43 protein-coding genes and 1 tRNA gene (1 of these 44 running past the window's edge) are annotated in these 57671 nt (G+C 71.2%); 27 read left to right on the top strand and 17 right to left on the bottom strand.

The features are described 5' to 3' along the window. The 6 genes from N4G63_RS00220 to N4G63_RS00195 all read left to right on the top strand — a co-directional run. Window positions 1-1371: the 3' portion of a sigma-54-dependent transcriptional regulator gene (locus tag N4G63_RS00220; protein ID WP_260789478.1), read on the top strand. The gene continues 150 nt to the left of window position 1, outside the view; only the last 1371 of its 1521 coding nucleotides appear in the window; the start codon falls outside the window, past its left edge; the stop codon is at window positions 1369-1371. Window positions 1372-1528: 157 nt separating this feature from the next. Next, entirely contained in the window at window positions 1529-2533 is a 1005-nt protein-coding gene (locus N4G63_RS00215; RefSeq protein ID WP_260789479.1) for an NADH-quinone oxidoreductase subunit B family protein, read from the top strand. After that, the gene (locus tag N4G63_RS00210; RefSeq protein WP_260789480.1) at window positions 2530-4008 is read left to right on the top strand and encodes a nickel-dependent hydrogenase large subunit; all 1479 of its coding nucleotides are present in this window, start codon (window positions 2530-2532) and stop codon (window positions 4006-4008) included. Before N4G63_RS00215 ends, N4G63_RS00210 begins: the two co-directional genes overlap by 4 nt. A gap of 10 nt (window positions 4009-4018) precedes the next feature. After that, window positions 4019-5443: a sensor histidine kinase gene (locus N4G63_RS00205; RefSeq protein ID WP_314599196.1), complete on the top strand. Its 1425-nt coding sequence runs from the start codon at window positions 4019-4021 to the stop codon at window positions 5441-5443. A 108-nt stretch (window positions 5444-5551) separates the two neighbouring features. Further along, a complete protein-coding gene (locus N4G63_RS00200) occupies window positions 5552-6364 on the top strand; it encodes an SDR family NAD(P)-dependent oxidoreductase (RefSeq protein WP_260789483.1) in 813 nt (270 codons plus the stop codon). 27 nt (window positions 6365-6391) lie between these two features. After that, on the top strand, window positions 6392-7663 hold the full coding sequence (locus N4G63_RS00195; protein ID WP_260789484.1) for a saccharopine dehydrogenase family protein: 1272 nt from the start codon (window positions 6392-6394) through the stop codon (window positions 7661-7663). Between the two features lie 13 nt (window positions 7664-7676). Here N4G63_RS00195 and N4G63_RS00190 read toward each other — a convergent pair whose 3' ends face one another. The 3 genes from N4G63_RS00190 to N4G63_RS00180 all read right to left on the bottom strand — a co-directional run bounded on the left by N4G63_RS00190 (window position 7677) and on the right by N4G63_RS00180 (window position 10875). Next, window positions 7677-8975 (bottom strand): UDP-N-acetylglucosamine 1-carboxyvinyltransferase, encoded by a 1299-nt coding sequence (locus N4G63_RS00190; RefSeq protein ID WP_260789485.1) that lies wholly within the window; start codon window positions 8973-8975, stop codon window positions 7677-7679. 155 nt (window positions 8976-9130) lie between these two features. After that, window positions 9131-10555 carry an aldehyde dehydrogenase family protein gene (locus N4G63_RS00185; protein WP_260789486.1) on the bottom strand — a complete coding sequence of 475 codons (1425 nt, stop codon included), beginning with the start codon at window positions 10553-10555 and terminating at the stop codon, window positions 9131-9133. A 244-nt stretch (window positions 10556-10799) separates the two neighbouring features. Next, a tRNA-Arg gene (locus tag N4G63_RS00180) sits at window positions 10800-10875 on the bottom strand. Window positions 10876-11052: 177 nt separating this feature from the next. Between N4G63_RS00180 and N4G63_RS00175 the strand changes: the two genes are divergently transcribed. After that, on the top strand, window positions 11053-11622 hold the full coding sequence (locus tag N4G63_RS00175) for a c-type cytochrome (RefSeq protein ID WP_260789487.1): 570 nt from the start codon (window positions 11053-11055) through the stop codon (window positions 11620-11622). 123 nt (window positions 11623-11745) lie between these two features. Here N4G63_RS00175 and N4G63_RS00170 read toward each other — a convergent pair whose 3' ends face one another. The 6 genes from N4G63_RS00170 to N4G63_RS00145 all read right to left on the bottom strand — a co-directional run bounded on the left by N4G63_RS00170 (window position 11746) and on the right by N4G63_RS00145 (window position 16087). Next, complete coding sequence (locus tag N4G63_RS00170) at window positions 11746-12294, bottom strand: DUF2946 family protein (protein WP_260789488.1); 549 nt, start codon at window positions 12292-12294, stop codon at window positions 11746-11748. Between the two features lie 40 nt (window positions 12295-12334). Continuing rightward, window positions 12335-13315: a YheT family hydrolase gene (locus tag N4G63_RS00165; protein ID WP_260789489.1), complete on the bottom strand. Its 981-nt coding sequence runs from the start codon at window positions 13313-13315 to the stop codon at window positions 12335-12337. 85 nt (window positions 13316-13400) lie between these two features. Next, window positions 13401-13850 carry a YybH family protein gene (locus N4G63_RS00160; protein WP_260789490.1) on the bottom strand — a complete coding sequence of 150 codons (450 nt, stop codon included), beginning with the start codon at window positions 13848-13850 and terminating at the stop codon, window positions 13401-13403. Between the two features lie 17 nt (window positions 13851-13867). Further along, window positions 13868-14794, bottom strand: a complete 927-nt coding sequence (purU, locus tag N4G63_RS00155; RefSeq protein WP_314599195.1) for a formyltetrahydrofolate deformylase — start codon at window positions 14792-14794, stop codon at window positions 13868-13870. 33 nt (window positions 14795-14827) lie between these two features. Further along, a complete protein-coding gene (locus N4G63_RS00150) occupies window positions 14828-15034 on the bottom strand; it encodes a zinc-finger domain-containing protein (protein ID WP_260789492.1) in 207 nt (68 codons plus the stop codon). A gap of 129 nt (window positions 15035-15163) precedes the next feature. Beyond that, window positions 15164-16087: a branched-chain amino acid transaminase gene (locus tag N4G63_RS00145; RefSeq protein WP_260789493.1), complete on the bottom strand. Its 924-nt coding sequence runs from the start codon at window positions 16085-16087 to the stop codon at window positions 15164-15166. A gap of 132 nt (window positions 16088-16219) precedes the next feature. Between N4G63_RS00145 and N4G63_RS00140 the strand changes: the two genes are divergently transcribed. After that, window positions 16220-17137, top strand: coding sequence for a spherulation-specific family 4 protein (locus tag N4G63_RS00140; RefSeq protein ID WP_260789494.1), 918 nt, complete (start codon window positions 16220-16222; stop codon window positions 17135-17137). Window positions 17138-17166: 29 nt separating this feature from the next. On the opposite strand, the gene N4G63_RS00135 is transcribed toward N4G63_RS00140, so the two are convergent. Beyond that, complete coding sequence (locus N4G63_RS00135; RefSeq protein WP_260789495.1) at window positions 17167-17610, bottom strand: hypothetical protein; 444 nt, start codon at window positions 17608-17610, stop codon at window positions 17167-17169. Window positions 17611-17638: 28 nt separating this feature from the next. After that, on the bottom strand, window positions 17639-19000 hold the full coding sequence (radA, locus tag N4G63_RS00130) for a DNA repair protein RadA (protein WP_260789496.1): 1362 nt from the start codon (window positions 18998-19000) through the stop codon (window positions 17639-17641). 84 nt (window positions 19001-19084) lie between these two features. On the opposite strand from radA, the gene N4G63_RS00125 reads away from it, so the two are divergent. The 3 genes from N4G63_RS00125 to N4G63_RS00115 all read left to right on the top strand — a co-directional run bounded on the left by N4G63_RS00125 (window position 19085) and on the right by N4G63_RS00115 (window position 21796). Further along, window positions 19085-19726 carry a LysE family transporter gene (locus N4G63_RS00125; RefSeq protein ID WP_260789497.1) on the top strand — a complete coding sequence of 214 codons (642 nt, stop codon included), beginning with the start codon at window positions 19085-19087 and terminating at the stop codon, window positions 19724-19726. 434 nt (window positions 19727-20160) lie between these two features. Then, the gene (locus N4G63_RS00120) at window positions 20161-20847 is read left to right on the top strand and encodes a choice-of-anchor E domain-containing protein (protein WP_260789498.1); all 687 of its coding nucleotides are present in this window, start codon (window positions 20161-20163) and stop codon (window positions 20845-20847) included. Between the two features lie 217 nt (window positions 20848-21064). After that, window positions 21065-21796, top strand: coding sequence for a PEP-CTERM sorting domain-containing protein (locus N4G63_RS00115; RefSeq protein WP_260789499.1), 732 nt, complete (start codon window positions 21065-21067; stop codon window positions 21794-21796). Here N4G63_RS00115 and alr read toward each other — a convergent pair. Then, a complete protein-coding gene (gene alr, locus N4G63_RS00110; protein ID WP_260789500.1) occupies window positions 21730-22854 on the bottom strand; it encodes an alanine racemase in 1125 nt (374 codons plus the stop codon). The two genes, N4G63_RS00115 and alr, sit on opposite strands and share 67 nt — an antisense overlap. A gap of 255 nt (window positions 22855-23109) precedes the next feature. Here alr and lplT point away from each other — a divergent pair, with 255 nt between their 5' ends. Beyond that, window positions 23110-24387 carry a lysophospholipid transporter LplT gene (gene lplT, locus N4G63_RS00105; RefSeq protein WP_314599194.1) on the top strand — a complete coding sequence of 426 codons (1278 nt, stop codon included), beginning with the start codon at window positions 23110-23112 and terminating at the stop codon, window positions 24385-24387. A 136-nt stretch (window positions 24388-24523) separates the two neighbouring features. Continuing rightward, window positions 24524-25408 (top strand): DMT family transporter, encoded by an 885-nt coding sequence (locus N4G63_RS00100; protein ID WP_260789502.1) that lies wholly within the window; start codon window positions 24524-24526, stop codon window positions 25406-25408. 115 nt (window positions 25409-25523) lie between these two features. On the opposite strand, the gene N4G63_RS00095 is transcribed toward N4G63_RS00100, so the two are convergent. Next, window positions 25524-26654, bottom strand: a complete 1131-nt coding sequence (locus tag N4G63_RS00095; RefSeq protein WP_260789503.1) for a response regulator — start codon at window positions 26652-26654, stop codon at window positions 25524-25526. Between the two features lie 147 nt (window positions 26655-26801). Between N4G63_RS00095 and N4G63_RS00090 the strand changes: the two genes are divergently transcribed. Beyond that, window positions 26802-27293 carry a glutathione peroxidase gene (locus N4G63_RS00090; RefSeq protein ID WP_260789504.1) on the top strand — a complete coding sequence of 164 codons (492 nt, stop codon included), beginning with the start codon at window positions 26802-26804 and terminating at the stop codon, window positions 27291-27293. 57 nt (window positions 27294-27350) lie between these two features. Continuing rightward, on the top strand, window positions 27351-28547 hold the full coding sequence (locus N4G63_RS00085; RefSeq protein WP_260789505.1) for an amino acid aminotransferase: 1197 nt from the start codon (window positions 27351-27353) through the stop codon (window positions 28545-28547). A gap of 26 nt (window positions 28548-28573) precedes the next feature. Here N4G63_RS00085 and N4G63_RS00080 read toward each other — a convergent pair whose 3' ends face one another. Together N4G63_RS00080 and infA are read right to left on the bottom strand one after the other, a co-directional pair. Next, on the bottom strand, window positions 28574-30367 hold the full coding sequence (locus N4G63_RS00080) for a PHA/PHB synthase family protein (RefSeq protein WP_314599193.1): 1794 nt from the start codon (window positions 30365-30367) through the stop codon (window positions 28574-28576). A 127-nt stretch (window positions 30368-30494) separates the two neighbouring features. Beyond that, window positions 30495-30722 carry a translation initiation factor IF-1 gene (infA, locus tag N4G63_RS00075; RefSeq protein ID WP_260789507.1) on the bottom strand — a complete coding sequence of 76 codons (228 nt, stop codon included), beginning with the start codon at window positions 30720-30722 and terminating at the stop codon, window positions 30495-30497. Window positions 30723-31148: 426 nt separating this feature from the next. On the opposite strand from infA, the gene N4G63_RS00070 reads away from it, so the two are divergent. Continuing rightward, window positions 31149-32150: a Bug family tripartite tricarboxylate transporter substrate binding protein gene (locus tag N4G63_RS00070; protein ID WP_260789508.1), complete on the top strand. Its 1002-nt coding sequence runs from the start codon at window positions 31149-31151 to the stop codon at window positions 32148-32150. A gap of 279 nt (window positions 32151-32429) precedes the next feature. Here the strand turns inward: N4G63_RS00070 and N4G63_RS00065 are convergent, their stop codons facing one another. Next, window positions 32430-33308, bottom strand: coding sequence for an ABC transporter permease (locus tag N4G63_RS00065; protein ID WP_260789558.1), 879 nt, complete (start codon window positions 33306-33308; stop codon window positions 32430-32432). 40 nt (window positions 33309-33348) lie between these two features. Beyond that, entirely contained in the window at window positions 33349-34311 is a 963-nt protein-coding gene (locus N4G63_RS00060; protein WP_260789509.1) for an ABC transporter permease, read from the bottom strand. Between the two features lie 107 nt (window positions 34312-34418). Here N4G63_RS00060 and N4G63_RS00055 point away from each other — a divergent pair, with 107 nt between their 5' ends. The 11 genes from N4G63_RS00055 to N4G63_RS00005 all read left to right on the top strand — a co-directional run. Continuing rightward, the gene (locus N4G63_RS00055) at window positions 34419-35873 is read left to right on the top strand and encodes an aldehyde dehydrogenase family protein (protein ID WP_260789510.1); all 1455 of its coding nucleotides are present in this window, start codon (window positions 34419-34421) and stop codon (window positions 35871-35873) included. A 71-nt stretch (window positions 35874-35944) separates the two neighbouring features. Further along, entirely contained in the window at window positions 35945-36472 is a 528-nt protein-coding gene (locus tag N4G63_RS00050; protein ID WP_260789511.1) for a class IV adenylate cyclase, read from the top strand. Further along, complete coding sequence (locus tag N4G63_RS00045; RefSeq protein WP_260789512.1) at window positions 36469-37539, top strand: ABC transporter ATP-binding protein; 1071 nt, start codon at window positions 36469-36471, stop codon at window positions 37537-37539. Before N4G63_RS00050 ends, N4G63_RS00045 begins: the two co-directional genes overlap by 4 nt. Further along, window positions 37536-38591, top strand: coding sequence for an oligopeptide/dipeptide ABC transporter ATP-binding protein (locus N4G63_RS00040; protein ID WP_314599192.1), 1056 nt, complete (start codon window positions 37536-37538; stop codon window positions 38589-38591). The genes N4G63_RS00045 and N4G63_RS00040 overlap by 4 nt, the downstream gene beginning before the upstream one ends. 48 nt (window positions 38592-38639) lie before the next feature. Then, complete coding sequence (locus N4G63_RS00035; RefSeq protein ID WP_260789513.1) at window positions 38640-40136, top strand: ABC transporter substrate-binding protein; 1497 nt, start codon at window positions 38640-38642, stop codon at window positions 40134-40136. A gap of 62 nt (window positions 40137-40198) precedes the next feature. Continuing rightward, on the top strand, window positions 40199-40582 hold the full coding sequence (locus N4G63_RS00030; protein ID WP_314599191.1) for a nuclear transport factor 2 family protein: 384 nt from the start codon (window positions 40199-40201) through the stop codon (window positions 40580-40582). 50 nt (window positions 40583-40632) lie between these two features. Then, on the top strand, window positions 40633-42036 hold the full coding sequence (locus N4G63_RS00025) for an amidase (RefSeq protein WP_260789514.1): 1404 nt from the start codon (window positions 40633-40635) through the stop codon (window positions 42034-42036). A gap of 33 nt (window positions 42037-42069) precedes the next feature. Next, window positions 42070-42900, top strand: a complete 831-nt coding sequence (gene nudC, locus N4G63_RS00020; protein ID WP_260789515.1) for an NAD(+) diphosphatase — start codon at window positions 42070-42072, stop codon at window positions 42898-42900. Between the two features lie 274 nt (window positions 42901-43174). Continuing rightward, window positions 43175-46600 (top strand): hybrid sensor histidine kinase/response regulator, encoded by a 3426-nt coding sequence (locus N4G63_RS00015; protein WP_314599190.1) that lies wholly within the window; start codon window positions 43175-43177, stop codon window positions 46598-46600. Between the two features lie 202 nt (window positions 46601-46802). Next, the gene (locus N4G63_RS00010; RefSeq protein ID WP_260789517.1) at window positions 46803-47159 is read left to right on the top strand and encodes a 2TM domain-containing protein; all 357 of its coding nucleotides are present in this window, start codon (window positions 46803-46805) and stop codon (window positions 47157-47159) included. A gap of 600 nt (window positions 47160-47759) precedes the next feature. Then, window positions 47760-57671, top strand: a 9912-nt coding sequence (locus N4G63_RS00005; protein WP_314599189.1) for an Ig-like domain-containing protein, incomplete at its 3' end; no start/stop codon positions are given.

Raw genomic sequence — 57671 nt, 5'->3', positions numbered from 1 at the left:
ACCGCCAGCGATGCCGCCGCCGCGCGCGCGCTGCTCGAGCGCCACCGCGTGGCCGTGATCCTGTGCGACCAGCGCATGCCCGGCCAGAGCGGGGTCGACTTTCTGAAAGACGTGCGTGCGCAGTGGCCCGAGGTGGTGCGGGTGGTGATCTCGGGCTACGCCGACAGCGAAGACATCATTGCCGGCGTCAACGAGGCCGGCATCTACCAGTACGTGCTCAAGCCCTGGGTGCCCGAGCACCTGCTGGGCACGGTGCGCAGCGCGGTCGAGGCCAGCACCCTGCAGCAGGGCCTGCACCGGCTGGAGATCGACCTGCGCGCCGGCACGCCCGTCTTGCGCGCCCGCCTGGGCGAGAAGCTGCGCCAGGCGCGCAGCGTGTTCGATTTCGAGCGCATCGTGCGCGCGCCGGGCAGCCCGCTGGACGCCGTGTGCAGCATGGCCGAGCGCGTGGCGCGGCACGATTTGTCGGTGCTGGTGCTGGGCGAATCGGGCACCGGCAAGGAGCTGATGGCGCGCGCCATCCACTATGCGAGCCCGCGCGCCAGCAAGCCCTTCGTGGTGGAGAACTGCGCCGCCATCCCCGACACCCTGCTCGAGAGCGAGCTGTTCGGCCACAAGCGCGGCGCCTTCACCGGCGCGGTGGAAGACCATGTGGGCCTGATCCAGCGCGCCGACGGCGGCACGCTGTTCCTCGATGAAGTGGGCGAGACCTCGCCGCTGTTCCAGGTCAAGCTGCTGCGCGTGCTGCAGGAGGGCGAGCTGCGCCCGGTGGGCAGCACGCGCACCGTGCCGGTGGACGTGCGCATCATCGCCGCCACCCACCGCCAGCTGGAAGACGAGGTGCGCGCCGGGCGCTTCCGCGAAGACCTGTACTACCGCCTGGCGGGCGTCACGCTGCAGATGCCGCCGCTGCGCCAGCGCCCGGGCGACATCGCCCCCATCGCCGAGCGCGTATTGGCCGATGTGTGCCGCGAGCTGGGCCTGCCCGCGGCGCGTTTCGACGACGACGCCCGTGCCGTGCTGATGGGCTACCCCTGGCCCGGCAACATCCGCGAGCTGCGCAACGAGATCGCGCGCGCGCTGGCGCTGCGCGATCCCGGCGCCGATGCCACGCTGCTGCAGGCCACCGATTTCTCCACCAAGCTGCTGCAGGGCCAGACCGGCCGCGCCACCGCCGGCACGCCGGCCGAGGCGCTGGCGGCCGGCGCCGCCCAGGGCACCTTGCAGGACCGGCTGGACGCCATCGAGGCCATGCTGCTGCGCGAGGTGATGCTGCGCCACCGCTGGAACAAGACCCGCGCCGCGGCCGAGCTGGGCCTGTCGCGCGTGGGCCTGCGCGCCAAGCTGCTGCGCTTCGGCCTGGTGACATGACCCCCCCCCGAAGCGCCTTCGGCGCCTCCCCCGCGAGCCTTGGAGGCTTGCTGCGCAAGCTTGGGGGGCACCGCCAGCGGCCCGGCAGAGCCGGTTCCGCGGCGGTCGCTGGGTTGCGTGCCATCGTCGGCGCGCGTCGGCCACAAAGAGGCATCCGATGGCCGCGCTGAAAGTGCTGTGGCTGCAATCGGGCGGCTGCGGCGGCTGCAGCATGTCGCTGCTGTGCGCCGACACGGCCGACTTTCCGGCCATGCTGGCGGCCAACGGCATCGAGATGCTGTGGCATCCGGCGCTGTCACTGGCCAGCGGCGACGAGCTGATCTCGCTGCTGGAAGACTGCATTGCCGGCCGCCAGCGGCTGGATGCCCTGTGCATCGAAGGCGCGCTGCTGCGCGGCCCGCAGGGCACCGGCCGCTTCCACCTGCTGGCCGGCACCGGCAAGCCGATGACCGAGTGGGTGCAGCGCCTGGCCGGCGTGGCCACGCATGTGCTGGCGGTGGGCAGCTGCGCGGCCTGGGGTGGCATCACCGCCACCGGCCCCAACCCCACCGAGGCCTGCGGCCTGCAGCATGAAGACGATCACCGCGGCGGCCTGCTGGGCGCCGATTTCCGCGCCCGCGGCGGCCTGCCGGTGATCAACATCGCCGGCTGCCCCACCCACCCCGGCTGGGTGCTCGATACCCTGATGGCGCTGGCCGCCGGCCTGTTCGGGGCCGACGATCTGGACGCCTTGGGCCGGCCGCGCTTTTATGCCGACCAGCTGGTGCACCACGGCTGCACGCGCAACGAGTTCTACGAGTTCAAGGCCAGTGCCGAAAAGCCGTCCGACCTGGGCTGCATGATGGAGCACCTGGGCTGCAAGGGCACCCAGGCGCATGCCGACTGCAACACCCGGCTGTGGAACGGCGAGGGCAGCTGCACCCGCGGCGGCTATGCCTGCATCAGCTGCACCGAGCCGGGCTTTCAAGACCCCGGCCATGCCTACCACCTGACCCCCAAGATCGCCGGCATCCCGATCGGCCTGCCCACCGACATGCCCAAGGCCTGGTTCGTGGCGCTGGCCTCGCTCAGCAAGAGCGCCACGCCGCGCCGCGTGAAGCACAACGCCACGGCCGACCATGTGGTCGTCGCGCCGGCCGTCAAGAAGACCCGGTTGAAGTGAGCGACGTCACCCGTCTCGTCGTCGGCCCCTTCAACCGCGTGGAGGGCGATCTGGAGGTGCGGCTGGACGTGGCCGAGGGCCGCGTCACGCGCGCCGAAGTCAACGCGCCGATGTACCGCGGCTTCGAGCAGATGCTGGCCGGCCGGCCGCCGCAGGATGCGCTGGTGATCGTGCCGCGCATCTGCGGCATCTGCTCGGTGTCGCAATCGGCGGCCGCGGCGCGCGCACTGGCCGATGCGCAGGGCATCCAGGCGCCGCCCAACGGCGCGCATGCCATCAACCTGATGCTGGCGGTGGAGAACCTGGCCGACCACCTGACCCACTTCTACCTGTTCTTCATGCCCGACCTGACGCGCCCGGTGTATGCCGCGCGCCCCTGGTTTGCCGAGACCCAGCGGCGCTTTGCCGCCGGGGCCGGCGTGCATGCGCGCGCGGCGCTGGCGGCGCGGCAGCGCTGGTTCGAGATCCTGGGCACGCTGGGCGGGCGCTGGCCGCACACCCACAGCCTGCAGCCGGGCGGCAGCACCCGCGCCATCGACGCCGCCGAGCGCCTGCGCCTGCTGGCCCGCTTGCGCGAGTTCCAGGGCTTTCTCGAAACCACGCTGTTCGGCGCCCCGCTGGACGAGGTGGCCGGCCTGGCCGACGAGGCCGCGCTGCAGGCCTGGCATGCGGCCGATCCGCAGCGCGGCGACCTGCGCCTGTTTCTCGGCATTGCCGCCGATCTGGGCTTCGACCGGCTGGGCCCCGGGCCGGGCCGCTATCTCAGCTATGGCGCCTATGCCCAGCCGGCAGGTGCCGGCGCCGATTTCGCGCTGGCCCGCGGCCTGTGGAACGCCGCCGATGGCCGCCTGCACCCGCTGGCGCTGAACAGCATCACCGAAGACGTCAGCCACGCCTGGCTGGCCGATGGCGGCCATGCCCAGCGCCACCCGGCCATGGGGCTCACGCTGCCCGATGCCGACAAGCCCGGCGCCTACACCTGGAACAAGGCGCCGCGCCTGGCCGGCCAGGTGGTGGAAACCGGCGCCATCGCGCGCCAGCTGGCCAGCGGCCAGCCGCTGGTGCGGGCGGCCGTGGCGCGCTGCGGCGGCACGGTCTACACCCGCGTGTTGGCGCGGCTGGTCGAGCTGGCCCGCGTGGTGCCAATGATGGCCGGCTGGCTGGCCGCCATCCAGCCGCGCGAGCCCTTCTGCCTGAGCCAGCCGCTGCCCGACGAGGCCGAGGGCGTGGGCCTCACCGAGGCCGCGCGCGGCGCACTGGGCCACTGGCTGCGCGTGGAGCGCGGCCGCATCGCCGGCTACCAGATCGTGGCGCCCACCAGCTGGAACTTCTCGCCGCGCGACACCGCCGGCACGCCCGGTGCGCTGGAGGCGGCCTTGCAAGGCGCGCCGGTGCAGCCGGGCGAGGCCACGCCGGTGGCGGTGCAGCACATCGTGCGCAGCTTCGACCCCTGCATGGTCTGCACCGTGCATTGACCCCGGCGCGATGAAAGACGCGAACCGTTCCCTGCCCAGCCTGCCGCCGCTCGACCTGGACGGCGCGGTGGACGAGACCACCTGGCTGGACGTGATCCAGAAGATGGACGAGACCTACAGCCAGCTGGTGGCCGACGAGATCGCGCTGGAGCAGAAGAACGCCGAGCTCGAGCAGAGCCAGCAGTTCATCTTCAGCCTGCTGTCGGCGATGAGCGACGTGCTGGTGGCCTGCAACGAGGCCGGCGAGATCGAGGAGATCAATGCCGCACTCGGCGAGCTGGTGGGCCGCGACGAGGCCGCGCTGCGCGGCACCCGCATCACCGACCTGCTGGCCGACGAAAGCAGCCGCGCCCGCCTGCGCCATGTGCTCGACACACCGGCGCTGCACAAATCGGGCCTCACCGGCGGCACGGTGATCGAGGTGGACCTGCTCGATGCCCAGGGCCAGGCGGTGCCGGTCGACTTCAACTGCACGCCGCGGCGAGATGCCCGTGGCCGCCGCGTGGGCCTGGTCTTCGTGGGCCGGCCGATGGCCGAGATCAAGCGCGCCTACCACCAGCTGCGCGAGGCGCACGAGGCCTTGAAGCGCACCCAGCAGCAGTTGCTGCACAGCGAGAAGATGGCCTCGCTGGGCCGCCTGGTGGCCGGCGTGGCGCACGAGCTGAACAACCCGATCAGCTTCGTGCTTGGCAATGTGCATGCGCTGCAGCGCTACACCGAGCGCCTGCGCAGCTACCTCGACGCGGTGCACGCCGGCGCGCCCGAGGCCGGCCCGGCCCAGGCGCCGGATCAGGCCCAGGCCCAGGCCCAGGCCCAGACCCAGGCGTTGGCCCGCCTGCGCGTCAAGCTGCGCATCGACCACTTGCTGGCCGACCTGCCCTCGCTGATGGAAGGCACGCTCGAAGGCGCGAAGCGCACCGCCGACATCGTGCAGGGCCTCAAGCGCTTCTCGGCGGTCGATCGCGAGGAGCGCGGCCTGGTCGATCTGAACGGTGTCATCGAGCGCGCCATCCACTGGGTGTGCAAGGGCACGGCGCCGCAGTTCGAGGTGCACTGGCAGCCCGGCCCAGCCTGCTGGGTGAGCGGCCATGCCGGCCAGCTGCTGCAGGTGCTGATGAACCTGGTGCAGAACGCCTACGACGCGGCCTCGGGCGCCGGTGCCAGCCCGCCCGCGTTGTGGATCACGCTGCAGGCCGACGGCGACCAGGTGCGCCTGCAATGCCGCGACAACGGCCCCGGCATCGCGCCCGAGCACCTGTCGCGCGTGTTCGACCCCTTCTTCACCACCAAGGCGGTGGGCACCGGCACCGGGCTGGGCCTGTCGATCAGCTACGGCATCGTCGAGCGCCATGGCGGCCACCTGGGCGCGGCCAACGCGCCCGAGGGCGGCGCGCTGTTCACGCTGGCGCTGCCCGCTGCCCAACGCCCGGTGTGATCGGGCGTATCCGCTTGCACCCGGCCTGACCGGTCGTGCCGCAAGCCATGCAGAATGGCCGCGCCGGCGCGGCGTTGTGCTGCCGCGCCGCAGGGAGGACACACAGTCATGCGCCAGGATCACCCCGGCCGCGGCCTCACGGCCTTGATCACCGGCGCCTCGTCGGGCATCGGTGCCGCGCTGGCGGCACGTTTTGCCCGTGGCGGCTTCAACCTCGTGCTGGTGGCCCGCCGCGCCGAGCCGCTGCAGGCGCTGGCCCAGGCCCTGGTCGCCGAACACGGCATCCGCGCCTGGGCCGAGCCGGCCGATCTGGCCCAGCCCGAGGCACCGGCCGCACTGGCCGCCCGGCTGCGCCGCGCGCGCCGCCGCATCGACGTGCTGGTCAACAACGCCGGCCTGCTGGAGCACGGCCCCTTCATCGATCACCCGGCCCACGCGCACCGCGCGCTGATCGGGCTCAACGTGGCCGGGCTCACCGAGATGCTGGCGCAGTTCGTGCCGCCGATGGTGCAGCGCGGCCAGGGCCGGGTGCTCAACGTGGCCTCGATCGCGGCGTTCCAGCCGGTGCCGCAACTGGCGGTGTACGCGGCCACCAAGGCCTATGTGCTGTCGATCACCGAGTCGATGTCGGAAGAGCTCAAGGCCAGCGGCGTGAGCTTTACCGCGCTGTGCCCCGGCATCACCGCCACCAGCATGCTCGAGCAGGCCCAGCAGGCCAGCGAGGCGCTGCAAAGCCGCCTGCCCGACTTTGTGGTGGGCAGCGCCGACGCCGTGGCCGACGAAGGCTACGAGGCCTGTCTGGCCGGTGAGGTGATCCGCGTGCCCGGCACGCTCAACCTGGCCGCCATCTTGGCCGGCCGGGCCGCGCCCAAGTGGCTGCTGCGGCGGGTCAGCGGCGCCGTGATGCGCCGGATGACGTGACGCCCCGCGCAGCGAAGGCGCGCTGACATGGCCCGATCCCGCCACTCGCACCCCAGCACGCCGCGTCGCTACGACCTGGTGCTGTACGGCGCCACCGGCTTTGTCGGCCGCCAGGCGGTGGCCTACCTGGCCGCGCAGGCGCCGGCCGGGCTGCGCTGGGCGCTGGCCGGGCGCTCGGCGCAGCGGCTGCAGGCGGTGCGCGATGCGGTGGTGGCTGCCGGCGGCACGGCCGCCGCCGCGGCCGGCATCGTGGAGGCCGCGGCCGACGACACCCGCGCACTGCGCGCCCTGGCCGCCGATACCGGCGTGGTGCTCAGCACCGCCGGGCCGTTTGCGCGCGTGGGCAGCGCCCTGGTGGCGGCCTGCGTGGCGCTGCGCACCCACTATGTCGACATCACCGGCGAAACGCCCTGGGTGCGCGGCCTGATCGACGCCCACCATGCCCGTGCCGCCCACGACGGCACGCGCATCATCCCCTGCTGCGGTTTCGACTCGGTGCCGTCCGACCTGGGCGCCTGGCTGGTGGCCCAGGCGCTGTGGCACCGGCACCGCGAGCCCTGCATCGAGGTCAAGGCCTGTCACCGGCTGCGCGGCGGCCTGAACGGCGGCACGCTGGCCTCGGCGCTGCACTTGCTGGACAGCGGCCAGTCGGCGCAGCTGGCCCAGCCCTTCTTGCTGAACCCCGCCGGCCCGGTGCCGGCCGGCGCCGAGCTGCTGGCCGCCGACCCCGCGCTGCCGCGGCGCGACGACGACTTCAAGGCCTGGGTCGGCCCTTTCGTGATGGGCCCGGTCAACACCCGCGTGGTGCGCCGCAGCGTGGCCCTGCTGCAGGCCGCGGGTGATGCCGCCTGCCAGCCCGGCTGGCGCTACCAGGAGTGGCTGCGCTACGGCCGCGGCCCGCAGGCCGCGCTGATGGCCGGCGCCGCCACGCTGGGCCTGGCCGCCGGCGCCGCGGCGCTGCAATGGGCACCGGCCCGCGCCCTGACCCAGCGCCTGGCCCCGGCGCCCGGCGAAGGCCCCAGCCAGGCCGCCATCAACCGCGGCAGCTTCTGCTGCGACCTGGTCGGCCGCACCGCCAGCGGCCAGGTCTTGCGCGGGCGCATCGCCGGCCGCGGCGACCCCGGCAACCGCGCCACCACGGTGTTCGTCTGCGAATCGGCACTGGCGCTGGCCCTGCAGCGCCACGAGCTGCCCGGCGGCCCTGACCTGGGCGGCGTGCTCACCCCCGCCACCGGCCTGGGCCTGGTGCTGGCGCAGCGGCTGGCCGCGGCGGGCATGGTGGTAGGGGCGCTGGATTGAGCGCGGGCGCCGCCTACTCCTCCGCCACCCACTCCACCGCCGCCCCCAGCGCATTGAGGTTCTCGACGAACTTCGGGTGCGCGCGGCGGATCGGCAGAGCGTTCAGGATGGTCGATTTGCCGGGAATGCTGGCGGCCAGCATGAACAGCGCGATGGCCACGCGGATGATGTAGGGGCTCTCCACGCTGGCCGGGTTGAGCGGCTTGCCGCCGTAGATGATCAGGCGGTGCGGGTCGCACAGCACGGCGTGCGCGCCAAACTTGCTGAGTTCGGCGCTCCAGCCCAGCGCGCCTTCGTAGACCTTGTTCCAGAACATCACCGAGCCCTCGGCGCGCACGCCCAGCGCCACGAAGATCGGCAGCAGGTCGGCCGGCACATAGGGCCAGGGCGCGGCCTCCACCTTCTGCAGGATGTTGCTGGTGAACGGCGGCTTGACCTTCATCGGCCCGTTGACATGGGCGCGGCTGTAGCCGTCGCGGTGCTCGATCTCGACACCGAACTTGGCAAAGGTGCGGTCGAGCAGCGGGAACTGCGCCGCCGCATCGTTGTGCACCACCACGTCGCCCTGGGTGATGGCGCTCAGCGCCAGAAAGGTGGCCACCTCGTGGAAGTCGTCGCTGAAGCTGAACTCGGCGCCGCCGAGCTGGTCGACGCCCTCGATCTCGAGCTGCGAGCCGCCGTTGCCCTGGATGCGCGCGCCGATGGCCGTCAGAAAGCTGCAGAACTCCTGCACATGCGGCTCGCAGGCGGCATTGGTGAGGTGCGAGCGGCCTTGTGCCACCACCGCGCACAGCGCGAAGTTCTCGGTGGTGGTGACCGAGGCGTAGTCCAGCCAGTGGCGGGTGGCGGTGAAGCGCTGCGCGCCGCGGATCTGCACCGCGCCGGGCTCGAGCGTGACCTCGGCCCCGAAGGCGCGAAACACCTCGATGTGCGGATCGACCTCGCGCACGCCCAGCGTGCAGCCGGTCACGTCGTCTTCCAGCCGCGCCTGACCAAAGCGGTGCAGCAGGGCCGGCACCAGCATGATCGACGAGCGCATGCCCACCGGCAGGCGCACATCGTCGGCGCGCATCTGGGCGCCGTGCTGCAGGCGCAGCGTGCGCGTGCTGTCGTCCAGATCCACGCTCGAGCCCAGCTCGCGAAAGAAGGCCAGCAGCTTGCGCACGTCGGTGATGTCGGGCACGCGGTGCAGCACCACCGGCTCGGTGGTCAGCAGCGTGGCGCACAGCACCGGCAGCACCGCGTTCTTGTTGGCCGACGGGGTGATGCTGCCCCGCAGCGGGCGGCCGCCGTGGACGATGAGGTGGCTCATGGGGAATCCGGAGGTGGGAAAACAAAACGGCGCCCTGCAGGGCGCCGCCGGATTGTCGCGCGATGCGCGGTCGCCGTGCCGCCAGGCGGGTCGAACCTGGGCCCGGCCCGTGCCCGCCCGGCGGGTGGCCCCGCGCAGCCGCGGCGCCGGCCGCCCTACTGGCCCCAGCCGAGCACGGCCTTCACCTCCAGGAACTCGCCAAACGCATGCTCGCCCCACTCGCGGCCGTTGCCCGATTGCTTGAAGCCGCCAAACGGCGCCATCAGGTCGGGCGCCGCGCTGTTGAGGTTGACCTGGCCCGCACGCAGCCGGCCGGCCACCTGGCGCACCTGCCCGGCATCGCTGCCCGACACGTAGGCGGCCAGGCCATAAGGCGTGTCGTTGGCGATGGCCACGGCCTCGTCCACCGTGTCGTAGCCCAGGATGGTGAGCACCGGGCCGAAGATCTCCTCGCGCGCCACGGTCATCTGGTTGTTCACCCGGCCCAGCACGGTGGGCTTGACGTAGTAGCCGCGCTCCAGCCCGGCCGGCTTGCCCGGGCCGCCGGCCACCAGCGTGGCGCCTTCGTCCAGGCCCTTGCTGATCAGGGTCTGGATCTTGTCCCACTGCGCGGCCGAGATCACCGGGCCGATGCTGGCGCCGCTGGCGGGGTCGCCCACGGTCACGCTCTCGGCGGCGGTCTTGGCGATGGCCAGCACCTCGTCCATGCGCGCATGCGGCACCAGCATGCGCGTGGGCGCGTTGCAGCTCTGGCCCGAGTTGCTCATCACGCCCTTGACGCCGGCCGTCACGGCGCGCTGGAAGTCGGCATCGGGCAGCAGGATGTTGGGCGACTTGCCGCCCAGCTCCTGATGCACACGCTTGACCGTGGGCGCGGCGTTGCGTGCCACCTCCACGCCGGCGCGCGTGCTGCCGGTGAACGACACCATGTCCACCTCGGGGTGGCTGCTGATCGCCGCGCCCACCGTGGGCCCGTCGCCGTTGACCAGGTTGAACACACCGGCCGGCACGCCCGCGGCATGCAGGATCTCGGTCCAGATCTGCGCCGAGAAGGGCGCGATCTCGCTGGGCTTGAGCACCATGGTGCAGCCGGTGGCCAGCGCCGGCGCCACCTTGCAGGCGATCTGGTTGACCGGCCAGTTCCAGGGCGTGATCAGGCCGCACACGCCGATCGGCTCCTTGCGGATCAGGGTGCCGCCGCGCTGCTCTTCGAAGGCGTAGTCCTTCAGCACCGCCAGCGCGGTCTGCAGGTGGCCGACGCCCATCGCAGCCTGGGCCTTTTGCGCCAGCATGGCCGGCGCGCCCATCTCCTCGGTGATGGCCGCGGCCATGTCGGCATAACGGGTCTTGTATTCGGCGATCACGCGCTCGAGCAGCGCGATGCGCTCGGCCACCGTGGTCTGCGAGTAGCTGGCAAAGGCGCGGCGGGCGGCGCGCACGGCGCGGTCCACATCCTCGGCCGAGCCCAGCGAGATGCGCCCGGCCACGCCTTCCGTGGCGGGGTTGGTCACGTCCAGCGTGCGGGGCACGGCCGGGTCGACCCAGGCACCGTCGATGTAGAACTTGAGGTAGTCGCGCATGGGTCAGTCTCCGGTCGGGTGGGTGAGCGGGCGGGGCCAGGCGTGCGGTCGATCGCTCGACGCCCGGGCCGCGCGGGGCTGGCCGATTCTGCGGCTGGGGGCCGCGGCGCCGCTGTCGGCGACCGGACAGCCTGTGTCGGCCCGGCACCCCGACCGGCAGGCCCAAAGCAAAACGCCAACCCGGGGGTTGGCGTGTGCTGGGTGCGAGGGCCTATCAAGGCCTTGCACCGGTGTTCGCGGCGTGTGGCGCGCCCGGCTGGGATCGAACCAGCGACCCTTGGCTTCGGAGGCCAATACTCTATCCACTGAGCTACGGGCGCCACGGCGAAGAATCCCGCATTGTACGCACAGGCTCCGGCCGTGGCGGCCACGCGTCGCCCGCCAGGCACCCGGGCGGGTTCAGCCGCTTATAATCCACCGGTTGTGCCCCTGGCCGGCGCATGCCCTCGTGCAGCGCGCCATCTCTTCGCCAAACGGGCCATCCATCCGAGGATTTCATGAGCGACGCCAAGCACACCGAAGCCCCCCAAGCCGATGCACACGAAGTGCACGAAGGCCCGATCAAGACGCCCCAGCAGCTGATCGCGGCGGTGGTCGCGTCCTTCGTGGTGCCGGTGGTGGCGATCATCATGCTGGCCAACTTCGTCAATTTCGGTGGCCGCACCGGTGCCGGCAGCGACGGCATGAGCGAAGAGGCCGTGGCCCGCCGCATCCAGCCGGTGGGCTCGATCGAGATCAAGGTGGCCGGTGACGCCAGCGCGCTGAAGACCGGCGAGCAGGTGTTCCAGGCGCAGTGCGCGGCCTGCCACGCCACCGGCGCTGCCGGCGCACCCAAGCTGGCCGACGAGGCCGCCTGGGGCCCGCGCGTCAAGACCGGATACGAGGCGCTGCTGACCTCGGCGCTCAAGGGCAAGGGCAGCATGGGTGCCCAGGCCGGCGGTGATTTCAGCGACTTCGAGATCGGCCGCGCGGTGGTCTACCTGGCCAACCAGGGCGGCGCCAAGTTCGACGAGCCCAAGGCCCCGGCCGCCGGCGCCTCGGCGCCCGAGGCCGCCGCGTCGAAGTAATCGCGCTGCGCTGCGCGGCCAGCGCCGCCGGCCACGAACAACCGCCCCGAGGGGCGGTTTTTTTGTGGCCGGTGCGCCGCGTGGGCCCGGCCTGCGCCACGCCTGCGCGGCGCCACGTTGGGCTCAGGCCGGCGGCGGCTGGGGGGTGCGCACGAAGCCGAAGCGCGCCGGTGCCTCGGCCGCCACCAGCGGCTGCGGCTGCCACAGCCCGGCTTCGACGGCGCGGGCGGCGTCCAGCATGTCCTGGCTGTGCACCAGGCCCAGGCCCAGCGGCGTGTGCAGGTACAGCCGGCCTTCGTCGTCGAGCCAGCTGTCGATCACCGTGGTGACCAGGCCGGTGTGGCTGGTGACGTGCGGTGCGGCGCCGGGGCCGGCATCGTCGGGCCACTGCACGCGCCAGACCCAGGGCGTGGCCTCGAGCTGCACGTACACGCGCTGCGGGCCGTTCTGGAAGAACCACTGGCCGTCGGCATCGGCGGCGTAGTTGCGGTGGATGAACTCGCGCAGCTTGTCGTGCACCACGCGGCTGCCCTTGGGCTGCGGAAACGGCCCGGCGCGCTGGGTGCGCTCGTCGCGCATGTACCAGTCGCCGCGCGCGTCCAGCGCCAGCCAGCCGTGGCAATGCGGCACATTGGGCCACTTCTTCAGCGCGGCTTCGACGATGGCGTCCATGGGCGGGGTCCGGGTTGGCGCGCTTCAGCGCGGGCGATGTTCAGCCGCCATGCTGCCGCATCCAGGCCATCACCGCGTCGGGCAGGGCCAGCACATGGCCCGGAAAGCGCCCGCTCGGAAAGCCCACATGGCCGCCGTGCGCCGGCTGCCACAGCGTGACCCAGCGGCCCACCTCGTGCGGGCGCGGCAGGCAGGGCGCGGGGATGAAGGGGTCGTTGCGCGCATTGAGCACCAGCGCCGGGATGCGGATGCGGTGCAGGTGCGGCTTGGCCGAGCCGCGCGCCCAGTAATCCTCGGTGTTGCGAAAGCCGTGCAGCGGCGCGGTGAACACGTTGTCGAACTCGTACAGGTCGCGCGCGGCCAGCATCTTCTCGCGGCTGAACAGGCCCGGGTGCTGGGCCAGCTTGGCCAGCGCCTTGAGCTTCATCGTGGCCAGGAACATGCGGGTGTAGATCTGCCGGTTGAGGCCGCGGCCGATGGCGTGGCCCCCGGCGGCCAGGTCGATCGGCGAGCACACCGCGGCCACGCCGGCGGCGGTGGCGGTGGCGGCCTCGCCCGCCTCCTGGGCCCAGCGCAGCAGCGCGTTGCCGCCCAGCGAGATGCCCACCACGCGCAGCGGCTGCGCGCTGCGGCTGCGCAGCCGCTGCAGGATCCAGCCGATCTCCTGCCAGTCGCCCGAGTGGTAGGCGCGCGGGCCGTGGTTCAGCTCGCCCGAGCAGCCGCGAAAGTGCGGCACCGCATAGGCCCAGCCGGCCTGGCGCGCCCAGTGGCCGAAAGCTTGCGCATAGTGGCTGGCCGACGAGCCCTCGAGCCCGTGGAACAGCACCAGCAGCGGCCGGCCATCGCCCGGCGCGGGCGCGCTGCCGAGAAAATCGACATCGATGAAGTCACCGTCGGGCGCGGTCCAGCGCTCGCGGCTGAAGGCCAGCGGCAGGCCCGGCACACGCGGGCAAAAGCGCGCCGGCCAGATCGTTTGCGCATGGCCGCCGGGCAGCCAGCGCGGCGCGCGGAAATCCAGCATCCGTGCTCAGTCCCGCCGGGCCGCCCCAAGGGCCTGAGAGCCCCCTCGGGGGGCAGGAGCGAAGCAAGGTGGGGGTCGCATGGATTCAGTGCAGCACCGACGGCGCCTCGATGACCTCGGCCGGCTCGTCGGGCGTGCCGGGGCTGGCGTGGTGGGCCACCAGGCGCCAGCCCTGGGCGGTGCGCAGGTACACATTGGTGGCCAGCACATGGCCCACCTGCGTGCCCTCGGTGGTGTTGATGTGCACCCGCTCCACCAGGCTGTGCATGGCCGCATCGGCACTTTGAACGCGGCGCACGCGCTCGATCTGCAGGTTGATGCGGCCGCTGGCGAAGATGGCCTCGAAGGCCGCCCGCACGGCGCCGTGGCCCACCAGGCGCGGGCCGCCGGGGTGCACGCACACCACCTCGTCGTCGTCGGCCCAGACGGCCATCAGCTTGTCGAGGTCGCCCTCGCGCAGCGCCTCGTAGAACTGCGCCTCCACCTCGTCGGGCGTGCTCAGCAGGTGGGCGGCGTGGGCGGGGCGGCGGGGCATGGCGGCGGGCCTCGGGGTCAGCGGAAGATCACGGTCTTGTGGCCGTTCATCAGCACGCGGCGTTCCACGTGCCAGCGCACGGCGCGGGCCAGCACCACGCTCTCGACATCGCGGCCCTGGGCCGTGAGGTCGTCGGCCGACAGCGAGTGGTCGACCCGGGCCACGTCCTGCTCGATGATCGGGCCCTCATCGAGATCGGCGGTGACGTAGTGCGCCGTGGCGCCGATCAGCTTCACGCCGCGGGCATGCGCCTGGTAGTAGGGCTTGGCGCCCTTGAAGCTGGGCAGAAAGCTGTGGTGGATATTGATCGCCCGGCCCTTGAGCGCCGTGCACAGCTCGGGGCTCAGGATCTGCATGTAGCGCGCCAGCACCACCAGGTCGATCTGCTCGGCCTCCACCAGGGCCTCGATGCGCTGCTCTTGCGCACGCTTGGTGGCGGCGTCGGCGCCGGTGGGCAGCGGCAGGTGGTGGAAGGGGATGCCGTAGCTTTCGGCCAGCGCCGCGAACGCGGTGTGGTTGCTCACGATGGCCGGGATGTCGACCTGCAGCTGCCCGCTCTGCACGCGAAACAGCAGGTCGTTCAGGCAGTGGCCGTGCTGGCTCACCATCAGCAGCAGGCGCGGGCGCGCGGCCACGGCGTGGAAGCGCGCATCCATGCCGAACTGCTGGCGCACATGGCCGAACAGGTTGGCCAGCATGGCGCCGTCGGCCAGGTGCTGCGGCGCGGCGAAGTGCACGCGCATGAAGAACAGGCCGGTGGCGTCGTCGCCCTGCACATCGCCGAACTGCTGCGAATCAATGATGTTGCAGCCGGCCTGGTAGAGCAGGCCCGAGACGGCGTAGACGATGCCGGTGGTGTCGCGGCAGCTGAGCGTCAGGACAAATTCTTGCGCGCGGTTCAATGGGCCCCCAAGGCGCTGCGTGCCGTCGCCCCGAGGGGGCATTCGCTCTTGAAGCGGTGGTGCGGGTGCATGCACTCAATGCCCGTGCTGCAGCACTTCACCGGCCTTGAGCCGGTAGACGGTGCCGCAGTACGGGCACTTGCCGCCACCCTCGTGGGCCACGTCGACGTACACGCGGGGGTGGTTGCTCCACAGGGCCATGGCGGGGTTCGGGCAGGGCACGACGCCCGGGCCTTGCACGTCCTTGGCCAGCACTTCGACGATGGATTGCGTGTTGCTCATGACTTGGGTCCCTCGGGGACAGGTCGCCTCGGGCGACCAGGGGCGATGAGGAGCGAAGGGCGACGCCGGTTCCGGGTTTGCCGGGCCGGCGTCGTCGCCCCTCGGGGGCGGCCGCCAGGCGGCCGGGGCTTACACCTTGCTCAGCCAGGCGGCGTACTTCGGATTGCGGCCGTTGACGATGTCGAAGAACGCGGCCTGGATCTTTTCGGTGATCGGGCCGCGGCTGCCGCTGCCCAGCTCGATGCGGTCGAGTTCGCGGATCGGCGTCACCTCGGCGGCGGTGCCGGTGAAGAAGGCCTCGTCGCAGATGTAGACCTCGTCGCGGGTGATGCGCTTTTCCTTCAGCTCGAGGCCGAGATCCTGGCAGATCGCGAAGATGGTGTTGCGCGTGATGCCGTTGAGCGCGCCGGCCGAAAGGTCGGGCGTGTAGACCACGCCGTTCTTGATGACGAAGATGTTCTCGCCCGCGCCTTCGCTGACGAAACCGGCCGAGTCGAGCAGCAGCGCCTCGTCGTAGCCCTCGTCGGTGACCTCCATGTTGGCCAGGATCGAGTTGGTGTAGTTGCTCACCGCCTTGGCCTGGGTCATCGTGATGTTGACGTGGTGGCGGGTGTAGCTGCTGGTCTTGACGCGGATGCCGCGCTTGAGGCCTTCTTCGCCCAGGTAGGCGCCCCAGGCCCAGGCCGCCACCATCAGGTGGATGGTGTTGCCTTTGGGGCTGACGCCCAGCTTCTGGTCGCCGATCCACACCAGCGGACGCAGGTAGCAGCTTTCGAGCTTGTTTTCGCGCACCACCTGCTTTTGCGCCTCTTCGACCTGCTCGAGCGAGAAGGGGATCTTCATGCGCAGGATCTTGGCGCTGTTGAACAGGCGCTCGGTGTGCTCGCGCAGGCGGAAGATGGCCGTGCCGTCGGCCGTGTTGTAGGCGCGCACACCCTCGAAGGCGCCGCAACCGTAGTGCAGCGTGTGGGACAGCACGTGGATCTTGGCGTCACGCCAGTCGACGAGCTCGCCGTCCATCCAGATCTTGCCGTCACGGTCGGACATCGACATGGGGAGCCTTTGCGCAGTTGGGTAGAGAGAAGAACCCCGGATTCTAGGCAATCGTGCGCCGTTCACGCCTCAGCGTAGGGGGTGCCTGGCCAGGGGCACCGCGCCATCATCCACGCCGGGAGGATTCACACGATGACGTTTTCAAGAACCCGCGGGGCGCTGGCCGCCGCCGCCCTGACCCTGGCGCTGGGCCCGGCACAGGCGCTGGAGCTGCTGGTGCCCGCTTACTTCTACCCGCCGGTGTGGGATCCGGCGCAGCGCAACATGTGGCGCGAGATGCAGCAGGCGCTGAGCCAGGGCGTGGCCGTGACGGCCATCCTCAACCCTGGCAGCGGCCCGGGCACGGCGCAAGACCCGAACTACCTGTCCGCGGTGAACGACTTCCGCGCCGCCGGGGGCCGCGTGCTGGGCTATGTGTACACCTGCTACGGCACCGACCAGTGCGCCGTGGCCGGCGAGCAGCGCAGCGCGGCCACCGTGCTGGCGCAGGCCGAGCGTTATGCCGAGTTCTACCCGGTGGACGGCATCTTCCTCGACGAGATGGGCGGCGACGCCGCGCTGGCCTACTACAGCACCGTGTCGCAGGCGCTGCGCAGCGCCCACCCCGACTGGCAGCTGGTGGGCAACCCGGGTGCGCCGGTTCCCGCCGCCAGCGCCGCGCTGGTGGACACGGTGATGAGCTTCGAGCAGGGCCGCGGCGACTACAGCAACACCGCGCCGGCCGAGCCCTGGATGCTCAGCGCCGCGCCCGCGCGCCAGGCCCACATCCACTACAACGTGGCCTCGGCCGACCAGATGCGCGGCCTGCTCGCCCAGGCGGTGGCGCGCCGCGCCGGCTACATCTACATCACCGACGACCGCTACCTGCCCGGCAGCGCGGTGGACACCAACCCCTTCGACGTGCTGCCCAGCTACTGGGCCGAAGAGGTGCAGGCCATCCGGGCGATCAACGCCGCCGCGGTGCCCGAGCCAGCCACCTGGGCGCTGTGGCTGCTGGGCCTGGCGGGCCTGGTGGGGGCCGCCGGGCGCCGGCCGGGCGGCCGGGCCTGAGCGGCTGAGCGCGGCGCCCCGAGGGGCGTTCAGGCCGCGCCGGCCGGGGTGTTGGCGGCGGGCGCCTCGGGCGCTTCCGGCACTTCCGGCCGGTGCAGCGTCCAGCGCACGCAGCGGCCGGCGCGCAGTTCAACCGTCACGCTGCTGCCGCCGGCATCGCGCCAGCGAAAGCTCTCGGGCGTGTCGGCCAGTTTTTCGCCCAGGCTGCGGGTCATGCCGATGATGTCCATCAGCCGCAGGCCCTGGCGCAGCCGGGCGTTCAGCATCACCGCGCTGGCCACCTCGCCCACCGGCGCGCCGGTGGCCTGGCGCATCGCGCGCATGGCGCGGCTGAACTGCAGCAGCAGCCAGAACACGATGACCGAAAAGGCCAGCGCCACGCCGGGCCAGCCATAGGTGAACCAGCCGGCCAGCAGCGCGGCCAGTGCCAGCAGCCAGCCAAAGGCCGCCGAACCGAAGATTGCCGAAGTCATGGCCCGATTGTCGGTGCGCGCCGGGTGGTCACAGGCCGCGCACCAGGTCGATGGCCTCGTCGATGCGCTCGATGGCGTGCACCGTCAGGCCCTCGATCGGCTTTTTCGGCAGATTGGCCTTGGGCACCAGGGCCACGCTGAAGCCCAGCTTGGCGGCCTCCTTCAGGCGCTCCTGGCCGCGCGGCGCGGGCCGCACCTCGCCGGCCAGGCCCACCTCGCCAAAGGCCAGAAAGCCCTGCGGCAGCGGCTTGCCGCGCAAAGATCCCTGGATGGCCAGCAGCACCGCCAGGTCGGCCGCCGGCTCGCTGATGCGCACGCCGCCCACGGCGTTGACGAACACGTCCTGGTCGCTGCACTGCACGCCGGCATGGCGGTGCAGCACGGCCAGCAGCATGGCCAGGCGGTCGCGTTCCAGGCCCACGCTGAGGCGCCGCGGGCTAGGCCCGCCCGAATCCACCAGCGCCTGAATCTCCACCAGCAGCGGCCGCGTGCCCTCCAGCGTGACCAGCACGCAGCTGCCCGGCACCGGCGCGCCGTGGGTGGACAGGAAGATCGCGCTGGGGTTGCTCACACCCTTCAGGCCCTTCTCGGTCATCGCGAACACGCCGATCTCGTTGACCGCGCCGAAGCGGTTCTTGATGGCGCGCACCAGGCGGTAGCTGCTGTGCGTGTCGCCCTCGAAGTACAGCACCGTGTCGACGATGTGCTCCAGCACGCGCGGGCCGGCAATGGCGCCTTCTTTCGTGACATGGCCCACCAGCACGATGGCGCAGCCGCTGGCCTTGGCGGTGCGGGTCAGCTGGGCGGCGCACTCGCGCACCTGGGCCACGCTGCCGGGCGCGCTGGTGAGCTGGTCGGAGTACAGCGTCTGGATCGAGTCGATGACGCAGAAGTCGGGCTGCTCGTTGGCCAGCGCGGCCTGGATCTTCTCGAGCTGGATCTCGGCCAGCACACGCAGCTGGGTGCCGGCCAGGCCCAGGCGCCGTGCACGCAGCGCCACCTGGGCGCCCGACTCCTCGCCGGTGACGTAGAGCACCTTGATCTGCGACGACAGGGTCTCGGCCGCCTGCAGCAGCAGGGTGCTCTTGCCGATGCCGGGGTCGCCGCCGATCAGCACCACGCCGCCGGCCACAATGCCGCCGCCCAGCACGCGGTCGAGCTCGGGCTGGCCGGTGGGCGTGCGTTCCACATCGGCGGCCTCGATCTCGGCCAGGTTGGCCACCGCCTGGGCCTTCACCAGGCCCTGGTAGCGGTGGCGTGCGGCGCCGCTGGCCTCGGCCACGGTTTCCTCCAGCGTGTTCCATTCGCCGCAATGCGGGCACTTGCCCAGCCATTTGGGGCTGACGCCGCCGCAGGCGGTGCAGGTGTACTGGGTTTTCTCCTTGGCCATGCGGGCGATTGTCGTCGGCCGGGCGGGCGCCGCCGGCCTGCGTGCTACAACCGCCACCCTTCGCTGCCTTGCACCCGGGATGTCATGAGCTGGTCGGTCTGGATTCCGTTCTTCATTGCCACCTTGGCCATCAGCCTGTCGCCCGGCCCGGGCGCCCTGGCGGCCATGGGAGCCGGGCTGTCGCATGGCTTCGCGCGCGGCCAGTCCATCGCCTTCGGCCTGCTGCTGGGTGTGTGGACGCAGACCCTGGTGGTCAGCGTGGGCCTGGGGGCGGTGCTGGCCACCTCGGAGCTGGCCTTCACGCTGGTCAAGTGGGTGGGTGCGGCCTACCTGGTGTGGCTGGGCGTGCAGCAATGGCGCGCGCCGGCGCTGGGCCTGCAGGTGGCCGCAGCCACCGGCGCCGGCACTGCGGCCGCGCCAACCGGCCGCGGCGCGCTGGTGCTGCGCGGCTGGGGCGTCAATGCGCTGAACCCCAAGGGCACGGTGTTCTTGCTGGCCGTGCTGCCGCAGTTCATCGACACCAGCGCGCCGGTGGCGCCGCAGTACGCGGTGATCGGCCTGACCTTCGGCGTGGTGGAGTGCCTGGTGATGAGCGGCTACGTGGCGCTGGCCAGCCGGCTGCAATCGGTGCTGGCTGTGCCGCGCCGCATGCGCTGGGTGAACCGCGGCATGGGCAGCCTGTTCGTGGCCGCCGGCACCGCGCTGGCCTTGTTCAAGCGCGCCTGAGCGGCGCCGGCGCGCCGGCTGGCCCCTGCGGCACGGTCGGCCCCGGGTTACGCGGCCCTGCGGCCTGGATGCCCCCGGCCCCCTGAAACCAGGGGGCGATCGCCCGGCGGCGGCGGCCAGGGCCGTGGCCGCGCGGCAGCAGTCCCGGCGGCGCCGCTTGGCGCTGGACGCTCACAATGAATATGAAAGAAAAGAGTCAACCCATTCTTGTGGGGTGGTCTCAATATAATCCGTCAACCTTTTAACAAACCGCCTTGCTTATTTTCGTCGATACTTTTGACGAATACTCGCAGTGAATCCGTCACGGCTTATTCAAGCCCTTGATTCGTAAAGTATTTTTCGGCTGGAACAAAAATAGCAACCTCCTACTCCGGGTGCCGGATTGGTACTCGTTCGATGCAATCCCTTACAAACTCGGAGTTGAGATGCGAAAGATGAAATTGGCGGCCGTCATGGCCGCAGCGCTGCTGTCCACCGCAGGCGCCCAGGCGGGCCTGGTGCTGAACCTCGGCCCGTCCCTGACCAGCTTTGGCGACGTGGGCGTGGTCGGCGCCGGCCCCGCGCTGAGCGGCAGCCTCGACCTGTTCGACAGCAACACCGGCACGCTGACCGGCGCTTCGCTGATCCTCACGGGCAGCATGAAGACCACGATCACGGCCAATGCCGTGACGGCCTCGCGCTTTCGCACGGCCACCGGCGTTGACATGGGCTTCGACTCGTCGGTGGGCGCCCTCGACACGCTGCTGGACCCGCTGTTCCAGTTCTCGATGTCCCAGGGGCCCACGGGCGTTCAAACCCTGGCCTCCGGCGGCTCGGCCGTGTATGCCGACCTGATGGATGCCGACACCGTCACCATCGACCTGAGCAGCATCCTGTCGTCGCTGCAGGTCGCCGGTGGTGGCTCGTTCAGCCTGAGCTGCAACGCGCTGGCCAGCATGACCAACACGGTCATCGGCGGCAACGTCAACCTGGCGCAGATGACCGATGCCTCCTGCGGTGCGCAACTGGCGTACACCTTCGATCCGCTGACCCCGCCGCCGACCGTGCCCGAGCCCGCGTCGCTGGCCCTGGTGGGCCTGGCGCTGGCCGGCATGGGCCTGTCGCGTCGCCGCAAGGTCTGATCGCGCACCGCCTTGGGCGGTGATGGCGGGGTGGGCGGCGGCCGTTGGGCTGTCGCGCCCATCCCGCCCCCGGCGCCCGGTTCGCGGCGGTGGTGAAACCTTGGGGATGGACGCCGTCACCTGGCGGCGGGATGGTGCCGGTGTGCCAGCGCGGCCCGGCCGCGCGGCACATCCCACCACCCGGCGTTCAGATCGGGCGCCGCACAGGAGACCGCCCATGCACCGCCCATTTTTTGCCGCCTGGCTGGCGGCAGGCCTCACCAGTCTGGCCTCACCGGCCTGGAGCCAGGGCCAGCTCGACTGGCTGCAGGCCGGCGCCACGCAGGTGTCCGCCGGCAGCAGCGTCGGCTTTGGCGTGGGCTGGAGCATCCAGGGCGAGTTCCAGAGCGGCGGTGGCAACAACCCGGTGGAGCCGGCGGCGGTGGAAGGCAGCAACGAATGGCTGATGAACTGGTACTGGACCGAGAGCACCACGGCGCTGGGCATCGAGGTGCAGGTGTCGGGCCCGCAGCTGCTGTCGTTCAGCGAGCAGCCGCCCAGCGGCCCGGCCGGCAGCTTCGGCTTCCAGATGCAATTCGACGCGCCCGGCAGCTACCTGGTGAGCGCCTCGGGCAGCTTCGCGCTGCGGCGCACCCGCGTTGACGAGGCCGAACTCGCCACCCGCTACTGCTACAACAGCGGTGATCCCGAACAGGGCGTGTACCTCGTCTGCGACAGCTGGGGCTACAGCTACCCGCGCCTGCAGACCGAGTCGGATCTGGGCGGCGCGCTGAACACGCTGTCGGTGCAGATCGAGGTGCAGGCGGTGCCTGAGCCGGCCACCGTGGCGCTGTGGCTGGGCGGCCTGGCGGCGCTGGGCCTGGGTGCTTGCCGTCGCCGGGATCAGGCGGCGGGCTCGGTGTCACCCCGCACCGGCACGCGCGGGGCCAGCGCGCACATCAGCTCGTAGCCGATGGTGCCGGCGGCCTGGGCCACCTCGTCGATCGGCAGCAGTGCCTGGCGCGGGCCGCGGCCCCACAGCGTGACCTCGCTGCCGATCTGCGCGCCGGGCACCGGCGTCAGGTCGACCGCCAGCATGTCCATCGACACCCGACCCACGGTGCGGGTGCGCTGGCCCTCCACCAGCACCGGCGTGCCGGTGGGGCAGTGGCGCGGGTAGCCGTCGGCATAGCCGCAGGCCACGATGCCGATGCGCATGGCCTGCTCGGCGGTGAAGCGGCTGCCGTAGCCCACCGTGTCGCCAGGCTGCAGCGCCTGCACGCCGATCAGGCGCGAGCGCAGCGTCATGGTCGGCTGCAGCTGCCAGTGGGCAATGTCGTGCTCGGGAAAATCGGGAGCGCAGCCGTAGCTCAGGATGCCGGCGCGCACCCAGTCGTTGCGCAGCGCGGCGCTGCCGGCGGCGGCCGGGCCCAGGTGGCGCAGGATGGCGGCGCTGTTGGCCAGGCTGCGCTCACCCGGCAGGTCGTGCGTGGCGGCCTCGAAGGCCGCCACCTGGTGGGCGATGCCGCGCGGGCCGTCGGCATCGGCAAAGTGCGTCATCAGCGAAATCTCGTCCACCTGGGGCAGCGCGTTCAGCCGCACCCAGGCGCCGCGAAACGCCGTGGGCGTGAAGCCCAGGCGGTTCATGCCGCTGTTCATCTTCAGGAACACGCGGTGCGGCTGGTGCGTCTTGTGCGCCGCCAGCCAGTCGATCTGGGCCTCGCAGTGCACCACGTGCCAGAGGTTCAGGCGCGAGCACAGCTCGAGGTCGCGCGCATCGAAACAGCCTTCCAGCAGCAGGATCGGGCCGCGCCAGTCGAGCGCGCGCAGGCGCTCGGCCTCGGCCAGGTCGAGCAGCGCAAAGCCGTCGGCGCTGCGCAGGGCGTCGAACACCCGCTCGATGCCGTGGCCATAGGCGTTGGCCTTGACCACCGCCCACAGCCGGGCATCGGGCGCCAGTGCGCGCGCGCGGCCCAGGTTGTGCGCCAGCGCGTCGGGGTGGATCAGGGCTTCGATCGGACGGGGCACGGGCAGGGCAGGCGAAGGCGGCAACCCGCCGGATTCTGCCAGCCGAGCTGCCACCACCGGAGTGCCAAGCCGCTGTCAAACGGGACTTGGCGTCGCCCCCCCGTGCTATAACCGCGCCGCACTCGGCCGGCCGGCCGGCGGATTGTTCCGCCGCCCGGCGGCAGCGCCGGGCACGATGGCAGTGATGGTGATGGTGTTGGGCGGCAGCGGTCTGCCGGTTGGCGAAGGACGGTTGGGGTGCGCCCCGCGCGGCGGATGAAAAAAGGCTTCTACACCATCATGTCGGCGCAGTTCTTCAGCTCGCTGGCTGACAACGCGCTGCTGGTTGCTGCCATCGAACTGCTGCGCCAATCGCAGGCCCCGGCCTGGCAGATCCCGGCGCTGACGCCGATGTTCGCGCTGTTCTACGTGGTGCTGGCGCCCTTCGTCGGCGCTTTTGCCGACGCCGTGCCCAAGGGCCGCGTGATGTTCATCAGCAACACGATCAAGGTGGTCGGCTGCCTGATGATGCTGTTTGGCGGCCACCCGCTGCTGGCCTATGCGGTGGTGGGTCTGGGCGCGGCGGCCTACTCGCCGGCCAAGTACGGCATCCTCACCGAGCTGCTGCCACCCTCGCAGCTGGTCAAGGCCAATGGCTGGATCGAGGGCCTGACCATCGCCTCGGTGATCCTGGGCATCGTGCTGGGCGGCCAGCTGGTCGGGCCCAAGCTCTCGCCGATGCTGCTGGGCTTCGACCTGCCGGCCTTCCACACCGGCATCGACACGGCGCCCGAGGCGGCCATCGTGATCATGGTCGGCGTGTACATCATCGCGGCGGCCTTCAACCTGTTCATCCCGCGCACCGAGGCGCCGCTGCAGGTGCTCGAGACCAACCCGCTGGCCCTGCTGCGCGACTTCACCGACTGCAACGCCCGTCTGTGGCGCGACAAGCTCGGCCAGATCTCGCTGGCCACCACCACGGTGTTCTGGGGCTTCGGCGGCAACCTGCGCATCATCGTGTTTCCGTGGGCTGCCGCGGCACTTGGCTACACCACCACCCAGGCCTCCAACCTGGCGGGCGTGGTCTCGGTGGGCGTGGCGGTGGGCGCCGTGTGGGCCTCGGCACGCATGCGCCTGGACAAGGCCACCGGCGTGATCCCGCTGGGCATCGCGATGGGCCTGCTGACCATCGGCCTGAACGGCATCCGCGACATCTGGGTGGCTGTTCCGTTCCTGCTGCTGCTGGGCGCGGCCGGCGGCTACCTGGTGGTGCCGATGAACGCGCTGCTGCAGCACCGCGGCCACAACCTGATGGGTGCCGGCCGCTCGATCGCGGTACAGAACTTCAACGAGCAGGCCTGCATCCTGGCCATTGGCGCGTTCTACACCGGCCTGACCAAGATGGGCTTCTCGGCCTTCATCGCGATTGCCGCACTGGGCAGCGTGGTGGCCGGCACGATGCTGGTGATCCGCCGCTGGCACCAGCGCAACCTGGTGGACCACCGCGACGAGGTCGAACGCCTGCTCGCGATCGCGCGGTCCGACAAGCACTAGGCATGGGGCACCCGGCGTCGCGCGGACGCGCCGCCACCCGCGGGGCGGGTTGGCCCGCCGCCTTGGGGCGGCCCGGCGCCGGCGGGCTGGGCACGATGCACCCGGCATCTAGCGGACGAACCGCCACCTGCTGCCCGTGAGCGCCCTGCGTTCGCCAGGCGCGCTGGCCGCGCTGGCCTTGCTGTTCAACGCCTTGACCTGGGGTGTGAGCTGGTGGCCGTTTCGGGCCATGGCCGGGCTGGGGCTGCATGCGCTGTGGCTCACGGTGATCGCCTTCGGCGCGGCCAGCCTGATCCTGGTGCTGCGCCGGCCCGGCGCGCTGGGCGAGCTGCTGCGCACGCCGGTGCTGTGGGTGCTGGTGGCCGGCGCGGGCACCACCAATGCCTGCTTCAACTGGGCGGTGAGCATCGGCGACGTGGTGCGCGTGGTGCTGCTGTTCTACCTGATGCCGCTGTGGACGGCGCTGCTCTCGCGCCTGCTGCTGGGCGAGCGCATCAGCGCGCGCGGCATGTGGCGCGTGGCGCTGGCCCTGGCGGGCGCCGCCGTCGTGCTGTGGCCGGCCCACGGGCTGGCGGCGGGGCCGGGCCTGGGCCTGGCCGATGGCTTGTCGCTGCTGGGCGGGTTCAGCTTTGCGCTGAACAACGTGATGCTGCGCCGCGAGGCCCACCGCAGCGAATCGGCCCGGGCGCTGGCGATGTTTGCCGGCGGCGCGCTGGTGGCTGGCGCCCTGGCGCTGGCGCTCACCCGCGGCGGGCAGATTGCGCCGCCACCACCGCTGGCCGCCGGCTGGGTGCTGGCCGCGGTGCTGCTGGCGGCCTGGTTTCTGCTGGCCAACCTGGCGCTGCAGTTCGGTGCGGCCCGGCTGCCGGCCAACACCACCTCGGTGATCATGGTCAGCGAGGTGGCCTTCGCCAGCCTGTCGTCGCTGGCCCTCGGCGCCGGCACGCTGGACGCCCGCACGGCGCTTGGCGCGCTGCTGATCGTGGGGGCGGCACTGCTCGCTGCCTGGCAGCGCGACTGACCGCGATGGGCCGCGCGCTGGCCTTGGTCTGACCAATGGCCGATGGTGAATGGCTGGTGGCTTGTGGCTGGTAGCCGATGGCCGTGCGCTGCCGTGCGCCCCGGCCACTGGCCAGTCAGACGCGGTGCCGGGCCAGCGGCTGGGTGATGGTGGTCTCGGTGGCCGCCGGTGCCTGGCGGCTGAAGCCATGGCGGCGCATCAGGCCATCGAGCACCGCAAAGTCGAGCGGCTTGGCCAGAAAGGCCTCGGCGCCGGCCAGCGTGCCGCGCACCTGATCCACCGCCTCGTGAAAGGCCGACACCATCACCACCACCGGCGCGCGCCCGCCCGGGTGCAGCAGCTGGTGGCGGATGCGGTGGCACAGCGCCAGGCCGTCGCTGCGGCTTTGCGGGCCGAGGTCGATGTCGAGAAACACCAGGCCGTAGGGCTGGTGGCTCAGCAGGTCGAGGGCGCGCTCGCTGTCGCGCGCCACATCCACCACCAGGCCGTAGGGCTCGAGCTCGCGGCGCAGGAAGTGCAGGGCCACCTCGCTGTCGTCAACCAGCAGCGCGCGGCGCAGCACATCGGGCCGCAGCGCGGCCTCGCGGCGGCGCCGGCGGGCTTCGGCCGCCTGCTGCTGCGTTGACAGCGCGGTGGCCAGGTCGACCCGGTCATTGGCGCGGCGGCCGTTGTGCGCGGGCAGGCCGGCAGTGAGCGCGGCAGCCGAGCCGATGGTGCGCAGCGGCCCGGGGGACAGCGGGTCGCCAAACAGGCCGGTGGGCAGGGTGGGCGCCATGCTGCCCAGCAGCAGGTCGGGCCGGGTGTTGCGCCCGCCCGGGCTGGGCGTGGGGCGCGCATCGGCCACGCGGCCCAGGCCCTGGGGCTGGGTGCCGGCAAACGCATCGGCATCGGCATGGGCCGAGGCCTGGCTCGGGTGGCCACCTGCGACGGGGCCGTGGCGGCGCACCAGCAGCGCGTCAAGCTCGCGCAGCACGTGGGCGGGGTTGATCGGCCGCATCATCCAGCCGGCGGCGTCGCCCGAGCCATGGGCGCCGACGAACACGGCGTCGGCATTGCGGTCGAGCTCCTGCAGCAGGGCCAGGGTGCCGGGCTGCTCGGCGTCAACGACCACCAGATCGGCGTCGTCAAGGGCCAGCACATGGCTGTAGCTGGGGCGGCGTTGGGCGGTGAGCTGGAAATACGACACCAGCGCACTGCGCTCGAATTCACTGAATCCGAGAAGGGCAATGCGGACGGGCGATGGCACGGTGAAGGATTCCCTGGAGTAGTTGCACCCATCGTGGGCGGCATAGGGTCTAACCGTCAATGCGGGCCATCGCGCGAACTAGGGATAACATGAGCCCCGCACTGTCAACTGCGGCACTGAACCGCGCAACTTTTGTCGAGGATCAGCATGAGCAGCACCGCGTCGATCGCCGACTTCAGCGCGCAAGACATCACCGGCAAGACCTTGAAACTGGCCACGCTGGCCGGCCAGGTGCTGCTGGTGGTCAACACCGCCAGCCAGTGCGGCTTCACGCCGCAGTTCAAGGGCCTGGAGGGGCTGTGGCAGCAGTACCGCGAGCGCGGCCTGGTGATCATCGGCTTTCCAAGCAACGAGTTCGGCCGGCAAGACCCCGGCAGCAACGACGAGATCGCATCGTTTTGCGAGCTGAACTACGGCGTCAGCTTTCCGATGATGGCCAAGGTGGAGGTCAATGGCGCCCAGGCCCACCCGCTGTACCAGTGGCTCAAGACCGAGGCGCCGGGCATCCTGGGCAGCAAGGCGATCAAGTGGAATTTCACCAAGTTCCTGGTGGGCCGTGACGGCCGGGTGATCCGCCGCTACGCGCCGCAGGACACGCCCGAGAAGCTGGCCGCCGACATCGAGGCCGCGCTGGGCTGAGGCGCCCGCCGCCCGATAATCACGGGCGCCATTCCTGCGCGCGGGAGCCTTTCTTCGATGTTCGAGCACATCCAGCCCTATGCGGGCGACCCGATCTTTGCCGTGGTGGCGGCCTTCCAGGCCGACCCGCGGCCGCACAAGGTCAACCTGTCGATCGGCATCTACTTCGACGAGCAGGGTCGCCTGCCGGTGCTGCCCAGCGTGCAGCAGGCCGAGGCGCGCATCCTGGCCGAGGGTGGCGCCAAGGGCTATCTGCCGATGGAAGGCGATGCCGCCTGCCGTGCCGAGGTGGCCAAGCTGCTGCTGGGCGCGCAACACCCGGCCTTGGCCGCCGGGCGCGTGGCCACGATCCAGACCGTGGGCTCCTCGGGCGGCCTGAAGGTGGGCGCTGATTTCCTCAAGACCTGGCTGCCGCAGTCGGCGGTGTGGGTCAGCGACCCGACCTGGGACAACCACCGCTCGATGTTCGAGGGCAGCGGTTTCCAGGTGAACAGCTATCCGTACTACGACACCGCCACCGGTGGCCTGCGCTTCGACGCCATGCTCGACTGCCTGCGCGGCTTGCCGGCGCGCAGCATCGTGCTGTTGCACGCCTGCTGCCACAACCCCACCGGCGTGGATCTGAGCCCCGCGCAGTGGCAGGCGCTGATCCCGGTGCTGCGTGAGCGCGAACTGCTGCCCTATCTCGACCTGGCCTATCAGGGTTATGGCGAGGGCATTGCCGAAGACGCCGGCGCCGTGCGCGCGCTGGCCGACGCCGGCCTGACCTTCTTCGTGGCCAACAGCTTCTCCAAGAGCATGAGCGTGTATGGCGAGCGCTGCGGCGCGCTCAGCGCCGTGTGCGCCACGGCCGCCGAAGCCGATCTGGTGCTGGGCCAGCTGAAGGCCACCGTGCGCCGCATCTATTCGAGCCCGGCCATCCATGCCGGCAAGCTGGTGGCCAAGGTGCTGGGTGAGGCCGACCTGCGCGCCCAGTGGGAGGCCGAGGTGGCGCAGATGCGCGAGCGCATCGCCGGCCTGCGCCGCGCGCTGCACGACGCTCTGGTGCAGCGCCTGCCGGGCCACGATTTCGGCTACCTGCTGAGCCAGCGCGGCATGTTCAGCTATACCGGCATGAGCGCGGCCCAGGTGCAGCGTCTGCGCGACGAGCACGCGGTGTACCTGATCGCCTCGGGCCGCATGTGCGTGGCGGGCCTGAGCAGCGCCAACGTGGCGCGGGTGGCCGACGGCATGGCGGCGGTGCTGGCGGGCTGACCAGGCCGCCCGGCCGGCCCGCCGGGTCAGTCGCTGTAGCGCACCCGCACGTACTCGCCTGGTGCGGCGCACAGCGCCGCGGTCGGGTCGATGGTGCGGCGCGGCACGGTGCGGCCGCTGCCGTGGGCCAGCAACCAGTCGTGCCAGGCGCTCCACCACGATCCCTCGTGGCGCGTGGCGCCGGCGGCCCAGTCGTCGGGTGGCACCCAGGCGCCATCGGCCGGCTTGGTGCGCATGGCGTAGTGGCGGCCGGCGTGGCCGGGCTCGCTGACGATGCCGGCGTTGTGGCCACCATTGGTGAGCACGAAGCACAGCTCGGTGTCGCTCAGCCGATGCAGCTTGTAGACCGACTTCCAGGGCGAGACATGGTCCTTCTCGGTGCCCACCAGGAAGATCGGCTGGCGGATGTCGGCCAGCGCCACCGGGCGGCCCTCCACCGGGTAGCGGCTTTCGGCCAGCTCGTTGCGCAGGTAGCAGCGGCGCAGGTACTCGCTGTGCATGGCCGCGGGCATGCGCGTGACATCGGCGTTCCAGGCCATCAGGTCATTCGGGCGCAGGTGCTCGCCCAGCCACACCTCGCGCAGCTTGGCGCTCCAGATCAGCTCGCGCGAGTGCAGGAACTGGAAGCTGCCGGCCATCTGCAGCCCGGTGAGAAAGCCGCGCTCGGCCATCATGTCTTCCAGCAGCGCGACCTGGCTCTCGTCGATCAGCACGCCCATCTCGCCGGGCTCGGAGAAATCGGTCTCGGCGGCCAGCAGCGACACGCTGGCCAGCGCCGGCAGCAGCGCGGCATGGGCCACCGCACCGGGCCGCGCCAGCGCCGCGGCGGCGATCGACAGCAGCGTGCCACCCAGGCAGTAGCCGGCGGCATGCACGGCCTCACCCGGCACCAGACGGGCGATGGCGGCCAGGCTGTCCAGGATGCCGAGCTGCAGGTAGTCTTCCATGGTCATTAGCGCGTCGCCTTCGTCGGGGTTGCGCCACGACAGGATGAACACCGTGTGGCCCTGGCCCACCAGCCACTTCACCATCGAGTTCTCGGGCGAGAGGTCGAGGATGTAGTACTTCATGATCCAGCTGGGCACGATGAACACCGGCTCGGCCTGCACGGTGGGTGTGGCCGGGTCGTACTGGATCAGCTCCACCAGCGCATTGCGGTGCACCACCTGGCCGGGCGTGATGGCCACATCCACGCCGGGCTGGTAGGGGCGCTCGGGCGGGTGCAGCGGCTCCAGGCCGTGGCGCACGCGCCATTCATCCAGCGCATTGCCCAGGCCCTGGGCCAGGTTGCGGCCGCCGCTGGCCAGCGTGCGCTGCAGCACCTCGGGATTGGCCAGGCCGGCGTTGGCCGGGCTCAGCATGTCGAGCCACTGGCGCGCGAACACGCGCGTCATCTCCTGGTGGTGCGGGGCCATGCCGCGCAAGCTGCTGGCCTGGCGCCACCACTGCTCGGCGCCGAGGTAGGCGCGCACCATCGGCGCATAGGGCCAGTGTTGCCAGGCGAGGTTGGAAAAGCGCAGGTCTTCCACCCGGCCGGCGGCGGCGGCGTCGCCGTTCAGGTCGTGGTGGTTGAGGTTGTCGGTCCACCAGCGCGTGGTGGCCTGGCCGGCACGCAGCGCCAGCTGCAGCGTCTGCGCGGGCTGGGTGGCCAGGTGCAGGCTCCAGTCCAGCGTGGCCAGCGCCAGCGAGATCGGCGACAGCCCGCCCCACAGCGGCGCCAGGCGCGCGTGCAGGGCGCTGTCGAAGGCCGCGGCGGCGGCATGGCTGCGGGCCTCGTCGACGCTGGCGTCGAGGTGCAGGGAGGGGGGATTGGGGCTCATCGCGGTCTCTGCGGCAGGCAGTCGGATCGACTGAAGCCGTAGAGATAGCACGCGAAGGTCACCGGCGCATGTCAGCCCCGCGCCGGTCTTGACCCACCGCAAGCCGCGGTGGGCGGCAGGCCCTGGATCAGCGGCGATCCAGGTGGCGGAAGGTGATGCGGCCCTTGGTCAGGTCGTAGGCCGACAGCTCCAGCGAGACGGCATCACCCGCCAGGATGCGGATGTGGTTCTTTTTCATGCGGCCGGCCGAGTAGGCCACCAGCTCATGGCCGTTCTCGAGCTTGACGCGGTAGCGCGAGTCGGGCAGCACCTCGAGCACGGTGCCGCGCATTTCAATCAGTTCTTCCTTGGCCATCAACGGATCCTGGGAAAGGTGGGTTCGGGCCCGGGCCGACAGGCCCGGTGCGATCAGGGGAACGCGCCCGCCACCACGCGCGAGCGCCGGTGCAGGCAAAGGAAAACAAGGTCGCGTCCCGCGGCCGGCCCCATGGCGATGGGCCGACGACCTGGGGGCCCTGGCAGGGGGCGCGGCAGGCTCGCGGGGGGCGCCAGCAGCCGCGGTTGCGGATGGCCGGCGTGGCGCGACATTCGGGTGGAGCAGGTGGAACACGCGACCGGGCAATGCGCCCAAAACCTCGTATGCACCCTCTGACCAACCCACGATTGTACCCGCAAGCCCTGGCAAGGTGTTGTCAGCGTGATGCTGGCCCTGCGGGCAGCCGCTATCCTGTCAGGCTGGGCCCGATCCCGGGCCGCCGACCTGCCGTGGAGCCCCTTGAAGATGTCCCGCCTGACCCGTCGCCGCGCGCTGCGCACGCTTGCCGTTCCCGCCCTGGCCGCCGCGCTGGCCCTGCCGCTGCTGGCGCCGCCGGCCCAGGCGCAGGCCGGGCGCAACGTGCGCCTGCTGGTGGGTTTTCCGGCCGGTGGCGGCAGCGACGTCATCGCCCGGCTGCTGGCCGAGAAGCTCAAGGATGAGCTGGGCGGGGCCAACGTCATCGTCGAGAACAAGCCCGGCGCCGGTGGCCAGCTGGCGGCGCAGGCGCTCAAGAGTGCGCCGGCCGACGGCAGCACGTTCTTCGTGACGCACGACCACACCGTGTCGATCCTGCCGCTGGTGGTCAAGACGCCGGGCTTCGACACCGCGCATGACTTCGTGCCGGTGGCCGGCTTTGCCACCTTTGCCAATGCCTGGGCGGTGTCGGGCGGCACGCCGGCCAAGAGCATGGCCGAGTACGTGGCCTGGGTGAAAAACGCCGGCGGCGGCAAGGGCGCGGTGGGCATCCCGGCGCCGGCCTCGGTGCCCGAGTTCCTGGTCAGGCTGGTGGCCGAGAAGTACAAGCTCGACCTGGTGGCCGCGCCCTACCGCGGCAGCGCGCCGATGATGGCCGACATGCTGGGCAACCAGATCGGTGCCGGCCTGGGCTCGGTGCCCGACTTCATCGACAACCACCGCCACGGCAAGCTGCGCGTGGTGGCGGTGATGGGCGACAAGCGCCAGGCCCAGCTGCCCGACGTGCCCACGCTGGCCGAGCTGGGCCTGCCGGGCTTCGAGGATCTGCCCTTCTACGGCGTGTTCGCCCCGGCCGGCACGCCCAGGCCGGTGACCGACGCCTTCTCGGCCGCGCTGGCCAAGGTGGTGGCCCTGCCCGACGTGAAGGAGCGCCTGACCGCCATGGGCCTGAGCGTGGGCCATGTGCCCGGCGCGCAGTTCGGTGCCAAGGAGCGCGCCTACAGCGCCGCCTGGGCCAAGGTGATCAAGGCCAGCGGCTTCGTGCCGCAGTGAAGGGGCACCCGGCGGCGGGGTACCGCCGCCACCCGCCGAGCGGGTGCGCGGCCCGCTTGGGGCGGCCCGGCGCTGGGCCGCGGGGCACTCGGCGGCGGGGTACCGCCGCCACCCGCCGGGCGGGTGCGCGGCCCGCTTGGGGCGGCCCGGCGCTGGGCCGCGGGGCACCCGGCGGCGGGCTACCGCCGCCACCCGCCGAGCGGGTGCGCGGCCCGCTTGGGGCGGCCCGGCGCCGGGCCGCGGGGCACCCGGCGGTCGCTTGGCCGGCGTCCGCTCCGATCAGCGGCGGCGGGCCAGGCGTGGATCGAGCAGATCGCGCAGCCCGTCGCCCATCAGGTTGAGCCCCAGCACGCTCAGCGCGATGGCCAGCCCGGGCCACACCGCCAGCATGGGGGCGGCAAACAGCTGGGTTTGTGCCTCGTTGAGCATGCGGCCCCAGCTGGGTTGCGGCGGCTGGGTGCCCAGACCCAGGTAGCTCAGCGCGGCCTCGGCCAATATGGCGGTGGCAAACGAGATCGTGGCCTGCACGATCAAGACGCTGGCGATGTTGGGCAGCACATGGTCGAGCGTGATGCGCGCCGGCCCGAAGCCGGCCGCGCGCGCGGCCAGCACGTATTCACGCGCCCACACCGCATTGGCCGCGCCGCGGGTGATGCGCGCGAACACCGGCACATTGAAGATGCCGATGGCCACGATGCCGGTCAGCAGCCCGGGGCCGTAGATCGCGCCCAGCATGATGGCGGTGAGCAGTGCGGGGAAGGCGAAGGTGAAGTCGGCAAAGCGCATCACCAGCTCTTCCACCCAGCCGCGCCGCGCCGAGGCCAGGGCACCGAGGGCCACGCCCAGCAGCACGCCGATGCCCACCGCCACCACGCCCACCACGATGGAGTTCTGCGCCCCCACCAGCAGCTGGCTGAACAGATCGCGGCCCAGGCTGTCGGTGCCCAGCCAGTGCGCGGCCGAGGGCGGTGCCAGCTTGTTGGGGATGTCGATCTCGGCCGGCGGGTAGGGCGACCACAACAGCGACAGCAGCGCCGCGGCCACCAGCAGGCCCGACAGCAGCGCGCCGATCAGAAAGCTCGGGTGACGGCATGCGCGCGCCCAGAACCCGGCGGCCACCGTGGCGCCGGCTTTGCCGGGCCACCAGCGGCGCCCCATGGCCAGCTTGGCGGCGGCCTGCGGCCGCTTCGGGTGGGGGCTAGGCATCGCTGGCCTTGAGTCGCGGGTCGACCAGCGCATACAGCACGTCGACGGCAAAGTTCACCACCACCACCACCACCACCAGCAGCATCACCACATCGCGCACCACCACCAGATCACGGTTGGCAATGGCCTGGAACACCAGCCGGCCGATGCCGGGCAGCACGAACACGTTCTCGACCACGATGGTGCCGGTGATCAGGTTGGCGAACTGCAGGCCCATGATGGTGAGCACCGGGATCATGGCGTTGCGCAGCACATGCCGCCACAGCGTGGCGCGCGCCGACAGGCCCTTGGCGCGCGCGGTGCGCACGAAGTCTTCGCGCATCACGTCCACCACCGCCGAGCGCGTCACCCGCGCCAGGATGGCCGCCTGCACCACGGCCAGCGCCACGGCCGGCAGCAGAAGGGCCTGCGTGCCCTCCCACAGGCCGCCACCGTCGTCCTCGGTCCAGCCCGGAAATCCGCCGGCACTGACCCACTGCAGCTTCACCGCAAAGGCCAGGATCAGCAGGATGGCGAACCAGAAATTGGGAATCGCAATGCCCAGCTGGCTGAGCGCCATCACGCTCAGATCACCCAGCTTGCGATGGCGTGCGGCGGCGTAGATGCCGAGGGCCAGCGCCAGCACCGTGGTCAGCGCCATGGCCAGCGCGGCCAGCGGCACGGTGACCTGCAGGCGCTCGGTGATCAGCTCGGCGGTGGGCGTGCCGTAGCTGTAGCTGTCGGCCGTGCGGCCGGCCAGCAGGCCGCCCACCCAGTGGCGGTAGCGCGCCAGCGCCGGCTGGTCCAGGCCCAGCTTCTTCTCGAGCGCGGCCACGGCCTCGGGCGTGGCCGTCTCGCCCAGGATCACCTGGGCCACGTTGCCGGGCAGCAGCTCGAGCACCGCGAACACCAGCACCGAGGCCACCACCAGCGTGGCCAGCAGCGTGGCCAGGCGCTTGGCCAGGAAGACGCTCATGCCTTCTTGCAGTTGCGGCCGGCAACGCAGCCCGAGTTGGAGACCTTCATGAAACCTATGATGCCCGAAGAAACCCCAGGCATGCCTGCCGCACAAGGACCCACGCCATGGCCCCCATCGGCTTCGACACCCGCCTGCTGCTCATTGCCGGCCAATGGCGCGCCGCGGCCGGCGGCGAGACGCTGCCCCTGCTCAACCCCAGCGATGGCAGCCTGCTGGCCGAGATTGCCCGCGGCACGGCCGCCGATGTGGACGCCGCGGTGCAGGCCGCGCAGGCGGCGCTCGATGGCCCCTGGGGTGCGCTCACCGCCGCCGAGCGCGGCCGGCTGATGCTGAAGATGAGCGCCCTGGTGCTGGCCCAGGCCGACGAGCTGGCGCGGCTGGAGGCGCTGGACGTGGGCAAGCCGCTCAAGCAGGGCCGCGCCGATGCGCTGGCGCTGGCGCGCTACCTCGAGTTTTACGGCGGCGCCGCCGACAAGGTGCACGGCGAGACCCTGCCGTTCGCCAGCGGCTACACCGCGCTGACGCTGCGCGAGCCGCATGGCGTCACCGGCCACATCGTGCCCTGGAACTACCCGATGCAGATCATCGGCCGCTCGGTGGGCGCGGCGCTGGCCATGGGCAATGCCTGCGTGCTCAAGCCCGCCGAGGAGGCCTGCCTCACCGCGCTGATGTTCGGCCACCTGGCGCAGCAGGCGGGCTTTCCGGCCGGCGCCGTCAACATCGTGCCGGGCCTGGGCGAGGAGGCCGGCGCGGCGCTCAGCCAGCACCGCGGTGTGGCCCACCTGTCGTTCACCGGCTCGGTGGCGGTGGGCCAGCTGATCCAGACCGCGGCAGCGCGCAACACCATCCCGGTGACGCTGGAGCTGGGCGGCAAGAGCCCGCAGATCGTGTTTGCCGATGCCGACCTCGATGCGGCCCTGCCCTTTCTGGTCAACGCCGGCATCCAGAACTGTGGCCAGACCTGCTCGGCCGCCAGCCGCATCCTGGTGGAGCGGCCGGTGTTCGACGAGGTCAGGCGCCGCATGGCCGAGCGTTATGCCGCGCTGCGCGTGGGCCCGGCGCTGGCCGACCCCGACGTGGGCCCGGTGATCTCGCCGCGCCAGCGCGAGATCGTGCAGGGCTTCCTGGCCGTTGCGCGCGACACCGGTCTGCAGGTGGCCGCCCAGGCCGCGCTGCCGGCCGATCTGCCCGCTGGCGGCTGCTATGTGCCGCCCACGCTGCTGGCCCCGGCCACGCCCGACCACCGCCTGGCGCAGGAAGAGATCTTCGGCCCGGTGCAGGTGATGATCCCGTTCGACGGCGAGGCCGAGGCCTTGCGCATCGCCAACGGCACCCAGTTCGGCCTGGTGGCCGGCGTCTGGACACGCGACGGCGGCCGCCAGCTGCGCATGGCGCGCAAGCTGCACTGCGGCCAGGTGTTCATCAACAACTACGGCGCCGGCGGCGGCATCGAGCTGCCCTTTGGCGGCGTCAAGCACTCGGGCCACGGCCGCGAGAAGGGCTTCGAGGCGCTGTACGGCTTCTCGTCGCTGAAGACCATCGCCATCAAGCACGACTGACACCGGCCCGGCCGGCGCGCGCGCCGCGTCGAGGCCTCGGGCCGCCGTCGAAACTCCCCCACAATGGCAGCATGCCCGCCAATGTCGAGATCAAGGCCCGCATTTCCAGCGTGGCCGACCTGCTGCCCCTGGCCATTGCGCTGGGGGACGACGAGCACCCGCAGCTGATCCACCAGGACGACAGCTTCTTCAGCGTGCCGCACGGCCGGCTGAAGCTGCGCGTGTTTGGTGACGGCTCGGGCGAGCTGATCGCCTACCAGCGTGCCGACGCCGACGGCCCCAAGCTGTCCGACTACATGATCTCGCCGGTGACCGAGCCCGAGAGCATGCGCGAGGCGCTGGCCCGCGCCTGCGGCCTGCTGGGACGGGTGCGCAAGCACCGGCTGCTGGTGCTGGTGGGCGCCACCCGCATCCACCTCGACCGGGTGGAAGGCCTGGGCGAGTTTCTCGAGATCGAGGTGGTGCTGCAGCCCGGCCAGAGCGTGGCCGACGGCGACGCCGAGGCGCGTGGCCTGATGGCCCGGCTGGGCGTGGGCCCCGAGGCGCTGGTCAGCGGGGCCTACCTCGATCTGCTGCGCGCGGCTGCCGTGGCGGCATGAGTGGCGCGCCCGCAGCCGGCGCCGGCCTGCTGTCGGTGCGCGACCTGCGCGTCACCCTGCCCACCCCGCAGGGCCCGGCCGAGGCGCTGCGTGGCCTGAGCTTCGACCTGGCGCGTGGCGACACCGTGGGCCTGATCGGCGAATCGGGCTGCGGCAAGAGCCTCACCGCGCTGGCGCTGATGGGCCTGCTGCCCGAGGGCGCGCAGGTGCGCGGCTCGGTGCGCCTGAGCGGCGCCACCCGGCCCGCCGCCCGCGGTGCGGCGCCTGGCGCAACACCTGACGCGGCCACGCCGGCGGCGGATCACGCGCAGGAGCTGGTGGGCCTGTCCGAGGCCGACTGGTGCGCCCTGCGCGGCAACCGCGTGGCCATGGTCTTCCAGGAGCCGATGACCGCGCTGAACCCGCTGCACCCGATTGGCCGGCAGATCGGCGAATCCCTGCGCCTGCACCGCGGCCTCGGCGGCGCGGCGGCGCGGGCCGAGGCGTTGCGCCTGCTGCAGCGGGTGCAGCTGCCCGATGCCGCGCGCCGGCTCGACGCCTATCCGCACCAGCTGTCAGGCGGCCAGCGCCAGCGCGTGGTGATCGCCATCGCGCTGGCCTGCGGGCCCGACCTGCTGGTGGCCGACGAGCCCACCACCGCGCTCGATGTCACCATCCAGCGCGAGGTGCTCGACCTGATCGGCCAGCTGGTGGCCGAGGACGGCATGGCCCTGCTGCTGATCAGCCACGACCTGGGCGTGATGGCCGAGTCGGTGCAGCGCATGCTGGTGATGTATGGCGGCCAGGTGGTCGAGAGCGGCCCCACCGCCGCGGTGTTCGAGCGCCTGGCCCATCCCTACACCCGCGGCCTGTTTGCGGCGCGGCCGCGGCTGGGCCTGCCGCGCGGCCACCGCCTGGCCACCATCCCCGGCCGCGTGCCGGCGCTGGCCGATCTGCCCGCCGGCTGCGGCTTTGCCGAACGCTGCACGCTGGCGCAGCCCGACTGCCGCACTGCGCCGCCGCCGCTGGACGACGTGAACCCCGGGCATGCGGTGCGCTGCCTGCGCTGGCGCGAGGCCGTGGAGTGAGCGCGCCGCTGCTGGAGGTCAAGCACCTCGTCAAGCACTACACCCTGCCGCGCGAGCACCTGCTGGCCGCGCCGCCGGTGGTGCAGGCGCTGCGCGGCCTGAGCTTTGCGCTGCAGGCCGGGCGCAGCCTGGGCGTGGTGGGCGAATCGGGGTCGGGCAAGAGCACGCTGGCGCGCCAGGTGATGGCGCTCGAGGCGCCCAGCGGCGGCCAGGTGCTGTTTGACGGGCAGGATCTGGCCGCGCTGGATGCGGCGGCGCTGCGGCGCGCGCGGGCCGGGTTCCAGATGGTCTTTCAGGACCCCTTCGGCTCGCTCGACCCGCGCCAGACCGTGGGCCGCATCGTGGCCGAGCCGCTGGCCGCGCAGGCCAGCGCCGGCCGTGCCGAGCAGCGCCAGCGTGCCCAGGCCATGCTCGACGCCGTGGGCCTGCGCGCCAGCGATGTCGACAAGTACCCGCACGAGTTCTCCGGCGGCCAGCGCCAGCGCATCGCCATCGCCCGCGCGCTGGTCACCCACCCGCGGCTGATCGTGGCCGACGAGCCGGTCAGCGCGCTCGATGTCAGCGTGCAGGCCCAGGTGCTGAACCTGATGCAGGATCTGCAGGACCGCCTGGGCGTGACCTACCTGTTCATCAGCCACGATCTGGCGGTGGTGGACCTGGTGTGCGACGAGGTCATCGTGCTCTACCAGGGCCGCGCGGTCGAGCAGGGCAGCCCCGACCAGCTGTTCTCGGCCGCCGCCCACCCCTACACCCGGGCGCTGATGGACGCCGTGCCGCGGCTGCGGCCCGGCGCACGGCGCGCGCCACCCGCGGCGCTGCCGCCCTGGCCCGCGCAGCCGCCCGGCCAGGTGGCCGGCGGCTGTGCCTATGCGCCACGCTGCCGCCACCGCCAGCCCGACTGCCTGCACAGCGCGCCGCCGCTGCGCGCGGTGGGCGTGGCGGCGGGGGCGGCGCCGGGCCCGGCCGGCGCCGGCGCCACGCCGCCGCACCGGGCCGCCTGCCACCATGCCGAGCGGGTGCTGGCCGAGGCCGTAGCATCGGTGCCCAGCTGACCCCACGTTGACCCACCGTCACCGCGACGATCCGATCAGGAGTTCTCCATGACCCTCCGCCGACGCACCCTGGCCCAGGCCGCCGCGCTGATGGCCCTGCCGCTGGCCACCCACGAGGCGCTGGCCCAGCGCCGCAAAGATGCCGTGGTGCTGGGCATGGTGCTCGAGCCGCCGGGCCTCGACCCCACCACCGCACCGGCGGCGGCCATCGGCGAGATCGTGCACTACAACATCCTCGAGGGCCTTACCAAGATCAGCCCCAGCGGCAGCGTCTCGCCGCTGCTGGCGCAGGACTGGACGAGCGATCCCGACGGCAAGGTCTACGCCTTCACGCTGCGCCGCGGCATCAAGTTCCAGGACGGCACGGTGTTCGACGCCGCCGCGGTGCGTTTCAGCTTCGAGCGCGCCAAGGCCGAGGGCAGCACCAACAAGGCCAAGAAGGCGGTGTTCGACAACATCTCGTCGATCGCCACGCCCGACGCGCAGACGGTGATCCTGACGCTGAACAACCCCGACCCGAACCTGCCCTTCCGCCTGGGCGAGAACACGGCCGTGATCCTCAGCCCCAAGAGCGCTGCCACCACCGCCGCCAACCCGGTGGGCACCGGCCCCTACAAGCTGGAGAACTGGCAAAAGGGCAGCGCGGTCACGCTCACCGCCTGGGACGGCTACCGCGACGCCGGCGCCATCAAGATCCGGCGCGCCACCTTCCGCTTCATCAACGACAACGCCGCCCAGGTGGCCGCGCTGCTGGCCGGTGACATCGACGGCATGCCGCGCTTCGGCGCGGTGGATGCGCTGGCGCAGTTCAAGGCCGACAAGCGCTTCACCGTGGAGGTGGGCAGCACCGCCGGCAAGGGCATGCTGGCCCTCAACAACAAGCGCAAGCCGCTCGACGATGTGCGCGTGCGCCGCGCCATCGCCCATGCGATCGACCGCCAGGCCTTCATCGACGGCGTGCTGCAGGGCCTGGGCAAGCCCATCGGCAGCCATGCCGCGCCCACCGACGTGGGCTATGTCGACCTCACCGGCGCCTACCCCTTCAGCCCCGACAAGGCCCGCGCCCTGCTCAAGGAGGCGGGTGTCACCACGCCGCTCAACCTCACGCTGACGCTGCCGCCGCCCAGCTATGCGCGCAAGGGCGGCGAGGTGGTGGCGGCCATGCTGGCCAAGGTGGGCATCAACGCCAAGATCGAGAACGTGGAGTGGGCGCAGTGGCTCAGCGGCGCGTTCAAGGGCAGCTTCGACCTGACCATCATCAACCACGTCGAGCCGCTGGACTACGTGCAGTACGCCAACCCCGACTACTACTGGGGCTACCGCAACAAGGCCTACGACGAGCTGGTGAAAAAGCGCGCCGAGGCGCCGCGCGGCCGGCTGCAGAACCAGCTCTATGGCGACATCCAGCGCCTGCTGAGCCACGACGCGGTGAACGCCTGGCTGTTCAACCCGGCCCAGGTGACGGTGTCGCGCAAGGGCCTCAAGGGCCTGTGGATCAACTCGCCGATCTTCGCCAACGACCTGTCGCTGCTGAGCTGGCAGTAGCCCCCAGCCCAGCCCAGCACGCGCCGCACGCGCGCCCACGCCCAGCCCCCGGAGATCGCCCGATGAACGACCTGCACCCCGAACTCACCGCCGAGCTGCGCGCCATCGAGGAGGGCCTGATGGACCCGGCGCTGCGCCACGACCCCGACCGCGTGGCGCAGATGCTGGCGCCCGAGTTCACCGAGTTCGGTGCCTCGGGCACGGTGTTCGACCGCGCCGCCATCGTGGCCGCGCTGGCCGCCGAAGGCACGCCGCTGGGCCGGCGCATGCGCCAGTTCCGCCTGCGCGCGCTGGGCCCCGACATGGCGCTCACCACCTGCCGCGTCACGCGCAGCGACGGCCGCGAGACGCTGCGCTCGTCGGTCTGGCAAAAGCGCGACGGCCGCTGGCTGATGGTGTTCCACCAGGGCACCGAGGCCGCCGGCGCCGACGAAGGCACGTCATGACGGCCCCCCGCCGCGGCCTCGCCGCCTGCCGCCCGGCAAAGATCTAGCGCATGGCCGATCTGCACACCCTGTCGGCCCAGCAGCTGGCCGACGGGTTCGACAGCGGCGCGTTCTCGCCGCTGGAGGCCACCGAGGCCGTGCTGGCGCAGATTGCGCGGCGCGAGCCCGAGCTCAACGCGCTGTACGCCTTCGACCCCGAGGCCGCGCTGCAGCAGGCCCGCGCCAGCACCGCGCGCTGGCAGGCCGGCGCGCCGCTCAGCCCGCTGGACGGCGTGCCCGGCACGCTGAAGGAGAACATCGCCACCGTCGGCTGCCCGATGCCTGTCGGCAGCGCCGCCACCGAGCTCACCCCGCTCGACTGGGACGCCCCGCCCGCCGCACGCTGGCGCGAGGCCGGCCTGGTGCTGCTGGGCAAGACCACCATGCCCGACTGGGGCATGCTGTCGTCGGGCCTGTCGAGTTTTCACAAGCTGGCGCGCAACCCGTGGGACACCCGCTTCAACCCCGGCGGCAGCAGTGCCGGCGCCGGTGCCGCCGCGGCCGCCGGCTACGGCCCGCTGCACCTGGGCACCGACATCGGCGGCTCGGTGCGCCTGCCGGCCGGCTGGTGCGGCCTGGTGGGCTTCAAGCCCAGCAACGGCCGCTTGCCGATCAAGCCGCCCTACGCCGGCCGCGTGGCCGGGCCCATGACCCGCAGCGTGCGCGACTGCGCCTGGCTGATGCAGCTGCTGGCCCGCCCCGACTGGCGCGACACCACCGCGCTGCCGCCGGCCGCCATCGACTGGCTCGATCTGCACCAGGACACCGAGCCGCAGCAGCTGCTGCGCGGCAGGCGCATCGGCCTGCAGCTCGATGCCGGCTGGGGCCTGGCGGTCGAGCCCGAGACCCGGGCCGCCGTCACCGCCGCCGCGCGCACCCTCGAGGCCGCCGGTGCCCAGGTGGTGCCCGTGCCGGCCTTCAGCACCCGGGCGATGATCGACGGGCTCGACCGCTTCTGGCGCACCCGCAGCTGGCTCGATTACCAGGCCCTGCCGCCCGAGCGCCGGGCCCGCGTGCTGCCCTACATCGTGCGCTGGATCGAGTCGGGCGCCCAGCTCGGCGGCGCCGAGGTCTTCCACGGCTACAGCCAGATCGCCGCCTTCCGCGAGGCCGCGGTGGCCGCCATCCAGGGGCTGGACTTCATCGTCTCGCCCACCAGCCCGGTGCCCAGCTTTCCGGCCGAATGGGCCAGCCCGCTGAACGACCCCGCGCGGCCCTTCGAGCACATCGCCTTCACCGTGCCCTACAACATGAGCGAGCAGCCGGCACTCAGCCTGCCCTGCGGTGTCACCCGCGGCGGCCTGCCGATCGGCCTGCAGATCGCCGGCCAGCGCCATGATGACCTGGGCGTGCTGCGCCTGGCCGCCGCCTACGAGCGGCTGCGCCCGGCCATGCCCGCCTGGCCGATGCACTGAACCCACCGCCGCACCCGACCGGCCCCCCCCGTGATGGACTACCTGCCCGCCATTGCCCACCCGGGCGACGACACCCCCGAAGCCTGGTGCTTCGCCTTCGTGCAGCGCGACCTGCTGCTGCCCGAGGCGGCCGAGGCCGGCCTGGCGCCGGCCGGCGGCCTGCTGCTGCGTGCGCTGACCGGCGCCGCGCTGTCGCGTCACTACCTGGGTCGGCTGGGCGGGCACGACGCCTGGGCGCTGGCCCTGCCCGAAGCGCCGCCCGGCTGGCGCGCGCTGCCGCTGCGTGCGGCCATGCTGGCGCTGGGCGGTGACGAGCGCACGCCGCTGTCGGCGCTGGCCGGCCGCGCCGCGCAGCTGCTGGAATGGGACCGCAGCCACCGCTTCTGTGGCGCCTGCGGCACGGCCACCGAGCTGCAGGCGGGCGAGCGGGCGCGCCGCTGCCCGGCCTGCGGCCACACCGCCTACCCGCGCCTGTCGCCGGCCATGATGGCCCTGGTGTGGCGCCCCGGCGAGCTGCTGCTGGCGCGCGCGCCGCACTACAGCAACGGCATGTACAGCGCGCTGGCGGGCTTTGTCGAGGCCGGCGAGTCGCTCGAGGACTGCCTGCACCGCGAGGTGGCCGAGGAGGTGGGCGTGGCCGTGACCGGGCTGCGCTACTTCGGCAGCCAGAGCTGGCCGTTCCCGCACAGCCTGATGGTGGCCTACACCGCCCGCTGGACCGGCGGCGAGATCGTGCCCCAGCCCGGCGAGATTGCCGATGCGCGCTGGTTTCCGATCGACGCGCTGCCAGTCATCCCGCCGCGGCTGTCGATCGCCGGCCACCTGATCCGCGACACCGTGGCGGCCATGCGGGCCGCCCCTTGAACCTCCACCGGCCCGCGCTTGACGCGCCAGCCCTGCCTGTGGTCTGCTGCTGACGCACAATGAAAGCGGCGGCGCGGGGCACCCCCCGCAGCCGCCACCCACCAATCAGGGGCCGCTGTTCCGGGCCGCGTAGTTCGCGTGATGCGCGAGCGGTCCCGGAAGCCCGAGGCGCGCGCGCTAGGAGAGGCGCGCGCATGCCGCAAACACCGCCAACGTCCCGCCCGGCCCGCTCCCAAGCGCGAAGCCCGCAGCGCATGGCGCGCAGGGACGTCCAGTGAGCCGCGAGCTCGGGCGGCCCGTGCCGCTGTGGCGCCAGCTGCTGGTGCGCGGGCTGGCCTTCAGCCTGCTGATCGGCCTGGCCGCGTCGTCCCTCAATGCCTGGCTCAGCTGGCAGGCCGAGCAGCGCCGTCAGCACCAGCAGCTGCAGGCGGTGCTGGCCGCCTACGGCCCCAGCCTGGCGCAGGCGGTCTGGTCGCACGATGAACCCTCGCTGGGCCTGCAGCTGGCCGGGCTGCACCACTTTCCGGCGGTGCTCAGCGCCGAGGTGGTGGGGCCGCGGCTGCGGCTGGGCTATGTCAAGGCCGGCGCCGACATGTCGCAGGCCGTCCCGGCGCAAAGCCATCCGCTGGTGGCCCCCGATGGCCGCGAGGTGGTGGCCTACCTGCTGCTGCGGCCCGATGCCGCGCAGCTGGCCGGCCAGGTGTGGCGCGACACGGCGCTGTTTGCCGCCGCCACCGTGCTCGAGCTGCTGCTGCTGGCCGCGCTGTTGTACGCGCTGGTGCTGCGCACCGTGTCGCAACCGCTGTCGGCGCTGTCACGCCATGTGGTGGGGCTGACCGTGGGGCGCTTCGACCGGGTGGACGTGCCGGTGCCCATGCCCAGCCACGGCCCGCCCACCGAAGTGCATGTGCTGGCCCAGGGGGTCGAGCGCCTGCAGGCGGCGCTGCGCGACCAGCTGGCGCACCGCGACGCCAACGCCCAGGCCCTGCAGCAGCGCCGCGACCAGCTCAATGCGCTGATCGCGCGCCAGACGCGCCAGCTCGACGAGGTGCTGCTGCACATGGCCGATGGCGCGGGCGTGGTGGATGCGCTGGGCGTGGTGGTGGTGGCCAACCCGGCCTGGGGCCGCATCATGGGCCTGGCCGAGGGCGACGCGCTGGAAGGCTGGCCGGCTCCGCGCTGGCTGGCGCGGCCCGGCTGGGCCCATCTGCTGGCGCTGCTGCCGGGGCGCGAGGCCCAGGCCGTCACCACCATCGGCGTGCGCCGCGCCGATGGTGCCGAGGTGCCGGTCGAGGCCAGCTTCTCGGTGGTGGAGCGCAGCGCCGAGGGCCGGCCGCAGCGCATCCAGCTGGTGCTGCGCGACATCAGCGCGCGGCTCGAGACCGAAAGCAACCTGATCGCCGCGCGCGAAGCCGCGCTGGCCGCCACGCGCGCCAAGAGCGAGTTCCTGGCCAACATGAGCCACGAGATCCGCACGCCGATGAACGCCATCCTCGGCATGCTGCACCTGGCGCTGCGCACCGCGCTGTCGCCGCAGCAGCGCGACTACCTGCACAAGATCCACGCCGCCGCGCGCTCGCTGCTGGGCCTGGTCAACGACATCCTCGACTTCTCCAAGATCGAGGCCGGCAAGCTCGAGCTGACCCATGCCGAATTCGCGGTGGACGATGTGCTCGAGCAGGTCACCTCGCTGGTGGCGCTGCAGGCCCAGGCCAAGGGCCTGGACTTTCTGATCGACACCGCGCCCGACGTGCCGCCGCGCCTGGTGGGCGACGCCCTGCGCCTGGCCCAGGTGCTGACCAACCTGTGCAACAACGCGGTCAAGTTCACCGACCAGGGCGAGGTCATCGTGGCCACCCGGGTGCTGCGCGCGCCGGGCGACGCCACGGCGCACGATGACACGCAGCTGACGCTGCAGTTCGCCATCATCGACAGCGGCATCGGCATGTCGGCCGATCAGACGGCGCAGCTGTTTCGCCCGTTCACGCAGGTGGACGCCTCGATCAGCCGGCGCCATGGCGGCACCGGCCTGGGCCTGGCCATCAGCCGCCAGCTGGTGCAGCTGATGGGCGGCGACATCGCCGTGCAGAGCACGCCCGACGAAGGCAGCGCGTTCAGCTTCAGCGCCCGCTTCGAGCGGGCCGCCGCGCTGCCCGACATCGAGCCGCCACCCGGCGTGATGCTCGACCTGCTGGTGGTCGCGCCGCGCCCGCGGGCCGCCGCCATGCTGTGCGCCATGGCCGGCAGCCTGGGCTGCCGCACCGCCCAGGTGGACAGCCTCGACGCCGCCTGCAGCGCCTTGCTGGCCGCCGCCGACCGCAGCCCGTTCGATCTGCTGCTGCTGGATGCCGGCGAACTGGCCGCCGAGCACACCGCCGATGGCGCGGTGCTGGCCGCCGCACGCCGCCTGCGTGCCCTGCCACTGCGCACGGCGCCGCGGCTGGTGGCGCTGCTGCCGCTGGGCAGCGTGGACGCGGCCGTCGGTGACGCGGCCAACCATGACGCCGCCGGTGGCCGCAGCCTGAGCCCCGCCGCGCGCGCCGCCCTGGACGGCGTGCTCGCCAAGCCGGTCACCGCCTCGGCCCTGCTCGACCTGCTGTGCGGCCTGTTTGCCGCCCATGGCTACCGGCCGCTGCGCCGCAGCGGGCGCGGAGCCATCGCCCCCGAGGCGCCGGCACCCGAGCGCCTGCGCCGGCTCGAGGGCCTGCGCGTGCTGCTGGCCGAAGACAACCCGATCAACCGCGAGGTGGCGGTGGCCCTGCTGGCCGACGTGGGCGTGCGCCTGACCTGCGCCGACAACGGCCTCGAGGCCCTGCGCTGCCTTGACGGGCAGCCGCCCGAGGCGCCGTTCGACCTGGTGCTGATGGACGTGCAGATGCCCGGCATGGACGGCCTGGAGGCCACACGCGGCATCCGCCAGCGTCCGGCCCACCGCCATCTGCCGGTGATCGCCATCACCGCCCACGCCATGGCGCGCGACCGCGAGCAATGCCTGGCCGCCGGCATGAACGACTTCATCAGCAAGCCCTTCGACCCGGCCGACCTGTACGCCACGCTGGCCCGCTGGGTGCGCGACGAGCCGCTGCCGACCGCGGCGCTGTCGGCCGGCACGGGCACCGCGGCCGCCACCGCCAGCGCCGCCGCCGGGCTGGCGCCGGGCGCCGCCTCGGCCCCGGGCCGCGCCCCGGCAGTTGCCGCGGCCGGCAGCGCCCCGCGGCGTGCTGCCGCCGGCCCGGGCGGCCCGAGCGGTGGCCTGCGGACCGCGGCCGCGCCCGCCCAGCCTGCACCGGCCGAGCTGCCCCGCGAGGTGCGCGGCATCGTGCTGGCCGAAGGCCTGCGGCACTGCGACGGCAAGCCGGCGCTCTACCGGCGCATGCTGGGCCTGTTTGCACGCAGCCGCAGCGGCCTGGCCGAGACCTTGCGCCAAGGCCTGGCCGACGGCGACATCGCCGGCATGGCCAAGCTGGTGCACATGGTCAAGGGCGAGGCCGGCACGCTGGGTGCCCGGGCGGTGTTCAACACCGCCGCGGCGCTCGAGGCCGAGCTGGCCGGCCTGCTGGTCGGGCCCGACGGTGCGGCCATCCACCGCCCGGGTGCCGCGCCGCCGCTCACGGCGTTGGCACCGTTCGAGGCCGCGCTGGCCGAGGTGCTGGAAGGCCTGGCGCAGGCCCTGGCCAGCCCGGCCACCGAGGCCGGCTGAGGAGCGGCTGAGGAGCCGGTGAGTGACCGGTCAGGCACGCCCGGGCCACGCGTGGCGCACGTTGGGGGCACGCGCCGCGGCCGTTCGGGCCGTCTCCCGGTCGATTTGCGCCGCAGGCCGGCATTTCGTCGCCGCGCTCTGGCTGTGGCCGGGGTGCCGGCCTAGGCTTGCGTCCATTGCATCGCCGCCCGAGGAGCCCCGCATGAACCCCCTGCACCTGATCACCCAGCCGCTGAGCGACCTCGGCCGTGCGGTGCTGCTGCCGTTCAAGGCGCTGTTCGTGGTGGGCCTGTGCTTCGCCATCAACGCCATGACCACGCCAGGCCACTGGTGGGTGAAGTGGGTGGCGCTGGGCATGGGCATTGCCGTGCTGGTGGCCTGGGCCAAGGCGCTGCGCACGCTGATCGTCATCGGCCTGCTGGCCGCGGTGGGCCTGTGGGTGCACCGCCGCTACGGCGCCGAGGCCCGCGCCCGCTTCGACGAATGGGCCCAGCGCACCCAGCCAGGCCGCAGCCAGCTGCTGGCGGTGTTGCGTGGTGTGCCTGGCGTTGCACGCTAATGTGGGCCATAGCTACTGCCACTGAGCTGTCAGGTGTGCACCGCCGCGATGCGTCACTTTGAGTGCGGCGCACACTGCAGTTCATGCGGTTGAATTGCATCATCAACGTTGTTGACGCCTTAGGCCCCTTGATTGCGGGGGGTGTTGATCTGCCCCGCTAGATGGAAGTTATCAGATGCCATGAAACTCGCTGTCGGAGCGGAGAGAGGGCTTGTCAGCGTTACTCCAAGAGGTTTCGTGTCGTGACTTGATTTGGATTTGCTTGTTCGGTGTCTGGGTGGCGAAGTGAGCGGCAGCTCGCGGGCGCCCTTCGGCTGTCTTCTTCCGCATGTTGAGTTCCAGGCCTAGGCTAATGCTCCTAGGCCAGAGAAGCCATTCAGTGCGACTGGGAGAAGATTCATGGGCGGACATCAGAACCGTGGTGAAAGTACTGCGTTTGGACGGTTTGGTGCCAATCCGGCCAAGCCCAGTGCATTGCTGCTGGCGCTGGTAGGGCGAGCCCGACGCTTCTGGCTAGGTTGGTTGGAAGACCTTTGGTCTCAAATCCGAGATTGGCGAATCGAGCGGCGGGCAAAGCGTCATGCGGCAGCTGAAGAACGAGTGGCTGGTCGCTCCTACCGTATTGAGTCGCTAGAGCCGCGGCTGCTGTTGTCGGCGGATCTTTCGCCCACCGATTTCGCAGGCGTCGCCGCCTATCGCAACATCGATCCGATAGAGGCAGCCCCCGAGGTGAACCCGAATGGGGTGACCACCATGCACGCGTTGGCGGCAAGTGCGGAGCCAATAGTCACGCTCAGCGGACCAGGCAGCGCGAGGTTGGTGATCCAGGCCAATGGGTATCTGCTTGAGCTCCAATCGACAACTGCCGCCACTGAGGTCTCCATAGCTTCTGCTGATGGCGGCCGTGTCGCGCTCACTGGCATTCGAGCCGACAGCCATGTTGGAACGCTCAGCCTTGCCGTAGCGGATCTCTCGGGCAATGCCAGCTTTGCCGGCAGTCTGGGCACCCTCAACCTGGGGCAAGTTCGGCGGTCGTCGATCAATGTGGCTGGCGGTGGCGAAACCACAATCAATGCCAGCGAATTGACCGATGCGGTCGTCGTCTCGCCAGCTGCCACTTTGACCGTCAAGGCTGGCGCCTGGGTCAGCACAGTGGCCGGAAGCAACAGCCTTCAGGCTGCCGCCTTGAAGTCGCTGGCCATCACCGGTGACTGCACCTCTGATCTGTTGTTGTCAGGGGCGGCAACGGGTTTCACCTTGGGTACGGTTCAGGTGGGCGGCAGCCTGGCGGGCGGCGTGTGGAGCGTGCATGGCCGCGGCAATGCCATCAGCGCCGGCAGCACGGGCGCCGACTGGCGGCTCAACGTCAGCCAGCCGCTCACGCAGCTGATCACCCGCGGCCAGGCCTCGGGCCAGGTGGCGGTGGCCTCGCTGCAGTTGCTGCAGGTGGGGGGTGATGCGCGCGACCTGCGGCTGATGGTGGGCGCCGACCTGGGCGACGACGCCGCGCTGGGCGGCAGCGGCGCCAACGCCGACAGCTTCAAGGCCGGCACGCTGGCACGGGTGCGAATCACCGGCAGCCTGGCTGACAGCCAGATCCTCGTCAGCGTGGATCCCGTGGACGGTGTGCTGGGCGACGGCAATGACCGTCAGCTGGGCACCGTGCTGCAGCGCGTGCAGGAGTTCATCGTGGGCGGCCAGCTGCTCGGCAGCACCACCGTGGTGGCGCCGCAGTTCCCGTCCAGCGTGCGTGTGGCGGGCCAGGCCGTGAGCCCGGCCAGCCTGCCGCAGCTGCGCAGCACACCGCCTGACCGCCTGGCGCCCATGCTGCTGCGCATTGGCCTGGCCGCAGCCAGCGACACCGGCGACCTCGGTGACGGCCGCACCACGGCCAGCCTGGTGGCGCTGGAGGGCGAGGCCGAAGTCGGCGCCATGTTGACGTTGCGCCGCGCGGGCGAGAGCGCCGCGCTGGCCACGCTCACGGTGCCGTCCAGCGGCCGCTTCAGCCTGGCCGGCATCGCGCTGGCGCTGGGCAGCAACGGCTTCGACCTCAGCCTGCAAGACGCCGCCGGCAATGTGACCAGCGGCAGCCTGACCCTGGTGCGCGAGGCCATCGCCGACACCACACCACCCAGCATCGAAGTCAGCCTGGCCCACGACACCGGTGCCTCGGCCAGCGATGGCATCACCCGCGATCCTGCCGTCCACGGCCGCGTGGCCGACAACGCGGGCCAGCCACGCCTGCTGGCCAGGCTGGACGGCCAGCCAGGCAGCCCGGCCATCGACTTGAGCCACCTGCTGGCCGCCGACGGCAGCTTCACGCTCGACCGCGCGCAGCTCGACACGCTGGCCGGCGGCACCCTGGCCGATGGCGCGCATGCGTTGCAACTGCAGGCACAAGACGCCGCCGGCCTGCTCAGCGAAGCCGTCAGCGTGGCCTTCACGCTCGACACCACCGCGCCGGTGGCCACCTTCGGCATTGATCCGGCCCATGCCATCGGCAACGATGATGGCCAGACCTATGCCGCTACCGTCGATCTGCTGGGCAGCACCGAGCCCGGGGCGAGCATCGCGCTCACGGCCCAGGGCTTGAGCACCACGGCTGACGCCGATGGCCGCTTCAGGCTGGCGGGCGTGGCCTTGCCGCTGGGCAGCACCAGCGTGCAGCTTGATGTGGTGGACAAGGCAGGCAATCGCCAGACCAGCAGCCGCAGCTTGCAGCGTCTGCCGCTGCCCGACACCCAGCCGCCCACGCTGTCGGCACTGCGCCTGCAAGACGACACCGGCGCATCGGCCACCGACCGCATCACGCGCCTCGTGGCCATGCTGGCCGACAGCACGGACAACACCGGCGTCACACAGGTGTTTGCCGCCGTGGACGAGGGCCCCACGCTCAACGAGCTGATCGGCAGCCTGGGCGAGGGGGGCGTGGTCACCATCTCGCGCAGCCAGATCGAGGCCCTGGCGGGCGGCAGCCTGGGCGATGGTGCCCACAGCCTGCGCGTGCAGACGGCCGATGCCGCCGGCAACCGCAGCACTGAAAGCAGCCTCAGCTTCACGCTCGACACCACCGCGCCCATCGCCACGCTGAGCCTGGCCGAAGCCTCTGACACGGCGCCCGTGGGCGATCTGCAGACCGAAGCAGGCACCGTCACGATCCATGGCCGCACCGAGGCGGGTGCCCAGGTGCGCCTTGGCAGCGCGCAGAGCGTGGCCGATGCCCAGGGTGCCTTCGTGTTCGCGGCTGTTCCGCTGGCGCTGGGCGCCAACACCCTGACGGTGGACATCACCGACGTGGCGGGCAACACCGGCACGGGGTCCATCACCGTCACCCGCATCGCCAGCGACCTGCCCGACACCAGCGCCCCGGCCCTGAGCGGGCTGCGTCTGCAGCAGGACACCGGCGCCTCCGGCTCGGATCGCATCACCCGCGTTCCCGCCGTGCAAGGGCAGGTGATTGACGACCGCGGCGCCACGGTGCTGCTGGCCGCGCTGGGGGATGCCGCCAACCCTGACTGGGTGGATGTGAGTGCCAGCCTGAGTGCCGACGGCAGCTTCACGCTCGGCGCAGCCCAGCTCGACACCCTGGCCGGCGGCACGCTGGCCGATGGCGTGCACACCCTGCAGCTTGCCGCGCGTGATGCGGCGGGCAACACCTCGGCCACCGCCCAGCTGAGCTTCACGCTGGACCGCCAGGCCCCTGCCGCGGCCAGCATCGCGCTGGCCAGCGCAGACAGCCTGGATGCCGATGGCACGCAGACCGCAGCCGCCGTGGCGCTGATGCGCGGCAGCGCCGAGGCCGGTGCCGTGGTCAGCCTGCCGGCGCAGGGCCTGAGCACCGTGGCCGCTGCCAACGGCAGCTTCCAGCTGCCCGGCGTGGCCCTGGCGGTGGGCGAGAACCTGCTGCAGTTCAGCGTCACCGATGCGGCCGGCAACAGCCAAGGCCTGAGCTTTACCGTCACCCGTGTCGAAACCACCCAGACCGACGCGGTGCTCACCTGGAACGACATCGCCCTGCGTGCCATCCAGCTGGACGTCACTGATCCGCCGGTGGCCACGCGCAACCTGGCGCTGGTGAGCCTGGCGCAATACGACACGCTGGCCGCCATCGAAGGCACGCCGGCCTACCTAGTGCAGCGCAGCGTGAGCGGCGCTGTCAATGCCCAGGCGGCAGTGGCCGTGGCGGCGCACCGCATCCTGAGCCTCACCTACCCGGCGCAAAAGACCGTGCTCGACGCCGCACTGGCCAGCAGCCTGGCCAGCATTGCCGACGGCGCGGCCAAGGACGCCGGCATCACCCTCGGCCTGAGCGTAGCCGATGCAGTGCTGGCCATCCGTGCCAACGATGGCTCGAACGCCTTCACCGAATACGCCGGCAGCACCGCCGTGGGCCAGTGGCGGCCCACCGGCCCGATCTTCGACGTGGCAGAGAACCCCCATTGGGCCAGCGTGACCCCCTTCGCGCTGAGCTCGCCCGGCGAGTTCCGCCCGTCTGCGCCACCGACCGTGGATTCCGCGGCCTACGCCACCGCACTGAACGAGATCAAGTCCCTGGGCAGCGCCACCAGCAGCACCCGCACGGCTGACCAAACCCAGCAGGCCCATTTCTGGGCCGATGGCAAGGGCAGCACCACGCCGCCCGGCCACTGGAACCAGATCGCCAGCCAGGTGGCCCTGACCAAGGGCAACAGCCTGAGCGCCAACGCGCGCCTGTTCGCCCAACTCAATGTGGCGCTGGCCGATGCCGCCATCGCCTGCTGGGATGCCAAGTACTTCTACGGCGCCTGGCGCCCGGAAACCGCCATCCACGATGCCGAGTTGGACAACAACGCGGCCACCACCGACGACGACAACTGGCGCAGCCTGCTGATCACGCCGCCGCACCCCGACTACGTGTCGGGTCACTCCACCTTCAGCGCCGCCGCGGCGGCGGTGCTGGGCAATGCGTTCGGCGACAACACCGCGTTCAGCACCACCAGCGCCACGCTGCCGGGCGTGACGCGCAGCTTCAGCAGCTTCACCCAGGCCGCTGAAGAGGCCGGCCGCAGCCGCGTGTATGGCGGCATCCACTTCGAATACGCCAACCAGGCCGGCAAGGCCTTGGGCCAGAACGTGGCGCAAGCCGTGCTGCAGAAGTTCGCGCTGGCGCAGGACACGCAGGCACCATCGATCGTGTTGCAGGCCAGCCCGACCGCCACCAACGCCAACCTCACGTTCACCGGCCAGGTGCTGGACAACCTATCGGGCGTGGCCCAAGCCAGCTACCGCATTGACGGTGGCGCCGAACAAGCGCTGACCCTGGGCACCAACGGCAGCTTCAGCATCACCACCGCACTGGCCATTGACGGCTCGGCCGATGGCCTGCACACCGTCACCCTCATCGCCACCGACGCCGCGGGCAACACCAGCGCGGCCACCAGCCGCAGCTTCACGCTGGACACCCAGGCCCCCAGCATCGAGCTCACCAGCCTGGCCGACGGCGCTACGCTGGCCGCCGGCAGCCGCATCAGCGGCACGGCCAACCCCAATGGCGGCGTGCTCACACAGCTGTCCTACACCCTCGATGGCGGTGCGGCGCACACGCTCATCTTCGATGCCAGCAGCGGCAGCTTCGATGCGGCCCTGGACTTCGGCAGCCTGGCCGTGGGCGACCACACCGTGGTGCTGAGCGCCCGCGACGCCGCAGGCAACACCGCCACATTGAGCCGCACCGTGAAGGTGGACACGCTGGCCGCGTTCACGCTGGTCAGCATCACCCCCGGCGACGGCAGCAGCGACGTGGGCGTGACCCAGCGTCCCATCATCACCTTCAGCCGCGCCGTCAACGCCGCCACGCTCAACGCCAGCAGCCTCTACGCCACCGGCCCCGATGGCAGCAGGCTGGCCACCACCCTCGTGCCGGCGGCCGATGGCACCTTCGCCTGGCTGTTCTTCAATGACCCGATGCCGGGCGGCTCGCGCATCACCATCACGGTGGACGGCAGCAAGATCCGCGCGGCCGCGGACGGCGCCTTCCTGGATGCCGACGGCAATGGCAGCGCCGGTGGCCAGGCCGCCGTGAGCTTCACCACCGTGAGCACCACGGTGGTGGCCGGCACCACGCTCAAGGGCAAGGTGGTCGACCCAGGCGTCGACCTGGAGCCCATGACCTTCGACGACATGCGGCGCGGCCCCGATGGGGTGATCCACACCGCCGACGACCTGTTCCTGAACCCGATCGTCCATGCCAAGGTGTATATGCTGGGCCAGGAAGACCGCTACGTCTACACCGACGCCGAGGGCAACTTCACCCTCACCAACCTGCCCGCCGGCGAGGTGAAGGTGGCCATCGACGGCCGCACCGCCACCAATGCGCCCAGCGGCGTGTTCTGGCCCGAGATGGTGATGGCTGCCACGCTGAAGCCCGGCGTGACCAACACGCTGATGGACAGCATGGGCAGCGCGGAAGAGCGGCTGGCCAACACCGGCCGCACCGAGGTCTACCTGCCGCGCGTGGCCACCAGCGCGCTGCAGACCGTCAGCAACACCCAGACCACGGTGATCACCGTGGACGACCCCAAGGCCGCCCCGGCACTCACCGAGCAGGAGCGCAGCGCACTGACCCTGACCGTGGCCCCCGGCAGCGCCATTGGCGAAGACGGCAAGGCGCTGTCGGACGTCAAGATCGGCATCGCCACCGTGCCGCCCGAACTGGTGCGCGACATGCTGCCGCCTGGCGTGCTGCAGCACACCTTCGACATCACCATCCAGGCCCCCGGCGTGGCCACGTTTGCCGAGCCGGTGCAGATCACGTTCCCCAACGTGTTCAATGCCGCGCCCGGCAGCAAGCTCAACATCCTGAGCTTCGACCACACCACCGGCATGCTGGTGATCAACGGCACCGGCACGGTGTCGGCCGACGGGCTGACGGTGGTGTCGGATCCGGAATCAGGGGTGAAGGCGCCGGGGTGGCATGGGATGACGCCGCCGGGGGGCACTGACGACCCCACGCCCGATCCGGATGCCCCGGCAGGAGATCTAGACGGTGACGGCATTCCCGATGTCACCGATGACGATGACGATGGAGACGGTACGCCCGATGAAGACGATGACGATGAGGAGTACTTGGTTTCCATCAGCTTGGGCGCAGGCATCACGATCGAGGCGCCGCAGTTCAGCATTGCCGTTGGTCTGACTCTTCCAGATGAAGTCATTCGGGCTGTTCTTGGTCTGGATGAGGATGAGGAGGTCGATCAGCCGTTTGCGTTCGACTTTGCAACTGACTTCGACGACATATTCGACAACACGAATGCGCCGTTCAGCTACACCTACACGACTCGGATCGACAACGACATCTGGAGCAGCCTCGTTCCAGAGAACTTGACTCTGACGCTCTTTGGTGTCGAGGTAGAGGCTGAATTGAGTGCTGCGTTCGGCTTCGAGGCGGAGATGGACTTTACCGGCGGAGAAGCTGAATTGGAACTCGAAGAAATTCGCTTTCGCCCAGGGAACATTGAGGTTTCTGTCTCGGCTGACATCGACTTCGGATGGCTAGAGAACATCCCCTACGACATTGGCGAATGGTTCAAAGAGCATAGTGAGTGGGAACCAAAAGAACCCTTCCGATTGGCGGGGCCGCCTACGATCGATTTGTCTGACTGGGGTGTCGATGAATATGAAGTGCCGCTTCCATTCACCCCGCTAATCGACTATCACGGGGACATATTTGCTGGCGCCCGTGCGGCTGTCTCATGGGGCTTCAGCATTGCGCCTAGCGTGACTATAAGAAAGACACTAGTCCCGGCAGCCAATGCCACTGATCGCTCGCGCACTTCAGCCGACCTTTCAATGCTTGCTGCGCTGGAGAGTCTGGCATCGCCGTCTGAATTCAGTACTGCGGTTCCTGTAAATCAAGATGGAAGTGCACCAACGGCGAGCCGCGCACTGTCCTTGATGCCTGATTCGGACATCTACTACTACTACCAAGTCAGCAATGGGACTGACTTCCGAGGCACTGTGGAGCGTGGGCAAAAGCTTGATCAGTTTCTTCCACCCGACACTGAGTTCAATCTTTACCTGTTTGATCCGGTCACAAACAAGACCTTTGTCGAGAACCGAACCTCGCCAGCGTCCGGCGCGAACGCTACGCGAACATTGCCAATGACCCACATCGGAGGCTTCGATGCGGACGGGGATGGACTATCTGACCTTGCTGAACTGGTTGTAGGTACCCGAGACAGCGTAGGCGATACGGATCGCGATGGGATTTCCGACCTTCTTGAGATCCAGCAGGGCCTGGATCCGCTGGGTGGCCTGAACCTGCCCACCGGCGTGATCGCCGCAGCGGCGCTTCAAGGTTCGGCCGAGGCCGTGACTGTCGTCGCTACCGGCAACAGCAGCGCCACCGCCCTGGTGGCCACCGGCACCTCCGGCCTGGCCCTGCTGGATACCTCCAAGTTCACCGAAGCCAAGCTGCTGGCGCAGATGGCCCTGCCCGGCAACAGCGTGGACGTGGCCGTCGATGCCTCGCGCGGTCTCGCCGCCGTGGCCGCTTCTGAAGCTGGCCTGCATCTGATCGACATCTCCCAACCCGCCGCGCCGGTGCGCACCACCACGGTGTCGCTGGGTGAGTCGGTGCAGCGCGTGGTGGCCGTTGACGGCATCGCCTATGCCGCGCATGGCAGCAGCATCTCCGCCATCAACATGCAGACCGGCGAGGTGCTGCAGAAGCTGGTGCTCGGCCAGATCGGTGGCGGCAGCATCACCGACATGGCCGTGGACGGCAACATGCTCTACGTGATGGACGCCAACCGCGTGCTGCGCGCCGTGTCCATCCGCGAAGGCGTGCTCGCGGCCCAAGGCGCCATCACGCTGGACAACGGCGGCGGCAAGCTGTTCGTGGGCGGCGGCGTGGCCTATGTGGGCACGCTGTCCACCAACAGCCAGGGCTTCCTGACCGTGGACGTGTCCGATGCGGCCAATCTGCGCCTGCTCAGCGGCGTGGATGCGGCCAACGTGGCCGGCCAGTCGCTAGTGGCAAACGGCTCGGGCCTGCTGGTCTCTGCTGGCCAGCTCACGGGGCCGCGTGGCGAGGCGGTCTATGCGCTGGATGTGTCCAGCGTGGCCGATCCCGCCGACACCGGCCGCTTCCTCACCCGCATCAACCTGCCGGCTGCCCCGCGTGACGTGGTGCTGGCCAACGGCATGGCCTTCGTGGCGGATGGTTCCTCGGGCCTGCAGGTGGTCAACTACGTGGGCTTCGACACCAAGGGCCAAGCGCCCGTGGTGTCCATCGCCCTGACCGGTGCGGACATAGATCCCGACACTGCCGGCACCCAGGTGCAGGAAGGCAGTTCGCTGAGCGTGACGCCCACGGTGTCCGACGATGTGCAACTGCGCTCGGTCGAGCTGCTGGCCAATGGCCAGGTGGTGGCCACCGATCTGAGCTTCCCGTACGACCTGCTCGCGCAAGTGCCCACCATCGCCGCGGCCGGCAACACGTTGACGCTGCAGGTGCGGGCCACCGACACCGGTGGCAATGTGGGCTTGTCGGAGACGGTGACGGTCAATGTGGTGCCCGACACCTTTGCGCCGGAGGTGCGCAGCGTCAGCCTGACCGATGGCGCCAGCCTGTTCTTCGTGCGTTCGGTGGACATCACGTTCAATGAACCCATAGCCCGTGATCTGTTCACCACGCAAGCCGTGAGCCTGGTGCGTGCCGGTGCCGATGGCCTGTTCGACACGGCTGACGACACCGCCATGACGGTGCGCATCGATACCCGTGCGCAGGGCCAAGTGGTTTCGATCCTGCCTGATGGCTACTTGCCGCCGGGACAGTACCGCCTGCGTATCGATCCCACCCGCGTGACTGACCGCGTGGGCAATGCGCTGGGCGCTGCCATCCAACGCAGCTTCGTCGTGAGGCCGGCCAGTGAAGTGCGGGCCGCCCAGGGTGCGCCCGAAATCGCGGTGGCCCCGTCGGCCAATCCTCTGCAGGAAATCGGCGTGCCGGTCAGCTTCGACCCCAGCACGGCACGCATGCGCTTCGTGGTCGGCTCTGACAGCAGCACGGCCACGTCCACGCAGGACGTGACGGTGCGCCGCTACGACGCAACGCGCGGCCTCGCCTATTTCGTCGTGCCCGTGAACGCGGTCTCGGGTGACGTGACTGTGTTCTCACAGGTCGGCAGCACGCAGGCCTTCCCGGCCGATGGCAGCTTCCCGCTGCAAATCGTCCCGGTGGTCACCGGCGTGCAGATCGAAAGCGTCGCCAGCGATAGCAATTCAGCTCAGGTGACGCTCAGCGGCTACGGCTTTGCCGAAGGCGCTGGCGAGTACCGCTTTGGCAGTGCGTTGGTGAGTGATGCTGCGATCAACGCAGGCGCTGATGTCTACAGTTCAGGCCAGCGAGTACTCCTCACGCTGCCGCTGAGCGACGGTGCCTTCGGCCCGATCACGGTCAAGACCGCGGGTGGAGTAAGCGCAGCATTCAGCGCCAGCCTGTCGGGCATCGAGTCGCAGGCCTACTCGGGC

The sequence above is a fragment of the Aquabacterium sp. OR-4 genome, from assembly GCF_025290835.2.
In the GTDB taxonomy this organism is placed as follows: Bacteria; Pseudomonadota; Gammaproteobacteria; order Burkholderiales; family Burkholderiaceae_C; genus Pseudaquabacterium.
The sequence above is the reverse complement of the archived record's forward strand: the minus strand, read 5'-3'. Positions and strand labels throughout refer to the sequence as shown.

What these genes read in the sequence shown, in the direction of transcription:
- N4G63_RS00215 (WP_260789479.1), top strand. Translation starts at nt 1,529, where the DNA reads ATGGCCGCGCTGAAAGTGCTGTGGCTGCAATCGGGCGGCTGCGGCGGC.
- N4G63_RS00205 (WP_314599196.1), top strand. Translation starts at nt 4,019, where the DNA reads ATGAAAGACGCGAACCGTTCCCTGCCCAGCCTGCCGCCGCTCGACCTG.
- N4G63_RS00200 (WP_260789483.1), top strand. Translation starts at nt 5,552, where the DNA reads ATGCGCCAGGATCACCCCGGCCGCGGCCTCACGGCCTTGATCACCGGC.
- N4G63_RS00195 (WP_260789484.1), top strand. Translation starts at nt 6,392, where the DNA reads ATGGCCCGATCCCGCCACTCGCACCCCAGCACGCCGCGTCGCTACGAC.
- N4G63_RS00190 (WP_260789485.1), bottom strand. Translation starts at nt 8,975, where the DNA reads ATGAGCCACCTCATCGTCCACGGCGGCCGCCCGCTGCGGGGCAGCATC.
- N4G63_RS00185 (WP_260789486.1), bottom strand. Translation starts at nt 10,555, where the DNA reads ATGCGCGACTACCTCAAGTTCTACATCGACGGTGCCTGGGTCGACCCG.
- N4G63_RS00175 (WP_260789487.1), top strand. Translation starts at nt 11,053, where the DNA reads ATGAGCGACGCCAAGCACACCGAAGCCCCCCAAGCCGATGCACACGAA.
- N4G63_RS00170 (WP_260789488.1), bottom strand. Translation starts at nt 12,294, where the DNA reads ATGGACGCCATCGTCGAAGCCGCGCTGAAGAAGTGGCCCAATGTGCCG.
- N4G63_RS00165 (WP_260789489.1), bottom strand. Translation starts at nt 13,315, where the DNA reads ATGCTGGATTTCCGCGCGCCGCGCTGGCTGCCCGGCGGCCATGCGCAA.
- N4G63_RS00160 (WP_260789490.1), bottom strand. Translation starts at nt 13,850, where the DNA reads ATGCCCCGCCGCCCCGCCCACGCCGCCCACCTGCTGAGCACGCCCGAC.
- purU (WP_314599195.1), bottom strand. Translation starts at nt 14,794, where the DNA reads ATGCCCCCTCGGGGCGACGGCACGCAGCGCCTTGGGGGCCCATTGAAC.
- N4G63_RS00150 (WP_260789492.1), bottom strand. Translation starts at nt 15,034, where the DNA reads ATGAGCAACACGCAATCCATCGTCGAAGTGCTGGCCAAGGACGTGCAA.
- N4G63_RS00145 (WP_260789493.1), bottom strand. Translation starts at nt 16,087, where the DNA reads ATGTCGATGTCCGACCGTGACGGCAAGATCTGGATGGACGGCGAGCTC.
- N4G63_RS00140 (WP_260789494.1), top strand. Translation starts at nt 16,220, where the DNA reads ATGACGTTTTCAAGAACCCGCGGGGCGCTGGCCGCCGCCGCCCTGACC.
- N4G63_RS00135 (WP_260789495.1), bottom strand. Translation starts at nt 17,610, where the DNA reads ATGACTTCGGCAATCTTCGGTTCGGCGGCCTTTGGCTGGCTGCTGGCA.
- radA (WP_260789496.1), bottom strand. Translation starts at nt 19,000, where the DNA reads ATGGCCAAGGAGAAAACCCAGTACACCTGCACCGCCTGCGGCGGCGTC.
- N4G63_RS00125 (WP_260789497.1), top strand. Translation starts at nt 19,085, where the DNA reads ATGAGCTGGTCGGTCTGGATTCCGTTCTTCATTGCCACCTTGGCCATC.
- N4G63_RS00120 (WP_260789498.1), top strand. Translation starts at nt 20,161, where the DNA reads ATGAAATTGGCGGCCGTCATGGCCGCAGCGCTGCTGTCCACCGCAGGC.
- N4G63_RS00115 (WP_260789499.1), top strand. Translation starts at nt 21,065, where the DNA reads ATGCACCGCCCATTTTTTGCCGCCTGGCTGGCGGCAGGCCTCACCAGT.
- lplT (WP_314599194.1), top strand. Translation starts at nt 23,110, where the DNA reads ATGAAAAAAGGCTTCTACACCATCATGTCGGCGCAGTTCTTCAGCTCG.
- N4G63_RS00090 (WP_260789504.1), top strand. Translation starts at nt 26,802, where the DNA reads ATGAGCAGCACCGCGTCGATCGCCGACTTCAGCGCGCAAGACATCACC.
- N4G63_RS00085 (WP_260789505.1), top strand. Translation starts at nt 27,351, where the DNA reads ATGTTCGAGCACATCCAGCCCTATGCGGGCGACCCGATCTTTGCCGTG.
- N4G63_RS00080 (WP_314599193.1), bottom strand. Translation starts at nt 30,367, where the DNA reads ATGAGCCCCAATCCCCCCTCCCTGCACCTCGACGCCAGCGTCGACGAG.
- infA (WP_260789507.1), bottom strand. Translation starts at nt 30,722, where the DNA reads ATGGCCAAGGAAGAACTGATTGAAATGCGCGGCACCGTGCTCGAGGTG.
- N4G63_RS00070 (WP_260789508.1), top strand. Translation starts at nt 31,149, where the DNA reads ATGTCCCGCCTGACCCGTCGCCGCGCGCTGCGCACGCTTGCCGTTCCC.
- N4G63_RS00065 (WP_260789558.1), bottom strand. Translation starts at nt 33,308, where the DNA reads ATGGGGCGCCGCTGGTGGCCCGGCAAAGCCGGCGCCACGGTGGCCGCC.
- N4G63_RS00060 (WP_260789509.1), bottom strand. Translation starts at nt 34,311, where the DNA reads ATGAGCGTCTTCCTGGCCAAGCGCCTGGCCACGCTGCTGGCCACGCTG.
- N4G63_RS00055 (WP_260789510.1), top strand. Translation starts at nt 34,419, where the DNA reads ATGGCCCCCATCGGCTTCGACACCCGCCTGCTGCTCATTGCCGGCCAA.
- N4G63_RS00050 (WP_260789511.1), top strand. Translation starts at nt 35,945, where the DNA reads ATGCCCGCCAATGTCGAGATCAAGGCCCGCATTTCCAGCGTGGCCGAC.
- N4G63_RS00045 (WP_260789512.1), top strand. Translation starts at nt 36,469, where the DNA reads ATGAGTGGCGCGCCCGCAGCCGGCGCCGGCCTGCTGTCGGTGCGCGAC.
- N4G63_RS00035 (WP_260789513.1), top strand. Translation starts at nt 38,640, where the DNA reads ATGACCCTCCGCCGACGCACCCTGGCCCAGGCCGCCGCGCTGATGGCC.
- N4G63_RS00030 (WP_314599191.1), top strand. Translation starts at nt 40,199, where the DNA reads ATGAACGACCTGCACCCCGAACTCACCGCCGAGCTGCGCGCCATCGAG.
- N4G63_RS00025 (WP_260789514.1), top strand. Translation starts at nt 40,633, where the DNA reads ATGGCCGATCTGCACACCCTGTCGGCCCAGCAGCTGGCCGACGGGTTC.
- nudC (WP_260789515.1), top strand. Translation starts at nt 42,070, where the DNA reads ATGGACTACCTGCCCGCCATTGCCCACCCGGGCGACGACACCCCCGAA.
- N4G63_RS00010 (WP_260789517.1), top strand. Translation starts at nt 46,803, where the DNA reads ATGAACCCCCTGCACCTGATCACCCAGCCGCTGAGCGACCTCGGCCGT.